Genomic DNA, 55,011 nt, shown 5'->3' on the forward strand with positions numbered 1-55,011 from the left:
CCTTACTAAGGAGAGGGGTGCCAAAGGCGGGGTGAGGCTTTTAAAGACAATTTGGTATCAGCATTGAATATTTCTTTGCCATTATTGTTGGGGATGCTTTCAGACTGTTGGTCATTTTCTAAAATTGTGAGCAAGTAACGACCATAGCTACTCTTAGCCATAGATTCGGCTAAGCGACTAAGCTGAGATAAATCTATATATCCTTGGTTGTAGGCAATTTCTTCAATACAAGCTATTTTCAGCCCCTGCCGTTCTTCTAGAGTTTGAATAAAGTTACTTGCCTGATGTAATGATTCATGAGTACCAGTATCTAACCAAGCATATCCCCGACCCAAAAGTTCTACTTGCAATTGACCTCGGTTTAAATAAACTTGATTCACCTCAGTAATTTCTAGCTCATTACGAGCAGAAGGCTTAAGACGAGAAGCAATCTCTACGACTTGGGAATCATAAAAGTAGATTCCAGGAACAGCATAATTAGATTTGGGAGTTTGAGGTTTTTCTTCTATACTAATTGCTTGTCCATGTGCATCAAATTCTATGACTCCATAATGTTGAGGCTCTTTCACTTGATAACCGAATACTAATCCGCCTTGTTTAAGAGTTGCAGCACGAGCAAGCACTTCTGTTAAACCGTGTCCATAAAAAATATTGTCACCCAAAATCAAGCACACTGGCTCTTTAGCAATAAAATCTTTGCCTAAAAGAAAGGCTTGTGCTAAACCCTCTGGCTGAGGCTGTTCAATATAACTAAATTTCAAACCCCACTGACTACCATCCTTTAAGAGTCGCTGAAACAATGGCAAATCATTCGGGGTAGAAATAATTAATATCTCACGAATGCCTGCCAGCATTAATACAGACAAGGGATAGTAGATCATCGGCTTGTCGTAAACAGGCATTAGTTGTTTACTGATTACCTGAGTTATGGGGTAAAGACGTGTACCAGAGCCACCAGCCAGAATAATACCCTTCATTTTGAACTCCTTTTCTAGTAATTTACAGGAAATTTCATAATTGAGTATCAATACGAGTGTTTTTGAGTTCTGCTCCGGTGTAACCAGTAAATACCCAAATCAGGCCACGAACACAATCACGCAGGATGTGAAGCTGGCTTTCAGGTGAGCTTCTGGATGGGACAGACACAGGAGTGAAGGCTATGCCTTGGCTACCTAGAATAATGGTGGCGATCGCCTGAGCTCGTGGCATGTGAAAATCCGAAGTAATCAGGTATAGATGTTTAATATGATTTTGTTTGAAGTCACTAACTAGGGAAGTAAAATTAGTAACGGTATCAACAGCACGCCGATCAATATGTAACCGTGTTAGAGAAATACCTGCTGTTTGAAAAATCATGCGTGTTTCTTTTGGGCTTAAACCAGAAGATACCCAAATTTCTAGAGATGGATACCAGCGAGCTAGTTCAGCAGTTAATATTTCCCGTTCCGGCCCACCACCTAAAGTTAAAAATGCTTGCGGTAGAGGTGCTTGAGTTTTGGCTATTGCTAAACGTACAGGAATGATCAATAGCAAAGCCAAGAGAAATCCTGTGAAAGCTAACATCCAATATTTGGAGATTAGATAATAAAAATTTTTCACCTACTAACTCAAGAATTTACTAATGCTTTACAAAGCAGTTGCTCGAATAATATTGAAAATTATAGATAGTTAAGTTTAAAACTTTAATTAATAGAATTACAAGAATTAGCTTAGTTTTTCATCTTCAATCAGGTGAATTGATAATAGAACTTCGGCGAGTAGCCGTTGAAAAGTGTAATACCAGCCATGCCAACCATCAAGGATGCAACCTTTTACAATCAGGCAGTAGACTAAGATGATGAAGGGGGCTAGAACTTTTTGTTTACGGATGCAATCGCTCAAACTCAACTCACTGATTGGAGTTTCTAGTAATTTTTTTGCCTCAATTACCATGTAGCGATCCTGCGCCCACAGCCAACGGTTGAGAGGTTTGCGATCATCATGATGGATATAGGCAGAAAGCATTGCTGATTTGCCTTCTACCCAGACTCGATGGGCATGTCCATCATCTTTATAAATCGCTTTTTCTCGTCTGTAGAGTACTTTCCGAGGTGGGAGTAAAGTACCGCGTAAGGGTTTACCAAAAACACAGTATTTAAATCTGACACTATAGACATCTATTTCAGTTTCTGCTGTCAGCGCTTTGATTTCATTAACTAACTCATCAGTCAGAACATAATCAGCATCTAGTGAAAGCACCCATTCAGATGTAATTTTTTCTAGCCCATAATTACACTGATTGGCAAAAGAATCAAATTGTTTTTGGAAAACTTGGATTTGGGGATATGAGTGTAATATCTCTAGTGTTTCATCTGTGCTGTAACTGTCAATCACGACAATTTTCTTTGCCCAAATTAGTTTTTTGAGAGTGCGATTGATGTTTGGAGCTTCGTTAAAAGTTAGGATGAGGGGTGTAATTTTTTCCGCTATTGATGGAAAACTCATGAGCATAATGACCTTAATTTTTGGCTAGATCAGCGTAAACCTGTTGCATTTTCAAAGTGATTTGTTTCCAAGTATATTGATCAGATACAAGTTGACGACCACTATTGCCCATATCTTGAGCTTGTTGAGGATTGCAAAGATATTTTTCCAAGGTGGATGCGATCGCATCTACATCAAGTGGTGTCACGTAACCAAGTTGGTGTTGTTCAACAATATCAGCCAGAGCAACACCAGGAGTCACAACAACAGGAATACCCACGGCTAATGCTTCCAAAACCACTACAGCAAAGTTTTCCGAGTGGGATGTCAAGACAAATAAATCCGAACCCTGCATAAACAGGTTTTTAATTTCTCCTTCTAGAAATCCAGCAAAATAGGTGCGATCGCGAATTCCATTGGAGATGACAAGAGATTTTATTTCTGCTTCATATTTTTGGGAACCACTACCTGCAATTACAAAAGTGAAACGATGGTGAATAAGTTTAGCCAAGACTGGAATTAAATAATCTAACCCTTTTTTGGGTGTAGACGGGACATAAATAAAATCACAGGTTCATCAACAGGAACTTTCAGGTATTCACGCAGGTGAGAATGAGCATGAGGAATCAACTTGGGTAGTGAAGTACCAAGTGGTAAGACAAAACTAGGTACATTAAGTCCTAACTTGTCAAATTCCTGCTGTTCCTTTTGAGAGGTAAAGTGGATTGCGTGGCTATTTTCTAGGTTTGCTTGTTCTATTAGTTGCAAATAAATTTGTTTTCTTTGGGTTCTTTGTTGTAAAGACCACTCGCATAGTAAACCATGTGGGATAACAATATAGGGAATATTTTTTTGGCGGGCGATCGCCATTGCAATTGTGGATGCATAACAAAAGATGGTATGGACATGTAAAAGGTCATATTGAGAAATATTTTTCCAAAGCCAGACTGTTAACTGCCAAGAAAAAGAATACTCTCTGATATCTTTTAAATTTGATGAATAACGAGAAAAAAACCAAACCGGAACTTGTTCATACTCTATACGCCGATTTAAAGGAACATCCAACAAACTATCACCATTGTCATTAGTTGTGGCAATTTCTGCATCAACATTATTTTGTCGTAATGCCTTGACCATATCAATAACAACTTGGCTAGTACCACCACGCACCTTTATAATAGATGGAATGACGTGGAGAACTCTCATATTAACTTATATCCGAAATATTTCAGTTTTTCATAATAGCGTTTTATATCATTTTTGGATAAAATTTCTCTCGATATTTAGCTGTAATTAATTTATTTTATGAAAGCAAAATCTATTCAGACAATTTTGAATTAATTTCTATCAAATTCTTTTTTTATCAAAAAAATATTGTTTTTCGATTAACATTGTTTGATATATATCAATATATTCTAAAATCATTTTTTCAGTTCTAAATTTCTGAGAATTTCTGAGACTTTTTGTCTTAAAATTTTCTAAATTGGGAAGATAATAAATTATTTTTTCTGCTGCTGCTTGAGGATTTTTAGGGTCTATATATATAGCTGCGTCTCCTCCCACTATATTCATTGGAGGACGGTTTGATGTAAACACAGGGCAACCACATGCTTGTGCTTCGATAATAGGCCAACCAAAGCCCTCGTGGAGCGAAGGAAATAGTAAGGCTGTTGCAGATGAATAAAGAGCTTGTAAATTTTCATTATCAACTGCGACAAGCTCTATAACTTTTTCTGTCATATTATATTTTTTGATCAACTGATGCATTTCATCAGTAAATGGTTTACCTACCATGACAAGATAAAAGTTTGCTTGTTGTAGTCTCAGCATCAGTTCATAAAAAATCGATAAAACACCGATTCTATTTTTATACCAATGATTTGCTCCTACATGTAAAATGAAATTACTGTTGGCAGGAATTCCCAAACTAGCTAAACGTTCTTTAATTTCTGTGGTTTGCATTGGTGCATATGGATAGTTTAAGCCCATTGAAATCACAGAGATACTGTTTTCAGAAAGATAACTTAGGCGTAATAAATCATTTTTAGTCTGTTCTGAAACACAAACAACCATTTGGGCTTGATTAATTCCTTTGAGCATCATCTGCTGTAATTTTTTACCAGTCCATCCAGTTTTGTGTTCAGGAAATTCTCCCAAGCCAGCACGAATTGCAAACAAATCATGGCAAGTCACTAAATGAGGTATTTTCTGCAAATATTTTGTGTAAATAGCATTGCCATGATCGCATATATGAACTACATCTGCCCAAGATGCTGCTTTCTGTAACTGGAACGGAAATAAAATCAATTTATCAATATAACCAAGCCATTTTTTTAAGAAGTTTGAATATAAGATTATCTTGCCAAAGTATAATCGGGGACGAATGACACGCACCTGAATATTATATTTGCTTAAATAAGTTTCTAGCATGGAAGCAAATCGATCCATGCTTTCAATAGCATCTAGTTTGTAATTACCTACTAACAAAATTTTCATTTCTTGCTATTAATATTTATTATTTTTGAAAATTTTGATTTGATATACCATAAAAATCGCTTAGTATTGATTATTGCTTCAGCAGGCAAGATAGATTTTATAACACTTTTATTTAGAGCTTCTAATGATTCAACTAACAACTTACGCTGTAGCGCCAAGATATCTTTAGGTGTCATTGTGGCAATTGAAGAACAAGGAAAAGCTGGGTAATCTCTTCTAAAACCAAATCCTAAGTAATCCATTATTTCTGGAGTCAAATTATCAAGGTACTCTGTATTAACTATATTTTTTTCACCATGTCCTAAATATTGACTACCAACCTGATCAACTTGGAAAAGCAGGGAAGTTCTAGTGTAGTTATGGTCATTAAAAGGCTCTGCTCTATGTACTCCATGAATATCACAAACTATAAAAGTGCCTTTTTTCATGGGAAAGGTCAGTATGTCATTTTTATAGTTGCTCTCGATAAAATTATCGCTGAGATAAATTTCATGATTATATTGAGCTGACCACTTATGGGAATCTTTTACATATTGAAAAGCATTTTGGGTAACATCAGATAAATAAAATAAAAATAATAGACCCGGCATATTATGCTTATCCACAAGTTGCTTACCTACTTGGAGATTATTGTCAGTATGCCAGGGCATATGGGAAGTTTTACTAGTTTGATAAATTCTATGATTAGTTAATTTATAAATATCATCAAAATATCCTTGACAAATATCCAGAACTCTACTGGAGGTAATGAGATCGTATGTTTTTTTGGAGCTAGCCAAACAGTGAGTGAAAAATTTGTAAGTTTGAGCAATCACTACACCAACATCATTGGTGTTAACTAGAATTTGATTGAAATCAACTTCTTGCAGCATTTCATCAACGTACTGTTCAGTCAATGCTTGTTCAAAAACAAAATATCCCTTGGTTTTGAGGTCATTAACTATTTGATTGTTACTAACATTGATAAAATCCAAGTTAAACATAGCTTAATCCTTGATGATTTGAAAGGATAGCTTGGTAGACATGAATCATTCTGGCTGCGATTTTATCCCAGGTGTAATGGTCGTAAATAAGTTTTTGTGCGGACTTACCCATATTTTTAGCTTGTTGAGGATTGTTAAGATATTGTTCCACAGTAGATGCGATCGCATCTACATCTAGTTGGGTAACATAACCAAGTTGGTGTTGCTGAACTACACTAGCCAAAGCAACCCCAGGAGTCACAACAACAGGAACACCAGCGGCTAAAGCTTCTAAAACTACCACAGCAAAGTTTTCTGAGTGAGAAGTGAGTGCAAACAGATCCGAACCTTGTATAAATAGATTTTTGGTTTCTCCTTCTAGAAATCCAGCAAAATGGACGCGATCGCCAATCCCACTGGAGGTGACAAGAGATTTTATTTTTGCTTTATACTCTTTTGAACCACTACCTGCGATCACGAAAGTAAAACGATGATGAGTGAGTTTAGCCAAAGCTGGAATTAGATAATCTAAGCCTTTTTTAGGGTGTAAACGGGACATGAATAAAATCACAGGTTCATCTGCCGGAACTTTCAGGTATTCACGCAGGCGAGAATGAGCATTAGAGATCGCTAAAGGAACAGAGAGTCCATGGGGTAAAACAAAGCTGTGCAATCCTAAACCTAAACGGGAAACTTCTTGTTGTTCTTGTTCAGAGGTGAGGTGAAGAGCTTGACTGTGGTTGAGGTTACTGCGTTCGATTAAATCGAGATAAATCTTTTTTTTACGAGCGCTTTGCTGGAGTGACCATTCACAAAGTTGTCCGAGGGGACGGACAATGTATGGAACACCTTTTAAACGAGCGATCGCCATTGCTGTTGTAGAAGCATAGGAAAAAATTGCGTGGACATGTAGCAAGTCATAGTTAGAAGCATTTTGCCATAACCATGCAGTTAGCTGCCCAGAAAAAGCAAATTCTCGTATTGAGTGCAGTCCAGGCGAAAAGCGCGGAAAAAATCGAACTGGTACTTGCTTGTACTCTATACACTGGCGTAGAGGTACATCTAATAAATCGTTGCCGTTATCATTAGTTGTAACAATTTCAGCCTCAACACCCAAATTTTGCAGCGCTTTCACAGTTTCAATTACTGCTTGGCTAGGTCCACCTCGCACAGAACCCACTGAAGGAATTACATGAAGAATCTTCATATTACACTAACAGCTATAAACCCCTTTCCAAATTTCTTTTATAATATTTTTTCCAAAAAATACAGAGTTTATGCAAAATTTTGCTTTAACCAAAACTGAAAAATTGCCAAACTCCAACGACGATACCATAGTCTAACATCAATATTTTTATCTAGTTTCGGTGATGGGAAATAATCATGCCAATCACTTTCTATCCACTGTTGAAAAGGAAAAAAGAAACCTCGTTTGGGACGATTCACAACCCAATTAGGTATTTCCGGGATTGCTTGGACTAATAATTTTTTTCCAGGTTGTAAGCGTAGATTACTAGGAATTGAAGATATTGTTTCTAATAAAACTCGATCAACTAATGGTACTCGTAATTCTAGTCCCCAAGCCATGCTCATAACATCGCTATCGCGTAATAATTGATTCCGCATATAGCAGCTTAACTCTAGTAGACTGACTTGATCTTCCAAAGAAGAAAGATGACTGTTGGGGCTAATTTTGGGAACAAAAATTTCATCCCCAATTGATAGATGTTCATAGGATGTAAGCCCAAAATCTTTGAGGTAATATTGGGTAATTGCCCAAGCTTCTTGATGAGAGAAAATACCTCTAAAACTGCGATAAGCCGTTGTTGCTGTTGGGTTTTGTTGTAAAAAATCTCCTAGTCGCTTTAGCTGTGGTGATTTCCCCCAAGTCGCTAATCCTTTTCCGAAAGTAGTGCTGATAGGTTTAATAGTTTTTAGTGGTTGTCCCCAACACACCATTTGCGGCACTTTTTGAAAGGTTTTATAGCCACCAAATAGCTCATCTCCCCCTAATCCTGACAATACTACTTTAGTCCCGTCTTGGTGAGCAATTTGGGATACACAAAAAGTATTGAAACCGTCTATGCTGGGTTGATCAATTCTTTGTAAAAATTGAGGAAATAATTCTCTCCCTATAGTGGATGTAATTTGATATTCTGTATGTTCTGTCTCAAAGTTTTGAGCTATTTGTCGGGCAATATCTCCCTCATTCCACTCATTTTCTTCAAAGGCAATAGAGTAGGTGCGTAATTTACCTTTTTGAGTTTGACGCGCTAAGGCAACAACAGAGGTTGAGTCAATTCCACCACTGAGAAATATCCCTACTGGCACATCACTAATAAAGTGATGTTTAATAGAATCAATTAGAGCATGACGCACTTTTTCTGTGGCTTCTGGTAGAGAAATTGTATGATCGGGAGTAAAGTCAATTTGCCAGTATTGTTTTTGGGTAAGTCTACCAGTTTGCCAATGCAACCAATGACCAGCTTCTAAACAATGAATTCCGTCAATTAAAGTGTATGGTTCTGGTACTGTGCCGCTAATAAAATAGCCATATAAGCCTTTGGGATTTAAGCAAATATTGGGTAATCCAGAAGCTAATATTGCTCGAATTTCTGAAGCAAATACTAAAGTATTACCAGATTGCCAATAATACAGTGGTTTAATTCCTAAAGGATCGCGGGCAATAAAGCAGGTTTTTTCTTGATTATCCCAAATAGCAAAAGCAAACATCCCCCGCAACTGTTGAACACAGTCTGCACCCATGCGCTGATACAGCTTGAGGATGACTTCGGTATCAGTGCGCGAACAAAATTGTTCTCCTTGAGATGCGAGTTGCGATCGCAATTCCAGAAAATTATATATTTCTCCGTTGAAAACAATCCAATAACGTCCATCAGGTGTGGACATGGGTTGATGTCCTGCTGGAGTCAAATCCAAGATCGACAGACGGCTATGGGCAAGTGCTGCTTGATGTTCACTAGCTATGTAAATTCCCTGATCATCAGGACCACGATGGTGTAGAGACTTTTGCATCTGCTGGATTAATTCTTCCAGATGCTGTTGGTGGTAGTGTGTTGTAATGATACCTGCTATGCCGCACATTTAGATTAAACCTAAGTATTTTTCTAGGTAATTACCAAGGGTTTTTTGAAAGGATTGAAAGCCAAATCGCTCAATCACTTTTTGTCGTAAGATCTCTGGTTGATAGAGTAGAGGGTTGGGATAAGTGCGTTGTAAGATTTGAATCAGAGCTTGAGCGATCGCTTGTGTATCCTCTGGATCTATTAATACTCCTAGTTCTCCCCGACATAGAGCATCAGTAGCACCATCTTGATTACCTGCTAAAGTTGGCTTACCACAAGCAAGTGCTTCCAAATAAACAATACCAAACCCTTCTTGTTTACTAGGCATAGCGAAGACATCACAAAGATTGTAATGGTCACATAATTCTTCGTCAGGAACAAAACCAGTCAGGGTAACACAGTTTTGTAGTTCTAACTTCGCGATTAACTCTTCAATGCGCGGAAGATCATCGCCTTTGCCTACCAGCACATAATGAACATTGTGTATAACTTTTTTAATTTCTGGAAGTGCTGTAATAATTGTGTCATATCCTTTATATTGCTCTGTAGCTAATAATCGAGCAACAGTTAAAATAACAGACTGCTCAGGTTTTAATCCGTACCTTTCGAGTAAGTATTTGGGCTTAGGGGCAATTTGAAAGCGGTTGGCATCGAAGGTGACAGGTAAAATCGAGAATTTTTCTGGATCTAGATTTTGCTCATGAATAAGGCGATCGCGCGTGTACTCACTAATCGAAACAATTTTCTTTGCTGCATACAAAGCTTTCTTTTTGAGTGGATCTTTAATTTCCCAGGCATCTATACCATATACAAGTATCCAGTAGGGAATGCCTAAAAAGCGGTGAATCCAAAAAGCTACAGGAGCAAAATTCATATGACCACATAAGATTAATGTGGGACGATTTATCAAAGAGGCAATAATTATATTCACAGCAAAGTGTAGCGTTTGCCACATTCCTGGAACTGAACCACTAAAGAAAAAGAATATATTTTCTGATGTGTAAATGTCTTTGGGTTTAGCCCTATCAAGTTTATCGAAAACGACAATATCTATACTAGGGAATTCATCTGTTACTACTTGTAGGAAATTTTGTAGATAAACTTGAATACCACCCTTACACTCAAATAAATTAGGAACCCATAGATGTAAATGCTTGTACTCTAAAGATTTGTATTTTTTTAAAAACATAAATTATTTAATTTAACTTGAAACTTATCTTGACTGTAATTTTAATAAAAACAAAGCAGCTTGCTAAAGCACTAAATTATATATCTCGTTTGAGATTATTAGTTTTACAGGTTTATACCCAATTTTTTTGCAACGTGATTTTGACAAGTAATAGTATTAGGTAAAGAACTCCAATCTGCATTACTATTCCTGTTAAACCAGCTTCAAATGTACCGCCTACAGAATCTTGTATCAAAGGTAAATAGGCAACCATCACAGCTAATCTAAAAAAAGTATAAACCTTAAAAGGAGATATGGCATCGTTTAACCAACGAAATAATAAACCCGGTATAATCATCAAAGCACAACCCCAAAACCCATAATACAAAAAAATTTCACCGGGGGCAGTAATTAACACAGAAGTCTGAAAATCTTCAGAACCAATTCTATGAGTCAGACGACCAATAAGATTTATATCAAGACTTTCAGGCTTATCAGACCATAAAAATCGTGGCACCCAGAACAAAAATAGACGTTGCCAAAACCAACTACTTTCTTGAGAAACTTGGTAGTGAACAATTGAAGTCATTGCAATCACTTGTTCTGTAATTCCTGATTCATTTAGAGGAATTAAAATAGTTTCAATATATTTATCCCACGAATAATTTTTGAGAATTTGAAATGATTGAGCTAACAATTCCAGAGAATTAAGAGACGTAGAAGTTTTTAATAAATCTCTATAAATAACAAGAGTGGGATAAAGTAACAACCAAGAAAAAATACCTAAAGCCAACAAACTAATAACAGCTATCCAAGAAACCCTAAGACGTTTAAATATAAAAATGGTAGCAACTGGTTTAATAACAAAACTGAAAAACCTACCTTTGGAACCACTAAATAATTGATAGATTAATTCAACAATAATTAGAATTGATGTCAAGTAAGAAACCACATTTTTCTTCAGTCCTGTCTGGAGCAAAAATGTATATCCATAAAGCCAAGCAACAACGTAGAGGCGATCAAACTGAGCCAATAAACTGCCAACAGAAGAAGGTATAGCTGAACCTTGGGTGTAGTATATACTACCTTGACTAAAATTCCATAGCCGAGTAATTGAACCTAAAATACATAAAGCTATGAATAGAATGTTTTGATGATAAGAATTTTGTATAAAACTCAAATTTATTAAGTTTTTTGAAGAAACTGACCATTTGTCAAGATTTAAGTTGGCAAAGAACAAATTCCAAACGATATAGTAACCGACATTTTGAAATACAAGACACAGAATAAGTATGTCAAATGTTTGGGGAGCAGATGGAATTACATCCTTCCATATATTTGGAAACTCCTCAGGGTTATACTTCATGAGTACAAAGTAAAATGCTAACCCGATATAGCCTGAATTACTTATATGAATTAATAAATTATCATAGAATTGATTTCGATAGCAGTCATAACATGTTATAAAAAATACTATAGATGTAGCTAGTAAAAATCTAAATTCCAAAGAGTTGTAAATAACTGTTGACAAAGCTAAAAATAAGCCACTAGTTATTAAAAATAATAAACCCCATATGTGACTTATATTTTTAGATTTGAATGAAAGTAAAAAATTAGAAAATAATAAACTGATTACCGACCAATTAAGAATAGTAGCAAAAAAAATACTTTCTTTTATGCCAAAAGAAATATTTTTCAATTTAGTATTGAAATACTTAACTGGTTGATAGTCAGACATAAAAATTCTTACTAATTACTATTTTATAATTGATAATTTTTATTTACATCCATAGCCCAGATTACCTTGATTATGTATTTTTAAATAAATAGTGCTAGTCAAAAACTACTATCAATTACACATCTAAGTTGAAAATTTGCAGTAAGTTTTTTGCTCTCTGTATAGTAGTATTTTCCCTTACCCAAGCTAAAGCAGCTAATCTAAGTCTAGAATATTCTCCTTCACTTATATTATCTATTTGACGCATGAGGTCATCATAGTTTTGATAAATAATAGAATTATTTCTATTTAATCCATGAGGAGCGCAAGTTTTAGGTTTGTCATCTAAATTCCGAAAACAGGGTACACAGCCATTAGCTGCTATTTCGTAGTGACGTAAACAATCCCATCCTGACCTTTTAGTTGTAATCCCAAATTTGGAAATTTGCAAGTCGGAATAGTATTCTGCTTCTGATTCAAAAGCATAACTAGTAGTGCTTCCTGGAATTCTCTTAGCTATTTCTACATCAACAATATGCTTAGGAAATAGCTTTGTTTTTTGAGGCAAATTTTTAACTATTTTTTCTTCTGGAATTGAAAAAGAAATTGTTCGGAAATTTCGGGGAGTTGGTAAATATTTACAGACAAAAATAGGAGGCAGTTTAAAGCAAAAATGACGAATTGTCTCTAAAGTCCATTCTCGTTTAAAATAAAGAAATTGTTGATGTGCCTTGGGTAAAAACCACCACTTAGGTTCTCGCCACCACTTTCCAGCATAACCATAGGGCTGAGGTGTATCATCCCCATCTATAATTGCAGTATTTGTAAAATTTAAGTAAGGTAGAAATTCTATAAATAAACCAAAATTTTTAAAGATTGCTGGAAAAATAATCAGATCAAAAAATCCGTTACGGATCTTAAAATCAATTTCAGTTCTATCCACAGGAATATCTTCTAGCAATCCATAGAGAGTAAATCCATTGCCGTATAATTTAACTTTAGATTCCTGAACATAATTTTTATATAGATGAGCGCATTTGGGAAAATCAACTACGTTTTCCTTTAAAAGACTTCTTAATCCATGTAGAAGTCCATCTGCTAAATAATCCTCTCCATAAGGAGAAATGAAAAGTACTTTAGTCATAGCTAAAAGTCTATCCCTTGCGATAAGCTACCATTAAAATTTCACTACCACATAGATTAGGCAGCCATTTGCAACCAATTTCATCTAATTTAGTGCGAAAACTGGGATGAAGTAAATGATGACGCAAAAAACCAAGAGGGATACTACCATCAACCGAATGGTGTGTTAATTCTATTTCGGATATTGGTTGTATTAAATATTTAGGAGCTGTATAGAAAGTATAAAAATGAAGGTGTGTTTTATCCATGATACCACCTTCTGTATACTCAAACCTACCTAAGGCTAACTTCCAACGAACACGCCAGTTAGATATATTTGGTAAGGCAATAATGACTTTTCCCCCTACCTTTAAATAGGGTAGTAATTTCTGAATTGCTGCTACTGGTTCAACTAAATGCTCCAAGACATGAGAGAAAATTAAAACATCAAACTCCTGTTTTAAAAACGCAGGTATTTCATCTCGTTCTATATCTAAGCACGCACAACTATCTAATTTTTGTGTTGCTAGTTTAGATTCCATAATCGAACTAGTAATTCCGGTTACGTGAACTGAAGGATAGACAGAACGAATAAGTTGTCCTGTATCTCCCGCGCCACAACCTATGTCTAATATTTTTAGATCATGTTCATCTAATAGTTTTACAATAGATGGATTACCTTGATTTGAGTAAACAATATCTTTAGTAAGTACCATAATAATTCATTCCAAAAAATAATTTTACAAAAGCCTTGATGTCATTTATAAATATTAAATAAACTTTGGTTGAGGCTTATATAAATGATTATTCAAGGTGATTAACCAGAAAAACAAACCAAAAGAAAAATCTCCAAGTCCCATTATTTGTAAGATACGCAAGAAGTTATTGAGCTTTTTATATCTCAGACAATAGATACTATGATGTACATCAAGTACATTTTGTCGCATTTGACAATAAAACTTTGCCTGAAAATGAACATTTTTGGGTAGTATAGTTAGAATTTTAGAACGTATTTCTCGGTTCTCTGAAATAACTCGCACTCCGGATTCTGAGGTACGACTTAATTGTTTATTATGAGAGCGAACTTTTAATAAATGTTTATGAATAACTCCCAATTTTTTTGTTTGACAAATCCTTACCCACATTTCATAATCACCTGAAACATAAAGTGATTCGTTAAATAAACCAACTTCATCAATACATTTTCTTCTAATACAAACTGTAGAAAGATTACCAGGAATACAGCCGTAATAATAGAATAACTGCATACTTAGATGGGAATCAATTACATCTGGTAAATCTTTTAAAGCACCCTGACTAAGAGTCATTCCGTTTCGATCAATTATGTGGCTTTTGCAAAATGAAATATCAATTTCTGGATGGTTTTCAAAAAAAAGTATCTCGTTTTCTAAACAATCACTAAAGAGGATGTCATCTTGACAAATAAAACGTATTATTGGGGCATTAGCTAATTTTAAAATTAAATTCAAATTTTTAAACAGCCCTTGATTTTTTTGATTCGATAAATATGTAATTCTTGGATCTGAAAATTCTTGAATTATATTGTGTGAATCGTCAGTTGAACAATCATTACTAATGAGTAATTCAAAGTTAGTAAAACTTTGATTTAAAATTGAATTTATACATTCACGTATATATCGTTGACCATTGAATACAGGTAATAATATTGATATTTTTGGATGAAATTGAGTATCCATATGCATATTTTTAAAATAAACCTTTATTAACTTAGAAAAATTTACTTAGTCTAGGTTTTAACTACTCATTTTTCACTTCACTACCACAAACTAATTCTTGAATTTTTTTGAACAAAGGATAAAAGGCAGACTCGTAATTATATTTTTCTTCAAAAGCTTGCCTAGCTGCTAAGCACATAGCTTGGTATTTATCAAAGTCACTCATGATATCCTCAACAGCAGAGGCGATAGATTTAGGGTTATCAGGATCGGCAAAACGTACCCAACTCTCACTAGCAAGATGTTCTCGGTAGTTTGGTTGATCACTTACAATCACAGGTAGACCACAGGCAGCATACTCATATATTTTATTTGATGCTGTTCCCATAGTTTGGTGGTTTATACCAGTCTTTTTATATAAACAAATACCTAAAGATGCCTTCCAAGTATGTGGAGGCAAATCATTATAAGGTACTGGTGGAAAATATTTAACACGCTCAGCAACATTCTTGGTAATACTAAAATTTCTGATGACTAGCTTGTCTTCTTCTTGAATATACCCAATCAGTTTGATTTCTATTAACTGATTTAAAAAATCTAAGGATTCGATGAGTTCCAAAAGGGAATTTTTAACCGAAATTGTTCCTTGTAGTAAAATTTGAGGATTGTGAAAACGCTCTAATAGGAGATTTGGAAAATTTGGGTGTTCTTGAAAATATGATTTTCTGGGAAAATTAGGTACTACCATAGTTTTTCCCAAAAAATTTGTCAACTTTTTAAAAAATAAAGCTCTTTCTTGAGACGGAAAGATCACAAAATTAGCCTTATGTACCCACTTGCGTTCACCTCTTTGAACCCATCCTGATAGAGAAGATAGGGAAAATAATTTTTCATTGAGATCATGATTATGGTAGATTAATGGAATATCTTTAGGTTGCAATAGTAGGCACCCATAAGCAGCTGTATAGGCGAAATAATCATAAGCATAAATTAAAGATACATCTTTTAAAAGCTTATAAGCTTGTGCTACAAAATTAATATATTCCCACAGCTTAGTTTCAAATGATTGTTTTTCTCGTTCTCTGACTGATGTATATTTCCCTAAACGATGCACTTTCACATTGGAAGGATATTTCCAAATAGCAGGATCTTGGTTACGACCAACTAAAATCACATCAAAATGTTCTGATAATAAATGAACAGCGTTTATTGTTGGAGGATAATGATCAGGATTCGCATATATAAGCATCCCGATAATTTTTTTTGTCATTGTCATTGCTCTGGTTGTAATTAATAATTGTTAATATTTTGAAATCTAAATTATGGACTAGTAAAAATATGCTGACTAAAAAATTTGTAAATAAGCATTAGTTATTTTTTCACCATAGTCGTCCCAAGTTAGAGACTTACGCGCTTGCTCTAGAGCATTTCTTCCCATTTCATCTCGTTTATCTGGATTTTCATAAAAGAAAAGCATTTTTTCTTTCAAAGCTTCTATATCTCGAATAGGAATACAAAAACCATCAATTCCATGCCTTACAATATCCTCACCACCTGTATTGGTTGTATGAATTATAGGTAGTCCACAGGCCATTGCTTGAGGAATCACCATCCCAAAACCATCTTCAATGGAAGCTAAAGAAAATACTGAGCATTGAGAGTAAAACCAACGCAATTTTTGTTGAGGATGTGTCCCTTTAATCAGAATGCGATCGCTCTGATATTTTGCTATAAAAGGCTCTATTTCGGGAGTGATTGAACCTACAAGCCATAATTCGGCGTTAGGTAAGTTTAATTCCCAAAAAGCTTGCAATAAATATTGGACACCTTTACGCAGTGATAAAGAGCCGCAGTGAATCACTCGAAAGATATTATCTTGTTTTGGAACTGGATAAAATTCTGCTAAAGAAGTTCCATAAGGGACAAGAATAAGCTTACTTTCTGGTATTCCCTGTGCTAAAAAAGTACGCTTTACAAATAGACTCGCAATAGCTATTCTGTCAGCATCATCATAAGCTTGTATTTCTCTTTCGTAGATGCCAGGATGTGTTTCAGTGAAACTTAATCCCCATTTTTCATATTCTTCTGTGAGAATTTCTGTTTGGTAATGCATATGGCTGCTACCGCGCTCAATTATTGTTTTAGCGCCGAGTTCTTTCGCCCGATGCACAGACCAGTAATTAGATCCTGACCAACCAACAAACAAGTCAAACTCTGGTGATAAATAATTTGTGACTGAGCGGTCAAATTGTTCTAAAAACCATAGCTGCAAATTGCGATCGCCCCTCATCCATCTTGGTAATTTATACCAACCACGAGATAGAGCTTCCAATTGCCATAGAGAGTGAATTAATTTCTGATCAATCCCATACTTAGTAATTGCAAAAGCTGGATAAGTAGAAATTAATTTATATAAATAACCTCTTTTTTGTAATTGTTGGGCTAAGTTAAATGCATGAAAACGTCCCCAAACAGACACACAGACTTTCATTAATATCTTATGCCTCCTTTGGATGTAGTAATTTAAGATCACTACCTTGGGATGATCTCAATGTTTGATAAAGATTAGCAATTTCTGTCACTCTATCATTAATTGTGTTGACTAATGCTTTCTGATAACCAGCCTCTGCAACAGCTTTAATTAAATTAGGATTTTGTAAAAGATACTCTACTTTTTGTCTTAACTCATCCGGACTCGAAAAATATACAGCTTCTTGATCTTCTATAAATAAACTCAATAACTCTTGACTACGCTCACTCAGCATCAGTGTTCCTGTAGCAGGAATTTCATAGGTTCTAATATTGTGTCCTTCTTCATTCTGGGGACGTAAAATATTAAGACCCATTTTGGCAGAGCCTAAAATATCAGGGATTTGTTCATAGCTACACATTCCTTGACACAAACCCTTTAATACAGGCTCCTGACAGTAAGTATTCCAGTAGTTTGATCCCCAAAGTCCTAAGCGATAGTCTGCGATCGCTTTTAAATACTGCTCTCGCTTGCGGCTAGCATCCCAGTTACCGATAAACGCTACATCATATATTGGGTGAGCCTGGCGTTTGGGAAAGTGATATTCAACATCACTACAAAAAGGGTGAAACAAAGCTCTTTTGACACCATTTTCTTTGAGCCGTTCAACTAATTTTTGACTCCAAATAAAAGCAGCATCCCACAAAGGAAATCCTCGTTGTACCCAAGAATTAGTGTGGGTATGATGGGTATCCACAGGATTATCAGTATAAAATACGACAGCAAGACCAGATTGCTGGAATGCCAAAATAGTATCAGGATGAACTAAGCGAGGAGAAGCAACAAAAGTCAAATCAGGCTGAAAATTATTTACTGTTGCCAATAATTTGGCATTTGCTGACTTTGCTAGTGTTTGCCATGCCACTCGCCATGCTATTTTGTCCCACAACGAACCAGAAGCTAAACTGGGTGCAGCTTTGCTCCAGGCAAAATATTCTACATCACAGCCAAACTGAGAAAATCCTCGTCCGTAAACTTCCTCGGTACGACCTATTTCTGCGGTTTCTCCTACAATCAAAACTTTTTTCATTTAACCTACTCTCACCTGTAAGTAATTTAAGGCTTGTTTGAGTCCCTGCAAATCTTCCTGATAGCTCCAGTTTTGAATTTGTTTGAGGCTGATCTCTCCTGCGGAAATACTGTTAGCGATCGCCCAACGAATTGCCTCAGCTAAAGCCGTGATATCACCTACAGGATAAATTTGTCCATTTTGTCCGTCTTTCACCAAGTCAGATGCACAGCCTACTTGATCACTGACAACCACAGCTTTACCTGCATTCATAACTTCATTAATTGCCAATCCCCAAGGCTCAAAACCAGAGGGTAAGACAAACACATCACACAAATCATACATAGCAGGCATTTGGGACTGATTCTGAAAACCTAAAAAGCGAATCGACTGCCAACCTGTTTCCTTCGCTTCAGCTTCCAGAGTTGGACGCAGAATCCCATCTCCCACAAACAATAGGTAAGGTTCTGGTTCCTGCACACCGTCAGCCGAGAGTAATCGATAAGCTGCTAACAAATCCTGGGGACGCTTGACATCAATCAGTTTGGCAGCATAGAGAATAATTGGTCTGGCTGGATCTAAATTCAGCGATTTTCGTAGTTCCTGACGATGAGGAAGTTCTAGCATAACTTGCTTTTGGAAATATTCATTATCAACCGCATAAGGAACTTGAAATAGACGCTTTTCTTCAACTCCATAGTTTCTGTAAAACTGATAGTTGAGAGTCCCGATGTAAAGAAATCCAGCTATTTTCTCAAAAAGCCAGTTCAGAAAAACTCTTTTTGCTATTTTTTTCAGAGGATTAGTCGGTTCACTGATACCATTAGATTCTCCCCGCAGCAAAACAGGAATACCCAATTTATTTGCTGCCAGCACCGCTTGTATACTACATAGCCAAGACCAACCATGCACCCAAACAACATCAAATTTTCCTTGTTCTAACTGTTTGAGAATGTCTGTTGCGATCGGTTGTTGTAACCAACTTTGCCACTGCTTGCTACCCCAGCAATTTAAAAAATAGTAATCATAACCCTCAGTTAATGGCACATCCCATGCAATTAATCGCCCAAATCCTTCATCTTGATAAGCCTTTAAAGAAAAATCACTGTAGAAAAAAACTTTCAAATCAATTTCTGGATCGGCAGCAACAAGCCGCAATAAAGGAGCCTGATACTGAATTGGATGAGAGACAAAGTAAGCTACACTTAGCATCAGTTAAGGTTAAAATCTCAAAAATTTATAGTTGATAGCTTTATTCATGCCAATCGTAATTAATTTGCAGCCTACCTAATGATTGCAGTTCTTGTTCTAGACCTGGAAGGTGATAGATGCATTGACCATGACATTTTGTCAGAATGTAACCGTAACTCTGCAACAATTTGTGAATTTCAGCACATTTTTCCCAACCACAAATGCTTTCATGGTACTCCATAGCAATAAAATCTATTTGGTGTTTCTTCAAGATATTATTTCCACCAGCAATTACTAAATACTCTGCACCCTCACAGTAGGCTGTTGACTCTGTGCCTTTTTAAGGGGTAAAAGTTCATGCAGTTTTTGTGTCGTGAACATCAGCAGAGAATAAAGTTTTTCTTTTCGAGAGCATAGATTGACTAAAAACTTCAGCTAGCCATGCTTCAACATCTGCAAAACTAACAGTGGAAAGTGCATTTTTAACAATAGTAGTTGTTATATTCATAGTAGATAAACAAATTGTTAATAACATCTGACCCATCTCTTTAAATGGGCAGCGTCCAGAAAATTGCTTATATTTTCCAAACAGTGATTCAATCACATCAGAAGTGGCTAAAAAAATCCCTTTGTCCTTAATTTGCGAAGATTGAGCAGCCAGGTAATCAAAAATATGCTGTTGAAAATCTTGGAGAGAGCTATCGGCGAATACAAATTTATTTTGCTCAAAATAGTCCAGAGATTGATGATTAAGTCCTGATTGTTTTAGTTTGGTTTCAATACCTCGTGTTAGTGCTACCATTTGATTCCAATAAATCAGATCTAATTCATAATCAACTAACCATCCCAACTTCTCTCTTATTTTCTGATTAATTTGCTCTTCTTCAAGATTTGGCACTAATTCCATCAGAGTTTCTGCGGGAGAGTTTAACAGCTTAATAGCCCAATTTGTCAGCCTTTCTACATTGAAATAACGACATTGAGAACGCTGTGCTGGAGGAGATAAAAAAGATAATTCCGTTTGTTGTAGTCTTTGCCTGCATATGCTACATTTTTGAATAAATGACTGGTATCTATCATCCGAATCTAACTGATATTTTAAAAGCAAAGCCATTGCATGAGTCACATCATGAGTGTAAATTAGGTCTGGATAGTTTTGTTGGTATAGCTTGATTCCACGAGCAAGGTCACTACTATGGTCTGCGACTATTTGTATTGGAACACCAACTCTTTTTGCTATTTTATCTAGTTGATACTGGATCATTTCTCCTGGTTCTATCGCTCCCCTTATGTAAAAAAGACAAAAGTTATTGAATTCATTGAATATAATTGTATATTAATATGCTGTCAAAGCATTGTAGAGGAAGGATTTTAGCTTTTTTCAGAATACAGTCAAAATGTTCATATGTAATTAAAAATACAAGAAGTTAAGTTTGAGGGTGCTAGTGATGAAATTTTCCGTAGAGAAAATGCTCAATCTAACAGGGATAAAAGTATTAAACTGCCATGAAATTGAAGGTATGGGATTAATTATAGAAATCGAAAAAAATGCGAAATCTTGTACTTGTCCAAAATGTGGTTATCAGGCAAGTAGCATACATCAAAATCATTGGCGAATAGTTCAGGATTTACCAATAAGCGATCGCCAAGTACAATTAAAAATTAATCGTCGTCAATTTCGCTGCAAAAAATGTCAAAGAATATTTAGTGAAGAGTTAGATTTTATAGATAAAAACCGGGGATATACTAAGAGATTAGCTGAGAATATTATCAAACAAGTATTAGATAGTAATATTCGTAGTGTTGCTTTAAGAAATGATTTAACAGAAGAAGAAATAGAATCGATATTAAATACACAAGCCATACTCATAGAGTCAATAAATTTTGCAAGAGTGAAAAGAATTGGGATAGATGAAATAGCTCTAGTAAAAGGACAAGGAAATTACTTAGCAATAATAGTAGATTTAGACACGAATAAACCGATAGAAATATTGCGTTCGCGTCGGAGTGAGGAGTTACGTAAACTCTTTGAGGGATGGGGTTCTACCGTGTTGGAGCAAATCCATGAAGTCAGTATTGACCTTTGGAATCCATATAGAAAATTAGTAGAAGAATTGATGCCAAATGTCGATGTAACAGCAGATAGATTTCATGTAATGAAACAGATTACAGACGAATTAGATACAGCACGTAAATCAGAAAAAAGGGCAGCCGAAAAAATTCCGAATAAGTCAGAAAAAGAAAGAAAATTAACTGGAATAATAAAAAGCAAATATAGTTTACTTAAGAATGAGAAAGATTTGACCGATAAGCAGAAAGAAAAATTAAAATCTGTTCTGGAGGTCTCACCAAAATTATCAAAAATGCACGCCCTAAAAGAAGAGTTTAGAGAAATATTTGAAACGAAGTATTCTTGGGGAGAAGGAGTATTAAAATTACTTGATTGGATGCATGATGCTATGTCATTTTTCCCCAAAAGTATTGGTACATTTCAGAGATGGTTTGGAGAAATAGTTGGTTATTTTGATAATAGAACAACAAGCGGAGTTGTGGAAGGAATTAATAATAAACTCAAGTTAATTAAAAGATTGGGCTATGGCTTTCGCAACTTTGAAAATTTCAAATTACGAAGTTTATTAACTTGGCATTTTGGTATTAATTATCCATAAAGGGAGCGATAGAACCTTTCTCCTTTGGTGGAATCCATAATTTCTAATCCTAATAATTCCACATCTTCATGTGACAGCCCTCTGGTTTTCTCAATCACATTTTCCACAAGATGCTGTTGTGAAACACCCAAAACTACTAAAGCTTTTTGTTTTCCTAGTTCCAGTGTAAAATCGACAATAAATATCCAATCATTTCGATACTCTTTTTCTCTTTTTAATTCATATATCCCAATTCTTCCTAACCATTTTCTGATACAAGTAAAGCTTGGAGTTGTCTGTGAAGAGGAATTTTTAAATAACTCAAATACTTTCTCTATTCCTCTAAAACTTATCCCACATTCAATTAAAAGCTCTAGCGCTAGCTGAATTGTTCTAGCGTCGTAATAATGACCCTTGATCGTTAGTTCTTCACCAGAATTCTTGGCTTCTAAGTTGGTTGATTGGGTTTCGATTTCTTCTTTTTTTCTTCTGATTCTGCTCCGACATTCTGTTCTTTCAGTTTTAACTCTGCTGCCAGCGCACGCTTTTTCCAATGCTCTCGTGAATCAGATAAATCTCTGACTTTTATTTCTAAAGCTCTAACCTTTTTTTGTTTTTCTAAGGCTTTTTCTCTCCAATTATCTCGACCCTTCCGGAACAACCGTGCTAACCTACTAACTGGGCTTTTAAACTCCTGCATTTACTTTGACTTTGCTCGATACCGACGACATCATTATTGTATGAAATAATTTCGCCGGAAAACCAACAAAGTCAACAGCCTACCCTCACAGTCAATTTTGAGCAGACGCACTCTCTCTAATGAATTTCTTTGAAAAAATGCATCCAATGTAACGGTGGGAACTTTCTCGTAAGTAGAACCAAGTTTCCAATGCCGAAAGAAACTGCTAGCTCCTGTATTTGTAGAAGGGCGTAAGAAGAGATTAACTTCGCCTTCTTGATTAGAAATAGCAATAGGATGAACAACTATTGAATTGACAGAATTAAGGCTAATATTCTCCTGAATAATACGTTGCAAACGGCTTTGAGGCTCAATGCAATGAACAGTACCATTTTGAATTAAAGATGAAGCCAGCACAGAGAAGTATCCTTCATTTCCACCAACATCTACAAACACGTCATTAGCCCGTAAAACCAACTCTAGAAATCGTGACATTTGAGGTTCATAGACTCCTTGACACAAAAGTTCTAATCCAAATACAGAGACAGGATCTACCAAGAACTTTTGACCTCTTTTTGTGCAAACATATTGTCGCTTTACTCTCAGTAGCTGCTTTGCGAATACACCTAGTTGGGTAGGTCTAATTTTTAGCAGCATAGTGTACATCTTTATATTCTGAGTATTTGTAGATAACATATTGCTTTTGTTTTCAGAAAGGTGCGTCATAAAATATTCTTGTTAGCAATTAAATGGGTTTGGAAAATAAGTCGCCGTTTGCATAGAGCTGATAAATTGATAACATCTGAGTTGCCACTGCCTCCATTGTTTGGGGAGACTTAATACCAGCACCAAGCCGCATCAGTAGTTGCCTATCTTGGCATAATCTTTGTAGTTGTTGACTCCAGGCAACTACAGACGCAGGTTCTACTAAAATGCCGTTGACTTCGTGCTGAACTAGTTCAGCAATGCCACCTAAATTAGAACCAATCACAGGAACTCCAGCGGCAAAGGCTTCTAGCACTACCATTGGCCCAGTCTCTAACCATTGAGAAGGAACAGCTAACAAGTCATAATCTGTCAGGGTAGATATCACATTTTCAGGTGCAACTGGGGGTTTGAAACTGATGCGTGGGTCATTTGCTGTTATAGTTTGCAGTTGTTGTTGATAAGCACTACCGCTTGCACCTTGGGAAACACCATAGATATCTAAATTAATTGGCAAGTTAGGGACTACTTGTAAAGCTTTGATCAGAATATGAATTCCTTTAGTGGGATCGAGCCTACCCAAAAAAGCAATTTTTAAAGCTGATTTAGCATATCTTGGCTGAGAGTTAATCGTTTCTGGTAAGTTGTGACAAAGACCTTGGCGAATAACAGTAATTTTGTCCTGAGGAACGTGGTTGAGTAACAAAACATCTCTGACCCAGTTGCAGACTGCGACAATGTGATTAACTTCCGCTAATAGGGTGCGTAAAGTACTATGGCGCAGACTAACTAATTCTGTCATTCTTAAGGCCGTCCAAGTACGCCCTTGTAAATTCAAATCGCCTAGCCACTTTCCTACCTGGGTTGGCAAACTAGCGATCACTTTCGCAATGTTTTTATCTAGTCCCAAACCTTGCAGTGTACACTGAGTGCAAGCATGTAAATCTATCTGACCATCACAGATTTGTGTTCCCCAGCGCATTAGAGTACCTCTTTGACAAGTAACGGTTGGGGTATGGTATGTAAACACAACAGGAATTTTTCGTTGTTTCGCAGCTTGTACTATTCGCAGAGAAACACCTGATGTCAAAGCATGGAGATGTACTATATCTGGTTGTTCAGCATCCAGAAGACGGCTGAACTCTATGGCTGCATGTATATCCCCTTCTCCATAATTTTCTCGTAGATTTTTGAGTTGCTTCGACATTCCATATCGCCGTACTGGTAGCTGATGATGTAGGTAGGACTGATTAGCTTCTCCCGGCGCTGCAACTATAACTTCAACACTTTGTTGCTGCAAGTAGCGTGACAAAGCCTCAACGTAAACTTCTGTTCCGCCAACAGGATCAGGATAGAAGCAGAAAGGGACTTGAATTATTTTCACGTTAGGTAGAAGTGATAGGAAATTTGGGAGTCAAGCTGTGAATAATCTTTTTGATCCGACGATAGTTGAGAGCGATCGCCTCCGCTTGCTCATATCCCAACCATTGAGATATTTGTCTCAAACTTCTCGGACTAGAAGGAAGATAATTAGGATTCAGATGATGAATTTTGGCAAGCACTTCTTTGAACTTTAAGCGATCGTGTTCAAAGTAAAATCTGGCTACCTGCCCGTAAGCCTTCTCTAACGCGCTCCGACGTTCTGGAGTTATACTGCCATTAACTTTCCAGAAATCCTCTACTTGGCAAGCATTATTGAAACAATCTAAAACGAATTTAGCAGGGTTGCGGCGAGACAAACTATCTTTTTTATGGACTCGGTAATCTGCTTGTACGCCAGGCACATAAATAAAATTTCCCCCCACCAAAGCTGCATCTAAGAGAAAGCGAGCATCTTGAATGATAGGTAAAGATTTATTCCAACAGCCAATTTTCTCTACAACACGACGATGGTAAAGTAAGGCAGCAGGTGGCGCCCAAAAATCTGTAAATAATGCAATCTGGGGGTCAGCATGAATATCTTCAATTCGCCTAGCTACCACTTCCCCTGGATTAAATTTGCCATCTTCCCCTTCTTCTAGTCGTTGCCAGTCTGAGTATGCAACATCTGCATCGTTATTAATAAGAGCATTTACCCGTTTTTCTAATGCATCTACCCGCAATAAATCATCTGCATCTAAATATTGAATAAATCTACCTTGTGCTAATTCTGTTCCTCTGTTGCGAGCGGCGCTTGCTCCTTGATTAGAGGTAAATTCAGCTTTCACTCTTGAGCCAAAAGAGCGAATTAAAGTCGCTGTATTGTCTGTTGAACCATCATCAATAACAATAATTTCAAGATCCTTTAATGTTTGCTCAAATACACTCTCTAAGGTTTCTGTTAAAAAAGATGCTGTATTATAGCATGGAATAATTACTGAAACTAATGGTCTGATAATCATTTAAAAAATATTTCTATTGTTTTTTGTAACTATTATTTGTAACTATTAGACATCTCCAGAAATTAATTATGCGTTACCCAAAATCCTTGTAGAGACGCGCTGTTTGAAGCGTCTCTACATTCCATGGCGCGTCTCTACATTCTTTTTCACCAGATGTCTATGAAAGTCGATACTATTTATTGCAATGCTGAAAGCATAATTAAGCATATTTAGTTTCTTGATAACTGATGGTAAATTTCAATGTATCGTTTTGCCTGAAGTTCTAAGCTGTATTCAGTCAGAGCTATTTGTCGACAGTTTTGCCCCATCTGCTGGCGCTGTTGGTTATCTTCTAAAAGCTGCACAATGCCATTACACAAATCTTGAGCATCCTCTGGTGAGGCTAAATAGCCAGTGATACCTGGACGTACTAAATCTGGGACACCACCAATTTTGAAAGAAACCATCGCAGTCCCACAAGCCATGCTCTCTTGCAGTACTAACGGTAGATTATCAGCACGAGTCGGAAAAATAAACAGATCAGCGGCAGAATAGGCAATGGACTTGAGACGATCGCTGCTTACGTACCCAAGATTCAGGTTAGGCATCCCCACTACTTCCGCAAGAGATTCACTACCATAACCGATAGTCAGAAGCATAGTTTCCGCTTTCAGTGAATCTGGTAAGGCTTGCAGAGCTTTGACTAGTAAGTCACCACCCTTGCGGCTATATTTTATATCTAAAGCTGCAAACATTAAAACTTTTTTATCTGCTGGAATGCCAAGGATGGAACGGCATTTTTCAGTGTCAAGAGGCTGATAAGCTTCCGTATCAATACCATAAGGAATGTGATGAATTGACTTGTCTTGCAGCATACTCTGCTTCACTTGCTCAGCCAGCCAAGTACTGGGAGTCACTATGGTGAGGTGAGAGCGGCTGTAAACCCAGTTTTTTACTTTCCACTCTAGGTAAGTATTATCTCTGGCAATGGCTGGATAGGTAGCTGGATAAGGACATTTGCCACAACCAAATTTCCAGCGATCGCAATCATAACTATAAGAGCAATGCCCAGTAAAGCTCCACATATCATGGAGTGTAAAAACAGCAGGCTTATTTTCCGTTAAATAGGGAATTGCTAAGTAGTTAAAATAACCAGTATGCAAGTTGTGAAAGTTAAGAATATCTGCTTGTTTATAGAAGTTATGCTTGGGAATATCAAAACTGCCGAGCCAGTTAATATCATTAAGTCCAAAATGGCAAGCGAAGCGATAACACAAATTTTCAACACGGTACTTACTGCGAGGAGCAGTTACTACGCAGTCACTGCTGTTTGTGAGCGTTCCCACCAGTATGCGCGAGTCTACACCTTGAGCTAGCAAACCTTGATGTAGTCGGTAACCTGCGATTCCTGCTCCATTACCGAGACCATCAGATTGATTGATATGTAAAATATTCATCTTGGAAAAATATTTTTATCTGTTCCCTATTGCCTATTGCCCATTACCCATTTTCAATACAGAACGTAAAGGTAAGTAGTAGCGCAAGCGAAACCACTCAGGTAGTAAAAGACTTATTTGGTTTTGCCAACCGTGCTTTTTAGCCAACCGCATCCAATGATAAAGTCTCTGTTCAAAAGGCATAATTGGTAATCGAGGCTGGATCATATCGTCAAGTTCACAATTCCAACTATGGTCACGAATCCAGAAGACATCTGGCTCGGTTATAAACATTTGATCCATAGCAGATGAAGTAACTTTTACCCGAGGTAGAGTAGCAGCACGGGTGTACACCTCTTCCAAGTTATGCTGCCAATTACTTCCCATGTGTACCTCAACAATACGCCTCCTCGTTGCTTCTCCTAATGAGAGCCGTAATTCTTCATCTGCGACTAAGCGCGATAGAACAGTTGTGTACTCCTCGAGATCGTGTACGCGAATCAAATTGCCAGTCAAACCAGGCATATCAGCACCAAGTATCTCACATGCATCGGAGGAGTATGGGTAGCGACTCACCAACGGTACACCATAGCTTCCTGCTTCCAGTAGTGATGTAATCGAAACAAAAGGATAAGAATCAACATAAATATCAGCTGCCTGGTAGTATACAGCAGTATCTTCAGTATGCCCAAGGGCTATGATTCTTCCTTGAGTTTGCTGTATGGCACTTGACCAATCTTCACTACCACCTGGGCCAATAACAACTAGGATAGCGCGGTCATGTTTTTTTAATAGTGGAACGTGTGCATCAGCAAAACTTATGCCGTCAGTCTTTCTGTATTTAGGCGCCCTAGCAATAGAGAGTAGTAGAGTGCTGTTTTCATCAATGCCAAGCTGTTGCTTTGCCTGTGTGCGAGAAAGCTGTCTGTGAGAGGGTTCCAAAATGGTAGGCAGGAGCATGTTACGCTCTGCTTCAATACCCCGGCGCTTTTGTGAAAGATGCATACCAGACTCACGGAGATTTGCAACAATATCACTAACGGCTGCTCCCAACCAAAAGCAGTGATCGCCGTGATTTACATAAATAATCGGTGGAGATAGTTCTTTATTAGCAAAGGCAATTATTGGAATGACATCGTGTTCCCATATATGTAGCACTACGATGTCCGCTGTCGCGGCAATTTTCCGTAATCGTTTGGCTCGAGAGACAAAACTACCAATGGTTTCGTTCAGCAAGAATATTTTGCCGTGACTATTGCTTACCAACTCTCTTAAGATTTGAGGCACTTCATTCGGTGCTTGCTTTGTCAAGGCCAGGGAATGCGATCGCTCCGTATCTTGTTGTATCCAGCGTCGAATAAATCTAGGAATACCACCGAAAGGCGAAGAAATATTGGTAGAAACATGCAGGATATTTTTTGGTCTTTTGGATAAAGAAGGTTCTTGAGCGGGAGCGACGGTTGTTTGTGTGATCTGGCGTCCTATTGTTAGGAGGATATTTTCCAGTTCCGGGCTGCTAAAAAGACCACAATGTTTAAACTGTGCATGAAAAGCTGCAATTTCTGCATATACAGCCGCCGCGTCATAATTACCATGATCTGCGAAGTCTCTTGCCTCAGCAACCAGGTTGCGAAAAACCTCGAAATTTTGTGGAATGAGTAGGCTGTTTTCCTCTCGCCAAAGGCTGAGTGTATTGTTAGCTAATTTCTCCATACAGTTTTTTTATTTCTTCAATATCAAAAGGCGATCACTCTTTTTGGGAGGGCGATCGCATTCAATAAATCTCAAAATTGTGGAATTTAGGCTTTTGGAGAGAAAGCAAACTTCTCGACTGCCAACTCACTTACTAGCCCCATCTTGCCAGTTTTCACGTCTACCGTAAACAGGGCATTGTTTTTGACACGATTGTCAGCAGCAAGCGCATACAATTGACCGGAGGAAGAGAAGGCTAAGTCTTTCACATCGTTAACAAGGGGACGTCCCTCAAAGTTCAGTGGAGTCAGTCTCTGAATTTTAACCTTGCCAGTAGCTATGGCTTTATCCTGCAAGTTCATTGAAACTAAAACAGGGACACCTTCTGAACCAATCTCGGTTGCGAAAATGTTTCCCTTCGGATCTTGGCATAGGTTAGCGAATCGATGGGTAGGCGGCAGTTGGGGTAAGCCCAGATCATCGCCAGAAAGAATTTTACCTGTGGTGAGATCAAGTGTTCTAAAAGCAAAAGGCGTAATGCCCTCAGTTCCTACCAAGGATAGAACTTGATTCTTGGGAAGGCTGAGTAAACTATCGACTGTTTGATTGAATTTCTCGAAATCTAGAACTGTTTGGGCTGTGAATTTAGCGCTAGTAATGTTTTCAACAGTAGAAGTGATGCCACCAATAGAAATAAGATAGTTGAAATAACCATTTCTCGTGCTAGAAACCGTAGAAATTACAATAGTTCCATCTGCGAGTACTATCAATTTCGTAATCCGGTCATAATCAGGAAGAAAGAAGGCCCGAGGCGTTTTCGGTCTCGATGATAGATTGTCAACAGACAGAACTGGCACACTAGCTTTAGAAAGAACCTTTCCCGTCGCCAGATCAGCAACGCTCACTTCCACTGATGGAGTTTGGTTTTCCCGATTTTGCTCTTTGGATGCACTCAGGAGGTTGACTCCATAAATAACCTCCTGACTCGGCTCACTCTTTTGAGCAAGCACCTTACTAGAGAGATCGGCCACAATAGTGGAAGTCAAGCTGGCAGCTGCCAGTTGGGTAAATTGTCGACGTTTCAAAGGTGACATTGATGATTTTTGTGGGATAGTTTAAGGAACAATCAGGTTGGCATTTGGCGTTAGGGGTCTAGCTCCCATATCTGCTAAGATGTTGACAGTTATTTGCTTGACGCGATCATCTTCCCGAGCTGGGTTAACACCATCACTGTCTAGACCCCATGCCCACTGAATTGTGCCAGAGGCAAAAACTTTAGCGCCACTACTGGCCGTGTAGCGGGTGGAGTGGGATTTGGTGAAATCCTGGTTGGCAGGGAGGGATTGTTCTCCAGGTGGTTCGTCGAAGGTTGGCAATGTGCCAGAGGGCTGGACTGGTGACTCAGCCAAAACGACAAGATTGGCAGGAGTAGACCCATTATTAACGATAAAATCCCATTCGTAGCCTACTAACAGAGCCAACTGATCCCCATTCTGAAGTCCCGTGTTTGCATAGTAAGGATCGCTGCTGTTGGTGACGACAAAATTATAACCACTGTAGAGATCGAGGTCGCTACCATACATGACTCCTAACAAAGCGTTTTCCGGCCGTTGGTTCTGGACGCTGCGGAATTTATTAGTGGCAGCTGATGACCCCTGCTGCTGAGCGACTGGATCTAATGCCCAATCTTGTTTGTAGCACGCCATCACCCGGTTGGACTGTACTTGCCCAGCAGCAGGAGTGGAATCTTCAAACCTGACTCGCCAATAGCAAGTATTAGCAGAGAAAAATCCTATATTAATTCCGGCATTGCGCGCAGCTTCGACATGATCTCGGATTTCTTCAGACCAATACTCATCGTGGCCCACAGACAGGAATACTTTGTGATTGAGCAATCTTTGTTCGTCGGTGTGAACCTGCATGTTGTCAGTGTAGGTAACATCGTAACCTTGAGATTCCAGCCAGCGCACCATATTGTATTCCCATCGCAGGAGTGTGTCAGGCTCAAATGACTGTTCATAAGTTGCTTGGTAGACAGGTCGGTCGTAGGAAACCTTGAAAGCCCGCTGACCACCAATGCTGTTAAAGCCGTACAAGCTGTAACCCCCTGTCGCACTATAGGCCAGAACAGTGGAAACGCTGCTCTGAAATAGAACATCGGCGGTACTGCTATCATCACGAACGACAAACCACACATGTGCCACTTTGCTAGTTGCTTGGTCGGTGAGCTTGGCGACATAAAGACCACTAGTCCATTTCTTATTATTGTCGTCTACTACCTGTAAGGTATAGGAAGTTGACCAGTTACACTCGATCAGGCGAGTATTGGGGTCTAGGGTACAAGCGGGTTGCGTCGTGCCATTGAGCGGGCCACTGCTCGCCATTAATCTTCCTCCTGTGCCACCATAGTAGCCCAAGCGGTATACGTCGATGGTAAACTGTCCAGGTTGTGCAAGAGAAACCTTAATGTCCAGCGATCCCCCCTTATTGACACTGGTTGCTGAGGCATAGCCTGCAATCTCACCATTGGCCCGGTTGACAAGTTTCCAATTAGTTGTGCCAGAATTTAGGTTTTCCAAATAGATGGGATTAGTGTTTGCTGGAGTTGCTGTAGCCGAGAAAGTGATACTACCGATGCCGGCTGCCGTGGCGGTTACTATCACCCCTCCAGGTCCACTCGGCACCGGTCCCAGCGTCAAGTTCGTACTTGCTTCACCGCTAGCATTAGTCTGTATACTGGCAGGCGAGACTGAACCTCCACCATTAGTAATGGCAAAGTTGACCGTCACTCCCGATTGAGGATTATTTTGAGCGTTTACAACTCGCACGACTAAGGGGTTGGGCAGAGTCGATCCCGTAGTGCCAATCTGATTGTCTCCACTGACTTTAATCAAGGTACTGCCAACAACAAAGCCGATATCCCGATAATAGTTACTATTGCGATAAGAGCTAGTTGGGAAAGAATTTGGAGTAATGTTATATACCCCATTGTTACCGTCTGCTACTGAGCTGAGGTCGCCATTGACTATGGAGTTGCCCAGTTCATCATTGGTGGCGACATAATAGGCGTTGACGTTAACAGAGACTACATAAGTCGTATTAGCTTGAATGTTAACTGGTGTTTCTAGTAACTGTTGCTGCCAACCAGAAGCTGTCTCGTTAGTAAAAGTGACGCTTTCTAGGAGCGTTCCCGTTGCTGTCCAAATCTTGCCAATATGAGTTCCTGTCTCGCTAGAGGCTTTCCAAAAGCGAATGGCAGTAATCTGTCCCCCTTTGGTGCTGCGGAATTTCATACCTAATTCATAGGGAACGCCATCAGTGACATTGGAAATGCTGGGAACTTGAGTCGTCAAAACTGTTTGTGTGCCTCCTGGGGGATTCGCAGTCGCTGAGAAGGTAACACTACCTATTCCGTCTGCTGTGGCACTTACAGTATTAGTTACAGAACTGATCGCACCAGGGCTAGCTCCCAGCGTTAAGGTGGTGCTAGCCTGACCGCTAGCATTAGTTACTGCACTAGCAGGCGAGACTGACCCCCCGCCACTGGTGACGGCAAAGTTCACCGTCACTCCGGATTGAGGATTACCAGCACTGTCTTTGACCTGAACAACTAAGGGGTTAGGCAAGGTAGCTCCGGTTGCACCAGTTTGATTGTCGCCGCTTACCTTTGTAATTGTCGGCAGGGCAACAGGCACAAAGTTAATGTCACGAAAATAGTTAGTATTCCGGTAGGAATTATTTGGGAAAGCCCCTAGAGTACCATTAAATACCCCATTATTGCCGTCTGCTACTGAGCTAAGATCGCCATTAGTTATGGAACTACCTAATTGATCATAAGTGGCGACATAATACTCATTGATGTTGACAGAGACAACATAGGTCGTATTTGCTTGAATGTTAATTGGTGTGCTGAGAGCCTGCTCCTGCCAACCAGAAGCAGTCTCATTAGTAAAAGTGACATTTGCAAGGAGCGTTCCCGTTGCCGACCAGATCCTGCCAGTGTGAGTTCCCGTCTCGCTAGGGGCTTTCCAGAAGCGAACAGCAGTTATCTGCCCCTCTGTAGCGCTACGGAACTTCATGCCTAATTCGTAGGAAGTATTATCAGTGAAATCTGAAATGTTTGGGACTTGATTGGTAAAGAGGGTAGCCATAGGTATGTTCTAAGAAATTTAATTAATACTGGTTATAAAAGCAACTTTTATCATTAGGAATACTGTACACTCGTCTTTAAATTAAGCTATTTGAAGGATGCTAGATTAACTTTACTAGAAACAATTTACACACAAGGATTTTTTTAAACTTGACAAGCCATCTTCAAAACTTTCACCACATAGTTCTGTTGCTGTTGAGTCATCTGATGAAATAGGGGTAACAGGACGGTATGATCTTGTGCTTGCTCACTCTCACAAAGGCGATCGCAAGTTCCTTTTCTACAGTGACAAGTTTCTTTTTCACTGTCACACGACCAAGTTTCATGTTCATATGCCACTTCGCGGTGGGCGCACATAATTCCCCGGCGTGTAGATATCCCTGCATCCAGCATTGTCTGCATTACTTGCCGTTGATCAGATTTCTGAGGCAACCTGACGCAGTAACTCTGCCAGTTACTTTTTGCCCAAGCTGGTTCTGTCGGTAATTTCAATCCAGGCACATCTGCAAGCATTTCTTGATACCTTTGTGCCAAATAACGCCGACGCTCAACTATTTCTGGCAGGCGTTTGAGTTGTTCGCGTCCTACTGCTGCTTGGATATCGGTCATGCGGTAGTTGTAACCCAGCATCGGGTAAGACTCAAATATTACCTGTTTTGCACCGTGACGTACGGTGTCAGGAACACTCATTCCATGCTGTCGCCAGAGACGAAATTGCTTATCCCACTCAGGGTTGTTGGTGGTAAGCATTCCACCGTCACCCGTGGTAATGACTTTGCGCGGATGGAAAGAAAAACAGGCAATATCCCCGTGTGGTTTGCCGATTTTCTCCCATTGTCCGTCCCAGAGAATTTCACTACCAATGGCACAGGCAGCATCTTCAATGACTGGTAAATTGTGACTGCGGGCAATGTCCAAAATGGCTTTCAGGTCACAAGGCATCCCCATTTGGTGGACGATGAGAATAGCACGAGTGCGATCGCTAATCACATCTTCAATCAACATCGGGTTGATGTTATATGTCTGCGGTTCAATATCCACAAACACGGGGATTGCCCCACAGTAACGAATGCTGTTGGCGGTGGCAATATAGGAGTGGCTGACGGTAATCACTTCATCTCCTGGCTGCACTCCCACAGCTAACAGTGCCAGGTGTAGGGCTGTTGTACAATTAGAAACAGCACAAGCATACTTAGCCCCTACGTAAGCTGCAAAATCTTGCTCAAAGGCGGAGACTTCCGGTCCTTGCGTCACCCAACCAGACATAATTGCGCGCCTAGCTGCCTCTGCTTCTGATTCACCCATCCAGGGTTTAGCAATTGGAATGGATTGTATCTTTTCAGACATTGCTTGTTTCCTTCATTTGCTTTTCAGAGCGCCACCAATTCACCAACCGACGCAATCCCTCTTCTAGAGACACTTGTGCTTCAAAGCCTAGTAATTGCTTAGCTTTGCTCACATCTGCAAGTCGGCGCTGTACAGGGTTGACTTTGCGTTCTGGGCCATATTCTGGCTTCAAGTCCGATCCCATTACCTTAGCCAAGCTATAGGCGAGGTCATTCAAACTACTTTCTACACCACTAGCAACATTAAACACTTCGTCTGTAACATCGGCTTTAGCTGCCAAGATATTGGCTTTGGCGATATCTTCGATATACACGAAGTCCATAGTCTGCTTACCATCGCCAAAAATTAGTGGTGGTTGACCTGCGGCGATCCGATCCATCCACCGGATCAGCACTTCGGTGTAGACACCGTAAATATCCATGCGCGGTCCGTAGACATTGAAGTAGCGCAATGCTACATAGTCTAGACCGTACATATCATAGAAACTGCGTAGTAAACCTTCGTTAAAGACTTTGGCTGCACCATAGAGGGTGCGGTTATTGTAGGGGTGGTGAGATTCTGTAGTGGGGAAATCCTCTGCCATCCCGTAAATAGAAGCTGAAGACGCTGCAACCACCTTTTGAACTTTAGCGTTGACTGCCGCTTCCAAAACATTAAACGTACCATCAGCTAGTACTTCCAATGCCAAACGTGGTTCTTCAGCACATTGGGTGATGCGAATTGCTGCTTGGTGAAAGACATAATCTACACCTTGCATCACTTCCCCTAAAAGTTTTTGATCCCGAATATCGCCTTCAATAATAACTAGAGGCCCATGTTCTTTTGCCCAAGCCAGGTTTTCCAGTCGTCCACGTGTGAAATTATCCAAAACAATAATTTCCGCAACTCCTTCTTTGATTAGCAAATCGGCAATATGGGAGCCAACTAAACCTGCGCCACCCGTAATTAATACTCGACTATTTTGCATTTTCTGTATTCTCCGATGGTTCGTATCCTTCTCGCCAGCGTAAAAACCGAGCCGGAACACCAGCTACAATGGCATAAGCTGGTACATCCCTAGTGACAACTGCGCCAGCACCCACAATACTGTGTTTACCGATTGTCACCCCAGGAAGAATGACCGCATTCATCCCAATATCGGCTCCTGTTTCAACTTTTACCAATTTAATTTCGAGGTCTGTTTTGATAATTGGCACATCAATGGGCAATCCAGTGTGGCTAGAACCCAACACTTTTGCACCTGGTCCCCAACCCACGTAATCTTCAATAATCAAGTCACGGGCATCAAAGTAACTCTGTGGTCCAATCCAAACCTGATTCCCAATTACACACTTACCATCGAATCTTCCCTGAATATAGCTGTGGGAACCAATGAACACCCTATTTCCAATTTCAAAGGTTTCTAGATGCTTGAAACCTACACCATTACCAATATGAATGCCGTGTCCGAATTTACTTGCTACTGCACGCCAAATAACTCGCCGCATTAACGCATCAAAATCTCCATCACTGATCACAAAGCGGGCGTACAATTCGATTAATCCGTTATTACCATATTGATGGCGTAAATATTCTGCTAGTCCCACCTCATAATCTGGGTCTAGCTTCAATTCTTGTGAGCCATGTACAGCTTTGACTATCCTACTTTTAACTGGCTCAGACATTTAAACACTCTCACACACGGCAGCGCTAACAATTTTTATCTGCTCTGAAGAAAGTTCTGCACACATTGGCAACGAAAGTACTTCATTGGCTACCAATTCAGCACAAGGAAAATCACCAGCTTTGTATCCTAAATCTGCATAGGCCTGCTGCAAGTGTACGGGAATGGGATAATGAATGCCTGTTTGAACTCCTTGCTCCTGTAGTTTTTGCTGTAGTGCATCTCGCTCCTGACTACGCACTACATAAACGTGGTAAACATGATAACTATAGGGCATTACTGTTGGTGTTTTCACATTAGAGTTTGCCAAAAGTTGATCATACAGTGCTGCATGAACCCTGCGTGCTTCCGTCCAAGCATCTAAATAGCGCAATTTTACTCGCAAAATTGCACCCTGGATACCATCCATGCGATAGTTATAACCCTTGAGAACATGGTGATACCTTTGTTCTTGCCCCCAATCCCGTAACATTTTGATGGTACGGGCATATTCAGGGTTATTGGTGACGACTGCGCCACCTTCACCGTATGCCCCTAAATTCTTACCTGGGTAAAAACTAAAACAGCCAATATCCCCAATACTGCCTACCCGTTGGCTTTTGTATTCAGCACGGTGGGCTTGGGCAGCATCTTCAATTACAGTCAAACCATGACGCTGAGCAATTTCCATGATCGGGTTCATGTCTGCGGGTTGACCGTACAAATGCACTGGCAAAATGGCTTTAGTTTTTGCAGTTATGGCTTGTTCAATTTTGGTGACATCAATGGTGTAGGAAACCGGATCAATATCTACAAATACGGGCGTTGCGCCAGTGTAAACAATAGCTGCAACAGTAGCAACAAAAGTAAAAGGTGTGGTAATAACTTCGTCACCGGCACCAATACCAGCTGCCAAGAGGGCTAAGTGCAAGGCGCTAGTGCCTGTATTTAAGGCTATACTGTAATCCGCATTGCAATATTGGGCGAACTCTTGCTCAAAAGCTGCTACCTCACTCCCCAAGATAAATTGGGTACTTTGCAAAACTTTGAGGACGGCAGCATCAATTTCCTCTTTAATACTCAAATATTGAGCTTTAAGATCTACGAATGGAATCATACCGCTACCCCTGCTATGTTAAGTTCAACTAATTGTCCCTGCTTTTTCATAGACTCAGTAGCAGCTTCCAGAATTCTGACTACCCGCAGTCCGGCTTGCCCATCAGTAATGGGGCGATCGCCTGTTTGAATACAATTAATAAAGTGCAATCCTTCTGTCCGCAGTGCTTCCGTTACTTCCAAATGCGGCGCCCACATATCCCCTGCACGGTAACCAATCAGCATTTGGTAAAGGCTTTCAGTATTGCCATTGACGGTAATCCCCTTGTCGTAAATCTTTACCTTCTCGCTAGGTTCTAAGTCATCGTAAACAATCATGCGTTGGCTACCACCAATCAGTGTACGACGGACTTTCACTGGTGCTAACCAGTTCACATGAATGTGAGCAATTAAATTACCTTCAAAGAACAGAGTTAAATAGGCGATATTTTCCGGTTCCCCAGGTACATGACTCATCCCTGTTGTCGAGACAGCGTAAGGTTGGGATGGCAGTATGTAGTCCATAATGGAAAGGTCGTGGACTGCCAAATCCCAGATCACATTGACATCGTGCTGGAAGAGTCCCAGGTTAACACGCACGGAATCATAGTAATAAATATCACCAATCACATTGGTAACTACTAAATCCCGCATTTTGCGTACAGCACCTGTGTAGACAAAGGTGTGATCCACCATCAATACTAGGTTGCGTTTTTCTGCCTCTTCAATTAGCCGCATGGCTTGTTCTGAGGAGACTGTCATCGGCTTCTCTACGAGTACGTGCTTGCCAGCTTGCAATGCAGCTAAAGCCAAGTCGAAATGGGTAGACACAGGTGTAGCGATCGCCACAGCATCTATTTTGGGGTCGTTAAATATATCTTGGCAATCTGTTGTGACTTGTATATTTGGATATCGAGCCTGCACCTTTGCCAACAGTTCTGGCTTAAAATCACTAACCGTTTTTACCTGTGCCCCTGGGGTTTCAACAAAATTTCTGACCAAATTTGGTCCCCAGTAGCCATAACCAATCACACCGATGTTAATGTTTTTTCCCATAGTTTATAACTAATCAAAATTTATATTAGGTGAATATAAAGCAGGATCAATAACAAACAAATAAGGCTATTTTTCGCTTAGACAATATAGAGATACAATGTTTTTGTTCTCATATATTGTTTTAACTAAATTCTCTGCATATTTTTTTGATATCGAAGTAGGATTAACTACAAATACTGGCTGTCATTTCTTGATTCTGGCAGCGATCGCGGACATCGCCAATAATCCGAGCAGGTACTCCTACCACAATTGCATAATCGGGGACATCACGAGTCACGACTGCCCCAGCCCCAACTATAGCTTTTTCCCCTACTGTCACTCCTGCTAAGATAGTGGCATTGCTACCAATAGAAGCACGGCATTTGACTCGCGTCTCTACAACATCCCAATCAGCATCAGTTTTCAAACTGCCATCTTCATTAGTAGCACGGGGATAAATGTCATTAGTAAACATCACACCATGACCAATGAACACTTCATCTTCAAGAATGACTCCTTCACAGAGAAAACTATGTGATGATACTTTACATCGACTGCCGACAATCACATTTTTTTGTATCTCTACAAAAGTACCAATCTTGGTTTCATCACCAATAGTACAACCATAAAGGTTGACAAGTTGGGGATGAAATATTTTCACATTATTGCCTAACTGAACATCATTATTTATTGGCATTATCTCTCCCCATTTAATTGATTAATATTTTTCTCCAGTTTTCCAAACCGCATCTTCTAAATAAGTACATTCATTTGCCTCCCACGGATAATCTGGTCGTTCAAATTCATGCATACTAACTTCAAACTGGCAAATTTCCTGGAGATTTTCTAGCAGGGTTTCACTACGTCGTTCAGAGAACCATGTTGTTAAGGTATAGGAACCCATGTAAAGCCGCAATTTGGGTATCTCACATCGGAAAATATGAATTCCCGGTTCATGGCGAAAAGGTGCATCAGAAAAAAACCAAAAAATAGCAATAGGCTGTTGCAGGGAACTAACTATTTGAAACGAAAAGGACAGACTTTCATGGGGTTTCTCTATATTTAAGGCAAACTCAAATGTAATAGGTTTTCCCCAACAGTGAATCCCTTCTCCTTCGGAAGTATGCACTTTTGCCCAAGCGACGTAGTTACCAGTTTTGTTTTCTGGTGCTTGGTAAGCAGCTCGTGCTTCGATATCTTCTTTTTGTCCACAAAGATATAACTGCACTGCTTTGCTAGTAGCACCATCAAACTGAACTGTACCTTTGGAAAGGAGTATGCAACGTTTAGTCAATTGGGCGATCGCTTGCATACTATGGCTAACAAACAAAACTGTCCGCCCTTCTTTGCTTGACACATCTCCCATTTTCCCCAAGCACTTCTTTTGAAATACGGAATCGCCTACTGCTAGGACTTCATCTACAATTAAAATTTCTGGATCTAGGTGGGCAGCAACGGAAAAAGCAAGACGCACATACATTCCTGAAGAATAGCGCTTGACTGGTGTATCTAAAAACTTTTCTACTTCCGCAAAAGCAACTATTTCATCAAATTTCTTTTTGATCTCGACTCTACTCATCCCCAAAACAGAACCGTTGAGGAAGATGTTCTCTCGCCCTGTGAGTTCAGGGTGAAATCCTGTCCCTACTTCTAGTAGGCTTGCTACCCGTCCTTTAATAGAGATACGTCCTTTGGTTGGTTCGGTAATGCGGCTCAAAACTTTGAGGAGTGTTGATTTTCCGGCTCCATTGCGTCCAATCACACCAATAGCTTCACCTTGCTTAATCTCAAAAGCAACATCTTTCAAGGCCCAAAATTCTTCACGGGCAGGGTTAGACATTTTTTGATGATTGGGCTTAATTAAGCTCTTTGTCAGAGACTTAGCTCCATCAGTAATTACATCTCGTAGAGCCTTGTAACTGTGACGGCTAGAATTGTTTAGTTGGTGAGCAATAATAAATTTTTTTCCCAGATTTTCTACGCGAATTACAGTATCAGACATCTGCTTTGCTCCTTCCCTAAATTACATCAGCAAATGTCCGTTCCATTTTGCGGAAGTACCAAATGCCACTTACCAGTAATAAGGCAACTAATCCCACAGATAGGGTAAATCCAGGCAAGTAAATTTGTGAGTCTCCACCTAAAATTGCCCAGCGAAAGCCATCTATCACACCCACCATCGGATTTAATGAGTAAAGTAATCGCCACTCTGATGGTACTACGCTGCTAGTGAATCCTACAGGGGAAATGTACAAGCCAAATTGCACAATAAAAGGCACTATATAGCGAAAATCACGATATTCAACATTTAATGCTGCCAACCATAGTCCAGCACCAACAGCTGCTGCAAAGGCAATCAATATAAATACTGGTAGCGTGAGAATCCGCCAATCTGGTACATAGTTGTACCATGCCATTAACCCCAGCAGTATCATGCCAGATACCATGAAATCTACAAAGCTGACTACCACTGCACTGATTGGCACTATCAAACGGGGAAAATATACTTTAGAAACTAAGTTGGCGTTGCTAATTAAACTATTACTACTTTCACTTAGGGCGTTGGCAAAAAATTGCCAAGGTAACATAGCAGCAAACACAAGTATTGGATATGGTACTCCTCCTGAAGGTAATTTCGCTAAACCTCCAAATACTACGGTAAAAACAACCATTGTTAAAAATGGTCGGATCAATGCCCAAGCTATGCCGATCGCAGTTTGCTTGTAACGCACTAAAATATCTCGCCAAGCAAGAAAATACATTAGCTCCCGGTAGCGCCAAATATCTTTCCAGTACTGACGTTCAGTACGTCCTGCCTCAATCACTAGTTCTTGCTGAGAGGCTATTTCTTGACTACTCATAAGTTAATTGTTGATTGTTGATTGTTGGTTGTTAGTAGTTGATTTTGATTACAACGAGCAACAAACAACTACTAAATGCCAACAACTAAGTTTGATTTATCCTACAAACTGAAAATCTTTAATGCTGTTGTGGTTAACTAGTCGTGCATGTCGGCGAGTAAACTCACCTACAGAAGGGTTTCCTTCGGGGTCTATCACTCCTGTTGCGTGTTGCCAAAGTTCTGGTGGCACATTTTTAATTGCGTATGCATTATTTTCGCCTTTACACACGTGATACCATTTAGTTAGCTGGCACTACACCAAAAAGCTTCTACCCATTCTCCATCTAGCGGAACTGCCGTCTGGTGTGCTACCAACATTAATGCATTCCGTCGAGGTATACCCCTTTGTTGTAATTGTCCTGCCCGGTCTGCATACAACTGATATTTTTGACTGACACTATTGAGATAACATCCATGAATTGGACAATTTATGGCTCTACGTTTTGAGCGTTTCCGATTACGGTCACACCTTCTGTGCAATTCGGCCTCCCGTTATTAATTAGAAGGTTACGTTGGAGGGACTGAGATCATAAGACCATCGAAGCCCATCTCCTAGATAAATAACAATATTTACTTTGGCTCAATTCAGTTTTTCTAGTTCTAAAGAACTCATACATTGATAATAAAACAAGATTTTTTCAGTTTTATTAAAGCTTTTAGGAGGTTGGTATTAGACAACTATATGTTGTTAATTTTATGACCAAGTTACTTAGGAATTTACCACATATTATATACCATCATTTCATAATTATTTAAACATTTCTCAGCAATTAATTTGCTTAGTTAAATTACTACTATGTTAAATATCTCGCTATAGCAAAAGCCATAATTCAGTAACTACAATCTAAAATTTAATCGCAAATCAAAAAATTGTTTTAATTACACATTGTTCCCTCCCCTCAAAACTAAAATCTTGATTATTTAAGTTTGACAATCGTTAAATATTTAGGGAAAATACATGGTTCAAACATCACAAAGAATTAAAATTTATTTAATTACTTATACTTGGGCTTGAACCTAGTATTTATCAAGTCATAAAACTACGAGTGTTATTTGATTGGTGATGTTATTTATCAAAGACAATACTCTGCTGCAAGACTTGTAAATATTGCCGAGATATAATTTGAGGTGTAAAGTGCGATCGCATATATTGACGACCAGCCCTACCCATACGCTTTGCTAATTCCTGGTTTTGACTCAGCAGGCGAATAAACTCAGCCAACCCATGACTGTCTCCATTTTCAAAGGTGTCACCACAATTGGCTTCTGTAATCATTTGTCTCAAATATGAATACTGCGAACAAATGACTGCTATTGGTCGTCCAGATGCTAAGGCTGGATAAAGTTTGCTGGGAGCAACTAAACTTTCCATTCCCGCATCCACACTCACTAGAGATAAATCACCAGCTGTTAGAGAGTAGGGTAATACTTCTTTGTCTTGATAAGGTAAAAAGACAAAATTTTTTAGTCTTAAGCGATTTACATCTTTAATTAATTCTTCCTGTTTTGCTCCACTACCAATAAATACAAACTGAATTGGTTCATCCTGTAGTAGTTTTGCTGCTTCCAAGATGGTATCCATGTCATGACAACGACCCATGTTGCCAGAGTAAAGTACTGTAAACTTATTTACTAAGTTGTATTTCCATGCAAACCAGTTCTCTTTTTTGGCTATGGGTATTATCAAATCAGGATCTCCCCAACTGTGAATTACAAAAACCTTATCGGCTACCTGTGGGCAAATAGCAGTCACTCGCATTTTCATTGCGGGACTGAGAACTATGATTGCTTTGGATTTTTGCCAAACTAACTTATTGAGTTTCTGCCAAAGCTTTGCTAGCCAATGGTCTTTTGAGATTACATTCAGAGCGATCGCAATATCTGGATAAAGATCATAGAGTATGCAGACATAGGGAATTCTAAACCAGCGATGAGCTAGATATCCTATAATTGGCAAAAATGGTGGTGCTGTGGTCAATAACAATAAATTAAAACGACTACCATTTCTCAGTAAATGAAGTACAGCACGCAGAGTAAACAGAACACCATTAACTGCTTTACCTCGAATGCGTCCCGGCCAAAGTTGAGCAGTGCGCGATCGTTGTACTTGTACTTTACCTAAATTTTCGACTGCTGGGGCATGAGAAGACCGAAAAGCATATCCTGGCTGACTTGTAAAAACCTCAATATCTACCCCTAGATTTCCCAATTGTCTAGTCAGTTCTTCTAGCAACTGTCCTGTAGCTGCGTAATCTGGAGGAAAAAATTGAGTAATGACTGACAATTTGAATTTTTTTTCCGTTTTGATCAAATCTTCAGTCTTATCCTCCGAATAAGCAGAGCTATATAGAAACAGTTTTTGATTAATCCATTTACTGAGTGTCATCGGCTCTATCCTGTAGCAAAACTTTAGTCTAGATGACCTTCTTAACTATTCAATTCGTAAAAATCTACATCTTTTCATCAGCAAGCTTAAGTTTTTAAATATCAAATAAACATGATTGATTAAAAACTATTTGTTTGCTATCGGGAAATCCTTTTCTACATTTAGTAAAGATAATTTTTTTGTCAATACTATACATAATCAGTATTTGTTCGTAGATTCCTATTATAGGCTTTGTTAGCAGGTAAGGTAAGGCTGTTTGCATAAAAATTAGTATTTTTATCTAAGTTTTAACTAATCTTTAAAAAGTAAAGTTTTGCACATTCTTTAATATATAGAATATATAGGCAATCAAAATTAGGACGAGCATGAATTGTGCAAAAGTATCCCGTCAGAAAAAATATTCAAACTACATTAGGAATTTGCTCGAATGAATAAATTTCCTAAACGAAAATTTAAATCATAAATTTCAGAACAGCACTCTCCAGCTTTTAAACAATAGAAATCAATCTGTGGTTGAGAAATATTTTTCCGAAGTCAGTGTGTTTTAAAAAAGAATAAACTAACAGCATAGATTTTATCCTATACAAAGTAATATGTTGGATGGGGCTGGACTTAAAATTAAGTCGTTAACAGCGATGAAAATAGTTTTGATAGCTAAATGTGTTGTTTACTTCCAATTGGACATAGATTAAGTGCTACTTGGAAGGTTTTTCAAACACAAAGATGATTTTTTTTGCTAATTTTTATACTAAAACTGAAGACACCAGTTAGCTTAATGCCATCAAAGTTCAGTATATGCAGTATCAATAGTACAGGAAATAGACAAACAAAATTTGTCGGATAGGAACTGTTTTTATATGATGCTGTTATTAGCCCATTTGACTGATCTCTAAAACATTCTCTTAACGATGTTGGTAGCTTGCTTGTTTCAAGCAAATATATCCTTGACTCAATCTTCTCCTTAAAATTTTAAAGAACAAATGTATTGCTTCATATTTTACATTACAGAAAATCATTATTTTGGTGTTTGTTTGGCAAAACATCTATCTGCATGAGTATGTTATCACGTTTCAAATGAGTTCTTATGTTGAAAATTTTTAAGCTAATATGTTAATCTTATTATACTTACTTTATTGTGTTAAATAACACATAACATTTAAGATAAATAATTTATTTGTAAGCATAACTCTAAAAAAATCCTTATTTTATGGGTTTTTGCCTATATATAAGAAAATAGTAATTTTTTTGATTATGTATATAAAATCACTTTAACGCTTTAAATATCTAGGAGTAATGTAATTAAAATTACTTGCTTCTAAGAGAAATTGTTAATCCCTTTTTAGTAATAGCATCAAAAATATTTAAACAATACGCGTAATAGCTTGATTTCAAATTTAATACAATTTATTCCTCTTTTATCACTCTTGTGGTGTAAAACATACTGAATGATGCTTTACCAGTTTGAATCTCATCTTGTAGTTAATCTTCCGTACCTGTGGATTAGACAAAAACAGCCATTCAAAATCCTGGTAAGTTTGAATGCAGATTTAAAATTTTCCCAAACTCATAAAAGAGGATTGTATATATGAGAATTAATATGAATAGTTTGATATTGACAGCAACACAAATATTAGTAAATTAAATACCTGTTTGTTCTGGCTAAACCTGACTGAATACATTACCAAGTAGAGTATTAAGCTTAAGTAAGGCAGCACATCAATAAGATAAAGCGATGATATACTTTATTCACGATAGAAGAAATGATTGCACTTCTGTGTTAGGGGGTCATTTTCTGCTGAGTGGCTAAATACCATAGAAAAACAACAACTCTAGCTACTCTACCTGCAATTTCAAGCTATATCCATACCTTGATTACTCTAAACTTATATAGCAAAGTTATACCTGGATATTTACCAAACTTTTATAAATCATGGATAATCAATCATATCAATCTTCAAGTTCTGACCGAAATCAGAACTTCTTGCCGCAGGCATTTAGTAATCATTTTCCGCCTTTTCCTCTATCTGAAACTCAAGGGGATGATTGGAACTTACGAGATTTTTTAGGTATTGTCAGGCGACGGGCATTAGTTATAACTACAGTAGCAGCTGTTGTGATGGTAGCTACAGTATACTCATCCCTCAAGCAAAAACCTGTGTATGAAAGCAGTTTTCGGCTATTAGTCGAACCTCTCAATAATGAGAACAAGTTGCCAGAACTTGCTTCTAGCCAAGGTTCTAGTTCATCCAACCCGAGTTTAGATTATGAGAGCCAAATCCAGGTTCTCAAGAGTCCGGAGCTAATGACAAATATTGTGAGAAGATTACAAAGAGATTATCCAGACGTTAACTATAATTATCTAGTAAATTCTCTGACTATTACTCGTCTAGGTGAAACGAAGATTATAGAAGTTCGCTATCAGAGTGATGATCCCAGTAAGGTAAAAACTATACTAGACCAAATTGCTAAGACCTACTTAAAATATAGCTTAGAACAGCGGCAAACTAGTTTGCGCCAGGGTCTAAAGTTTGTCAGAGAACAACTGCAAGTGATGCAGAGGCGTGTTGATCAGCTGCAAAAAGAACAGCAGGTATTTCGTCAAAAGTACGATTTTGTTGATCCAGAAACACAGGCACAGCAAATAACTGCTCAATCTGAGAATTTGTCTCAAAAAAGACAAGAGATTGATCAGCAGTTGGCTGTAGCTCGTAACAATTTAGCTAGCTTACAAGGGAAAGAGGGAACACAGGCTGCACTAAATAATGCACAATTGTATCAAGAATTACTTAGTAAGTTGCGTGAATTGGACGTCCAAATAGCTGCTGAGACAACTCGTTTACAGGAAGAAAATCCTACTGTTCAAAACTTAAAAGAAAAACGGGAAAGCCTGTTGCCATTGCTAACTCAAGAAGCACAGCGTTTTATGGATACAAAACTGGCTGAGGCAACAACACAACTTCAGGCTTTAGAGGTGCAAAGTCAAGAACTTGCTAAGATAGAGCAACAACTCGAACAAAAGCGCAAGCAATTACCTGTTTTAACAAGACAATATACTGAATTACAACGGAACTTACAAGTTGCAACTGAAAGTTTGAATCGTTTTCTCAACACCCGCGAAACTTTAGAAATTCAGGTAGCACAAGCTGAATTGCCTTGGCAATTAATTCAAGCGCCTACTCAGCCAGAAAATGCTGCGTTAGTAGATATCAAACGTAGTGTAATAACGGGATTGTTGGGTGGTTTGGTCTTAGGAATTGGTCTAGCTTTACTACTAGAGAAATTGGACAGTACTTATCATAGTGCTTATGTTCTCAAGCAAAAGATTAAAGAGCCTTTGCTAGGATCTATACCTTTTGAGAAACATCTACAAATCAATCAACAGCATACTTCTTTACCAAGAATTTTGGCAAAGGCAATACCAGATTCCTTACCAAAAGATATCTCTGAACCTAGTGCGATCGCTCCTCAAGATACTAGTAGCTACAGCACAGAGTTCTTAGAAGCTTTACGCGTACTGCATACAAATATTCAACTACTTAGTAGCGATCGCCCAATTAGATCTATAGTTATTACTTCAGCCGTTGCAGGAGATGGTAAATCTACAGTTGCGTTCCACCTAGCTGAGATCGCCTGTGCAATGGAGCAACGAGTTTTACTTGTAGATGCTAATTTACGCCAACCTGTGATTCACGAGCTAGCAAATTTAAGTAACTTCTGGGGTTTAAGTAATTTAATTACCACAAACTTGCCAGTGACAGAAGCAATTCGGCCAGCACCATTTATGAAGCAACTTTCTATACTAACTTCTGGGCCAATACCGCCAGATCCAACAAAGTTGCTTTCATCAGAAAAGATGAAACGATTGATGGAAGACTTCCAAAATAGCTATGACTTAGTGATTTATGATGCTCCGCCTTTACTTGGATTAGCTGATGCTAGTTTATTAGCACCTCATACAGATGGCATCTTGCTAGTAGTGAGGATGGAAAAAACAGACTCTTCTGTACTGAAGCGAGCATTGGATAGTCTAAAAACGTCCCGCATGAACGTTTTGGGTGTCGTTAGCAACGATCATAAGCAAAACTCAGCCTATTAAACCATCAGCTACCTGCGGTATTCATCACCGCAGTCCCCAATTAGGTGATACAAATCTTGTGACTTGTTAGATATGACATCTATATTATGTATATCTTCAGCATCAAGGCAAAACGTAAACACCTTGGCGTTATCTGCTATGTGTTCCGATACCCCAAGCTTAGCACCAACAATTACACCAGCCACAGCAGGCTTGTCTAATATATAGCGCACTGCCACATTAGCAATACTGACTTGATGCTTATCGGCAATTTGCTTGAGGGTCGAAAGTAAGTCTTGGAATAACTTCCAACCACCCCAGCCATCGATCATGTTTTTGTATTTTCTCAGGCTGGCAGTAGAAAGTTGAAAAACCCCAGGTTCTGGTTGTCCCAGATATTTTTCTGATAACAAGCCGCCGCAGACTGTACCGTAAGTAAAAAGTTTTATGTCATGCTCTTGACAAAAGCGCATCATATTAACTTCTGGTCTACGGTCAACTACAGAAAATTGCACTTGGTTAGAAACGATTTTGATCCCTGCATCGACAATAATTTGCAGGTGTTCCGTATCGAAGTTAGTTAAAGCCAGATGTTTGATTTTGCCCTCAGTTTGTAATTCTGCCATATACTTAAGGGCTTCAAGGTAATTTGGGTCTCGATATTCCCACCAGTGAAATTGCATTAAGTCTAACGAAGTAACATTCATTCTTCTGAGGGAAATATTAATGTTTTCCTCGACAATTTTTCTGGTCATTTTTCCAGGACGAGGAACCCATTTAGTAAAAGCTTGGATGTGAGATAAAGCCTCTTGAGGGCAAGTTGTAATTAACTGACGTCGAAACTCGCCGATAAAATCTTCTGCTGGGCCGTAGTGATCAGCCAGATCCCAAGTAGTAAAGCCTGCATCCATATACTTAAACATACTTTGGATAGCAGCAGTTGGGTTAATACGTCCATGTGCGCCAGATACCTGCCACATCCCGTTGAGGATGCGACAGATATTTAAGTCAGGAGTAAATTGTAGACGACTTGATGCGGGTAGAGTCATTCGATTTTGGATTGGTTCTAAAGATCAATGATGTTGTTGGTGAATTCGTGAGGGGGGTTTTTGAGATTCATGCAGGAGGTTTAATTTTGAGGCTTCCTGCGAGGAATTATTGGTCATTCTAACTCTTTTTAACGCCAGCCTTTTTCAGCCTGTTGTAAAACATAGGCGGCCACATCTTGTATTTCTTGCTCACTCAGACGATCTTTGTAGGCTGACATATTATTTTTCCCATTGGCAACTATAGAAGCGATCGCTTCTGTTGAATCCATCCTATATTTTTTTAGTGCTTTAAGCTTTAAGTTTTTACCTCGCCTGACGATATTACTACCGTTGAGATGACAACCAGCACAATGAACATCAAAGATTTTTGCACCATTGGTTGTATCTGCGGCTAACGCTGGTTGATTAAAGCTAATTATCAATAGTGTAAATATCAACAGTGCCAATTTTATAGCTATTTTCCCACACATATAATACTACTTTGGTTAGTGATTTTCTATCCTTAGGAAGTACTGCTTTAAATTATCTTACGCCACAATCATAGTGTGACATAGTGAACCTACAAAATTCTATCCAAATTAGTTAAATCTCAAATTATCTAGAAAATGCCTAACAATATCAAAGAACAAATTAGAACAGACCTTCAACAAGCAAAAGAAACCGGACAGTTGAGGGCAGAGCGAATTCGTGAAATTGTAAAAGCGGCTGTCTCTCAAGTAGTTTCTGAATTCCAAGAAGGATCTACTGAGCTTCGTTCTATCGTCAAAGATGCGGTTTCAGTTGTAGTTGAAAACTTACAAGCTAAAGGCAGTGACTTAAAAGAAAATGTCACAGCTTCAATTGAAGGAGCGCTAGAGGCTGTAAATACTAAAAGACATGAGTCCATTGCTAAAACTCAAGCTCAAGTCAAACAGCTACAATCTCAATTAGATGAGGAAGAAAATAAAATACAGCAAGAAGTTGATGGCATTTTAGCAGAGATCCAAGATACTAATAATGTCAATTCACCTGAGACTAAAACTGCTATTGACTCTGCTATAGATGCTATCAAAAATAGTGATGAATTAGCTTTGTTGAGAAGAAGATATGCTCAACTACAAGCACAGTTAGCTATTGTCAAAGCAAATTTAGCTGCACGCTATGGTGGACGTTCTGAAGAAGTAAAAAGTTATCTAGATGATGCAAAAAACTGGTTCCAGCAAGCTCGTCCCCAAGCAGAGGAAGCAGTTGCTCAAGTGCAACAAAAACACGCTCAGTTAGAAGAAAAGATTGGCGAAGCAGGTACTTCACTAGCTAAAAAAGAGCGTCAAATCAAACAAATACTCAGAGATTTATTGTTATCTGCTGCTGATTGGTTAAAAGAAAAAGAGCCAGTAGATAAAGTTGGTAAGTAACAATAACAATTATGATTCGCCAGTACTTCTAGGATGTAGGATGGGCATTGCTCATCCTATTTTTTATGTGTAAAAGATACAGCAATCCTATATGATTTATGAGAATCGCAAAGCCCAGATCCCCGACTTCTTTAATAAATCGGGGATCTTATCTCTCATAACATAAATGATGGAGGAACGACTTTTGAAAAAACTTAGGAATATTGTTTTTTGAGTAATACTAAAAACGAAGTTTTTTTAGAATATAAAATAAAGCTCGCCTCGGCGAGCTTTATTAAAATAGCATGGCTTAGTAAGTAAATTTGGAATTTGGTGTCAAAAACTAGGATACGGTGTTTAATCTTTCTTCGTATTTAGCGATCGCCCACACACCGTGAATCGCACCAGGAAGCCAACCGAGAAGAGTAAGGAGAATGTTTATAACTAAAGTTGTACTTACTCCATATGTCAAGAAAATGCCAAGGGGAGGTAAAAAGAATCCAAGGAGATAACGAAGTAATTTCATGGTGTTTCGACTGCTGTTGTTTGTAATTTGTTTATTTCTGTTTACAATCTTCCGAAATTAACCGAATTATGAACTCCTTCCCAGGAATCAATTTAATTCGGTTTTTTTGTTTTTGACAGACGCAATCACGTTCACATCCGTCCTATTTAATGCTAATAATTAGCTGGAAGGCAACTCAGCTTTGGGTTTTGCTTCTTGGCTGCTTGTGAGAGCCAAATTTCTCTCAGCAAAGTATCTGTTGATAAAGGTGCTACCTAAAGACAAAACAACAGGACCAAGAATAAAAGCTATCGGCCCATGTACAGAGAAACCAGGAACTAAAAATGCTGCAATAGAGAAACAGATACCGTTTACGATGAGTGAAAATGCTCCTAAAGATAAGAAGTTTAGTGGTAAGGATAAAAAAGATAGAACTGGTTTAACAGATCCATTAACTAAACCAATAGCTACCGCAGCAATTAAAGCTGCTGGAAAGTTAGCAATATTAACACCAGGAACAACTAAATCAACGATTAGTAAGCTCAAAGCTGTAACTAGGGCAGCTAACAAGTTTCCTGTCATTGTTTTCACCTAAAAAGCAGAAATAGAGGTTTTTATGTTCTGATACCATCTTCAGCTATGTATTATTTATTAACCTCTCTAACAGGGTAGATTTTGCATATGCCATTAGGCTGGTATCACAAGACAGAATTTATAAAGTTAAAGGTTTAGAGTGGGTAATAATAATTCACTTTTTCTAATAAAATAACAACTAATTTATTAAGATTTTCTTAATATTTTTCTTTTGACTTGAAATTAACCTCACCCCCTGCCCCTCTCCTTGCTAAGGAGAGGGGTGTCTGATAGAACAGGGTGAGGTTTTCATGGCAAAGCTTGTGAAATTTTTTCATTGGGGCTGCCTGCTGCCTTGTTTCTTAAAAGAATAGCTATTTTCAGACTTCTTACTCAGACTTCTTTGTATGTGATTGAAAATAAAGCGAATTTTTATACAAAACTTGTTCTTGATGAGTCTCTAATGTGCAATCAGATAAAGGATAAGCAACACAAGTAATAGTGTAACCAGCGGCTATTTCATGCGATCGCAAAAACTTTTGTTCGCTTTGGTCAACTTCTCCATCAATAATTTTAGCCACGCAGGCAGAACATTCACCTTGCTTGCATCCAGATGGTAGACGCATACCAGCTTCTTCTGCCATATCAAGGATATATTGATCATCAGGTACTGCGATCGTACGATCTAACCCAATTGCAGGATTGATCAGTCGAACTTGATAAACTGCCATTTGCTTTTCTATTTTGAGAAGTATTACTATGCGATCGCCTATTTTATCCTGCCTGACATTGATTAAAAGGTTCACGGATAAAGTAGAGTGCATCTCGTCCTTGAACTTCCATACCACCTCTATTGTTGGTTCCCCAACGAGTTATAAATTTTTTCCCGTTATTGCGACGTTCAACAGCAAGGGTAAAGTTATTGCGGAGTTCCCGATAACATCCCTCCAAATTAGTCAAGGTTAAATCCAATGCTGGCACGTCAAATTTACTTGCTCCTTTATTGACAACGAAAAATCCTTCGCTACCTCGTTCCATCAGCAACACTGTTGGACTATCAATCGCTGCCAAAACATTTTCTTTGACATTTTTCCCCTCTTTTCCTCGTTGACGCACAATCTGGCGGAACTTCACGCCATAGGGGATAAAGGCAGCATCGCTGTTATTCCAGTTGAGTACTAAGGGAGTACCACTTTCTTTTGCTAGTACATAAGACGTTGCTAGGTAAGAGTCAGAGCGATCGCTATACGGGTTGATGGCACTAGAGTTAATTTCACGGATAGTATCGTGGTTTCTACCAAAAGTAACACTACGGGGATCACCGACAGCTGTTGGAACTCGGAGCGATCCCACACCCCACACCCTTACACCCATTTTCAAGATCACAAACCTAGATTCAACCTACCTTGCTCGTCGAAAACGCCACAGCAGGATAGCAGAAAACATCCCCAATATTGCACCTATTGCTAGACTAGCTGGGCCTAAGAATAGCAGTGACAAGTCTGCTTGCGATCGCTTTGGAAAATCGCCAATCAACAGTAGAGTAACCGAACCGACAATCGCTCCTAGCATCGACCCCAGCAGCACCCAACGAAACACGGCAACCAAGTTGGTAATTACTACTGCCCAAACCCCAACCATTGCCACGATCAGCCCAATCACTGTACCAACTAAAGCTCCAAAGGTGATCGCGTTTGGGATCTGACTATAGTTCAAAATGAAATAGGCTCCTGGTGTGAGGGTGAGAATACCAAAGAGTATCCAGGATAATAGGGCGATCGCAACAATTGAAAACCGATTTTGCATATAAGCATATTACTCTAGCTGTGACGTTTCCCATAGCGATCGCATTTGATAGCGGTTCTAATTTGTATGATTTGTATGAAAAATCTCATCCCGTTTTATCAGACACCTTTGTGTTTGGGTGTAGAGTGAGATTTTCAGATTAGGCAAAGTACAATCAATGGTGCATTAACAATGTAAGTCGATACATTCGCAATGTAAGTCGATACATTAACAATGTAAGCCGATGCATTAACAATGTAAGTCGATACATTAACAATGTAAGTCGATGCATTCGCAATGTAAGTCGATGCATTCGCAATGTAAGCCAATGCATTAACAATGTAAGTCAATGCATTAACAATGTAAGTTTTAGACTTTATGATGAGCGATGGCGCATTGCTGGATTATAATTTGTAGCCTAGCTTTGACAAATCCTCAGTAATTAAATAACGACTCGTTCAGCGGATACTATTAACATTGAGCAAGCATAAAAGACTCCATTCATTCCGCTGCACTGGGGTTGTTATGCCGTGCAATCTGCGGCTAAATTTCAACAAGTAACACAATTTAGAAGTAAAAATAATCTTTAAGGTCAGTGGATTCATCTCACTCATCTCCTGCGTTGACTCAAAAAGTAGTCGCTAATCTCATCACTCTTACCCTTAAAGACCTCCACTAGTAACCAAGGCTACTTTCCTACCTAATGAAAATTCGGAGAGTATCATGGGCAAAACTCAGATCCAGAGTTAAATAAAATGCTTTCATAATGCTCCACAGTTGGAAATGGATCATAAAAGTGGTGCAGTAGCGATCGCCACTCTTGATATTCTGACGATTGTCGAAATCCAACCGTATGGTCTTCTAATTGCTGCCAGCGTACGAGCAGAATATAACGATTTGTAGTCTCTAGACATCGTTGAAGTTCATGGGAGACATAGCCCGACATAGAAGCAATAATCGTTGAGGCTGTTTTGAATGCAGCTTCAAACTCTTCAGCCGAACCAGGTTTAACATCAAGAATCGCTACTTCCAATATCATGGGCTGAAATGATTTAACCTTGATCAATCAGTGAATGAGGTAGACGGCTCCACTCATTCCACGATCCATCATAATTTCGCACGTTGGGATAGCCGAGTAAATACTTCAAAACAAACCAGGTATATGCAGATCGTCCACCAATGGCACAGTAAGGAAATACTTCTTTGTCAGCTGTAATGCCTTGGCTGCTGTAGAGAGTGTGTAAATCTTCTGCTGACTTAAACGTACCATCTTCATTCAGCGTGAGAGTATATTCAAGATGCACAGCACCCGGAATATGTCCCCCACGTTCCAATCCTTCTGGTGGCTTGATCATAAATAATTCGCCACGGTACTCTTGAAGAATACGGACATCTAGCAACACGCAATCCGATCGCCCCAGAGATGCTTGAACCTCTGCCTGTAGAACTCGCAAATTGGGATCAGGAGATATTGCATGGTACTGAGTAGGTGCGAAGCTTGACAACTCTGATGTCACTGGACGACCTTCCGCCACCCATTTCTGATGTCCACCGTTGAGGACATACACTTTTTCATGTCCAAAGAGTTTCAAAAGCCAAAAGATCCAGGCTCCTGTGCCAGGATAACTGCCATAGGAAATCACAGTTGTTTCCTGAGAAATTCCCGATCGCGACATCAGTTTCTCAATAGCAACTTGCTCTAGATTCATACGAAGGTCAGGCATGAGCAGATCCGCAAAGATATTCCAGAAAATTGCACCAGGAATATGAGCATCTTTGTAGGGTTCTGGACTCATATCGACTTCAACGACACGCACCATCGGATCGTTGAGGTGATCCATCAGCCATTGCGTATCGACCAAAACTTCAGGGTGAGCATATTGGGACATCGGTTTTCTCCTGTCATTAGCACTACAGCTAAGATTAAAAGAGGCAATTTCCTTCGCCCAGTCCTCGATCGAGTACACTTTTTTTGCCATCGCGACAATGACCAGTTCCTTGCAGCTTTTATTTGAAGCCATCAACCACCTCAAGGATGAACAAGACCTGCGATCGCGCTCAAGTCTCGCACAATCAAAAAAGGCGCTGCGATCGCAGCACCTCCTCTGAGCATAAGATCAACAATAAGTTTTT

46 protein-coding genes and 3 pseudogenes are annotated in these 55,011 nt (G+C 38.8%); 3 read left to right on the forward strand and 46 right to left on the reverse strand.

What is annotated here, in order from left to right; translation table 11 throughout:
* Positions 1-5 precede the first annotated feature (5 nt).
* The 19 genes and pseudogenes from rfbA to UYI_RS38840 form a co-directional block, all read right to left on the reverse strand.
* Positions 6-977, reverse strand: coding sequence for a glucose-1-phosphate thymidylyltransferase RfbA (rfbA, locus tag UYI_RS0108975; protein ID WP_051035553.1), 972 nt, complete (start codon positions 975-977; stop codon positions 6-8).
* Positions 978-1,011: 34 nt separating this feature from the next.
* A complete protein-coding gene (locus UYI_RS0108980; RefSeq protein ID WP_016866335.1) occupies positions 1,012-1,563 on the reverse strand; it encodes a YdcF family protein in 552 nt (183 codons plus the stop codon).
* 141 nt (positions 1,564-1,704) lie between these two features.
* A complete protein-coding gene (locus UYI_RS0108985; protein WP_026085840.1) occupies positions 1,705-2,484 on the reverse strand; it encodes a glycosyltransferase family 2 protein in 780 nt (259 codons plus the stop codon).
* 13 nt (positions 2,485-2,497) lie between these two features.
* A pseudogene (locus UYI_RS32260) lies at positions 2,498-3,669 on the reverse strand (glycosyltransferase).
* 141 nt (positions 3,670-3,810) lie between these two features.
* On the reverse strand, positions 3,811-4,959 hold the full coding sequence (locus UYI_RS0108995) for a glycosyltransferase family 4 protein (RefSeq protein ID WP_016866337.1): 1,149 nt from the start codon (positions 4,957-4,959) through the stop codon (positions 3,811-3,813).
* Complete coding sequence (locus UYI_RS0109000) at positions 4,956-5,942, reverse strand: phytanoyl-CoA dioxygenase family protein (RefSeq protein WP_016866338.1); 987 nt, start codon at positions 5,940-5,942, stop codon at positions 4,956-4,958. The genes UYI_RS0108995 and UYI_RS0109000 overlap by 4 nt, the downstream gene beginning before the upstream one ends.
* On the reverse strand, positions 5,935-7,128 hold the full coding sequence (locus UYI_RS0109005; protein WP_016866339.1) for a glycosyltransferase: 1,194 nt from the start codon (positions 7,126-7,128) through the stop codon (positions 5,935-5,937). The genes UYI_RS0109000 and UYI_RS0109005 overlap by 8 nt, the downstream gene beginning before the upstream one ends.
* A gap of 68 nt (positions 7,129-7,196) precedes the next feature.
* Complete coding sequence (asnB, locus tag UYI_RS0109010) at positions 7,197-9,026, reverse strand: asparagine synthase (glutamine-hydrolyzing) (protein ID WP_016866340.1); 1,830 nt, start codon at positions 9,024-9,026, stop codon at positions 7,197-7,199.
* A complete protein-coding gene (locus tag UYI_RS0109015; RefSeq protein WP_016866341.1) occupies positions 9,027-10,196 on the reverse strand; it encodes a glycosyltransferase in 1,170 nt (389 codons plus the stop codon). It lies immediately after the preceding gene.
* Positions 10,197-10,308: 112 nt separating this feature from the next.
* Positions 10,309-11,913 (reverse strand): hypothetical protein, encoded by a 1,605-nt coding sequence (locus UYI_RS0109020; protein WP_016866342.1) that lies wholly within the window; start codon positions 11,911-11,913, stop codon positions 10,309-10,311.
* A gap of 115 nt (positions 11,914-12,028) precedes the next feature.
* On the reverse strand, positions 12,029-13,036 hold the full coding sequence (locus UYI_RS0109025) for a hypothetical protein (protein ID WP_016866343.1): 1,008 nt from the start codon (positions 13,034-13,036) through the stop codon (positions 12,029-12,031).
* Positions 13,037-13,046: 10 nt separating this feature from the next.
* Positions 13,047-13,730 (reverse strand): class I SAM-dependent methyltransferase, encoded by a 684-nt coding sequence (locus UYI_RS0109030; RefSeq protein WP_016866344.1) that lies wholly within the window; start codon positions 13,728-13,730, stop codon positions 13,047-13,049.
* Positions 13,731-13,784: 54 nt separating this feature from the next.
* On the reverse strand, positions 13,785-14,732 hold the full coding sequence (locus tag UYI_RS0109035) for a glycosyltransferase family 2 protein (RefSeq protein ID WP_016866345.1): 948 nt from the start codon (positions 14,730-14,732) through the stop codon (positions 13,785-13,787).
* A 61-nt stretch (positions 14,733-14,793) separates the two neighbouring features.
* Positions 14,794-15,981, reverse strand: coding sequence for a glycosyltransferase (locus UYI_RS0109040; RefSeq protein ID WP_016866346.1), 1,188 nt, complete (start codon positions 15,979-15,981; stop codon positions 14,794-14,796).
* A 75-nt stretch (positions 15,982-16,056) separates the two neighbouring features.
* The gene (locus UYI_RS0109045) at positions 16,057-17,202 is read right to left on the reverse strand and encodes a glycosyltransferase family 4 protein (protein WP_016866347.1); all 1,146 of its coding nucleotides are present in this window, start codon (positions 17,200-17,202) and stop codon (positions 16,057-16,059) included.
* A gap of 7 nt (positions 17,203-17,209) precedes the next feature.
* Entirely contained in the window at positions 17,210-18,271 is a 1,062-nt protein-coding gene (locus UYI_RS0109050) for a CgeB family protein (RefSeq protein WP_016866348.1), read from the reverse strand.
* Complete coding sequence (locus UYI_RS0109055) at positions 18,272-19,462, reverse strand: glycosyltransferase family 4 protein (protein ID WP_016866349.1); 1,191 nt, start codon at positions 19,460-19,462, stop codon at positions 18,272-18,274.
* 40 nt (positions 19,463-19,502) lie between these two features.
* Positions 19,503-19,742 (reverse strand): annotated as a pseudogene (locus UYI_RS0109060) (hypothetical protein); the annotation flags it as partial.
* 54 nt (positions 19,743-19,796) lie between these two features.
* Positions 19,797-20,705, reverse strand: a complete 909-nt coding sequence (locus UYI_RS38840; RefSeq protein ID WP_016866351.1) for a hypothetical protein — start codon at positions 20,703-20,705, stop codon at positions 19,797-19,799.
* 184 nt (positions 20,706-20,889) lie between these two features.
* On the opposite strand from UYI_RS38840, the gene UYI_RS0109070 reads away from it, so the two are divergent.
* Entirely contained in the window at positions 20,890-22,110 is a 1,221-nt protein-coding gene (locus UYI_RS0109070; protein ID WP_016866352.1) for an ISL3 family transposase, read from the forward strand.
* On the opposite strand, the gene UYI_RS38845 is transcribed toward UYI_RS0109070, so the two are convergent.
* The 18 genes and pseudogenes from UYI_RS38845 to UYI_RS0109160 all read right to left on the reverse strand — a co-directional run bounded on the left by UYI_RS38845 (position 22,101) and on the right by UYI_RS0109160 (position 43,518).
* Complete coding sequence (locus tag UYI_RS38845) at positions 22,101-22,643, reverse strand: hypothetical protein (RefSeq protein ID WP_016866353.1); 543 nt, start codon at positions 22,641-22,643, stop codon at positions 22,101-22,103. The two genes, UYI_RS0109070 and UYI_RS38845, sit on opposite strands and share 10 nt — an antisense overlap.
* 179 nt (positions 22,644-22,822) lie before the next feature.
* Positions 22,823-23,326, reverse strand: a complete 504-nt coding sequence (locus tag UYI_RS34115) for an FkbM family methyltransferase (protein WP_162140390.1) — start codon at positions 23,324-23,326, stop codon at positions 22,823-22,825.
* 187 nt (positions 23,327-23,513) lie between these two features.
* Complete coding sequence (locus UYI_RS0109085) at positions 23,514-24,857, reverse strand: glycosyltransferase (protein WP_016866355.1); 1,344 nt, start codon at positions 24,855-24,857, stop codon at positions 23,514-23,516.
* 1 nt (position 24,858) lies between these two features.
* A complete protein-coding gene (locus UYI_RS0109090; protein ID WP_016866356.1) occupies positions 24,859-25,854 on the reverse strand; it encodes a glycosyltransferase family 2 protein in 996 nt (331 codons plus the stop codon).
* A gap of 209 nt (positions 25,855-26,063) precedes the next feature.
* Positions 26,064-27,290 carry a glycosyltransferase family 4 protein gene (locus tag UYI_RS0109095; protein ID WP_016866357.1) on the reverse strand — a complete coding sequence of 409 codons (1,227 nt, stop codon included), beginning with the start codon at positions 27,288-27,290 and terminating at the stop codon, positions 26,064-26,066.
* A 33-nt stretch (positions 27,291-27,323) separates the two neighbouring features.
* Positions 27,324-28,982 carry a glycosyltransferase family 4 protein gene (locus tag UYI_RS0109100; protein WP_016866358.1) on the reverse strand — a complete coding sequence of 553 codons (1,659 nt, stop codon included), beginning with the start codon at positions 28,980-28,982 and terminating at the stop codon, positions 27,324-27,326.
* Between the two features lie 86 nt (positions 28,983-29,068).
* The gene (locus UYI_RS0109105) at positions 29,069-30,055 is read right to left on the reverse strand and encodes a hypothetical protein (RefSeq protein WP_016866359.1); all 987 of its coding nucleotides are present in this window, start codon (positions 30,053-30,055) and stop codon (positions 29,069-29,071) included.
* A 21-nt stretch (positions 30,056-30,076) separates the two neighbouring features.
* On the reverse strand, positions 30,077-33,112 hold the full coding sequence (locus UYI_RS0109110; protein ID WP_016866360.1) for a N,N-dimethylformamidase beta subunit family domain-containing protein: 3,036 nt from the start codon (positions 33,110-33,112) through the stop codon (positions 30,077-30,079).
* Positions 33,113-33,255: 143 nt separating this feature from the next.
* On the reverse strand, positions 33,256-34,458 hold the full coding sequence (locus tag UYI_RS0109115) for a DegT/DnrJ/EryC1/StrS family aminotransferase (protein ID WP_016866361.1): 1,203 nt from the start codon (positions 34,456-34,458) through the stop codon (positions 33,256-33,258).
* The gene (locus tag UYI_RS0109120) at positions 34,451-35,425 is read right to left on the reverse strand and encodes an NAD-dependent epimerase/dehydratase family protein (protein ID WP_016866362.1); all 975 of its coding nucleotides are present in this window, start codon (positions 35,423-35,425) and stop codon (positions 34,451-34,453) included. Before UYI_RS0109120 ends, UYI_RS0109115 begins: the two co-directional genes overlap by 8 nt.
* Complete coding sequence (locus UYI_RS0109125; protein ID WP_016866363.1) at positions 35,415-36,122, reverse strand: acyltransferase; 708 nt, start codon at positions 36,120-36,122, stop codon at positions 35,415-35,417. Before UYI_RS0109125 ends, UYI_RS0109120 begins: the two co-directional genes overlap by 11 nt.
* The gene (locus UYI_RS0109130) at positions 36,123-37,217 is read right to left on the reverse strand and encodes a DegT/DnrJ/EryC1/StrS family aminotransferase (RefSeq protein WP_016866364.1); all 1,095 of its coding nucleotides are present in this window, start codon (positions 37,215-37,217) and stop codon (positions 36,123-36,125) included. It abuts the gene before it with no gap.
* Positions 37,214-38,251 (reverse strand): Gfo/Idh/MocA family protein, encoded by a 1,038-nt coding sequence (locus UYI_RS0109135; RefSeq protein WP_016866365.1) that lies wholly within the window; start codon positions 38,249-38,251, stop codon positions 37,214-37,216. Before UYI_RS0109135 ends, UYI_RS0109130 begins: the two co-directional genes overlap by 4 nt.
* A 163-nt stretch (positions 38,252-38,414) precedes the next feature.
* Positions 38,415-38,927, reverse strand: a complete 513-nt coding sequence (locus tag UYI_RS0109140; protein ID WP_016866366.1) for an acyltransferase — start codon at positions 38,925-38,927, stop codon at positions 38,415-38,417.
* Positions 38,928-38,948: 21 nt separating this feature from the next.
* Positions 38,949-40,232, reverse strand: a complete 1,284-nt coding sequence (locus tag UYI_RS0109145) for an ABC transporter ATP-binding protein (RefSeq protein WP_016866367.1) — start codon at positions 40,230-40,232, stop codon at positions 38,949-38,951.
* 16 nt (positions 40,233-40,248) lie between these two features.
* Entirely contained in the window at positions 40,249-41,091 is an 843-nt protein-coding gene (locus tag UYI_RS0109150; RefSeq protein WP_016866368.1) for an ABC transporter permease, read from the reverse strand.
* A 96-nt stretch (positions 41,092-41,187) separates the two neighbouring features.
* A pseudogene (locus tag UYI_RS32275) lies at positions 41,188-41,612 on the reverse strand (hypothetical protein).
* A 586-nt stretch (positions 41,613-42,198) separates the two neighbouring features.
* Positions 42,199-43,518 (reverse strand): glycosyltransferase family 4 protein, encoded by a 1,320-nt coding sequence (locus tag UYI_RS0109160; protein WP_016866370.1) that lies wholly within the window; start codon positions 43,516-43,518, stop codon positions 42,199-42,201.
* A gap of 1,930 nt (positions 43,519-45,448) precedes the next feature.
* Between UYI_RS0109160 and UYI_RS0109165 the strand changes: the two genes are divergently transcribed.
* The gene (locus UYI_RS0109165) at positions 45,449-47,614 is read left to right on the forward strand and encodes a GumC family protein (protein ID WP_016866371.1); all 2,166 of its coding nucleotides are present in this window, start codon (positions 45,449-45,451) and stop codon (positions 47,612-47,614) included.
* 8 nt (positions 47,615-47,622) lie between these two features.
* Here UYI_RS0109165 and UYI_RS0109170 read toward each other — a convergent pair whose 3' ends face one another.
* Positions 47,623-48,642: an aldo/keto reductase gene (locus UYI_RS0109170; protein WP_026085841.1), complete on the reverse strand. Its 1,020-nt coding sequence runs from the start codon at positions 48,640-48,642 to the stop codon at positions 47,623-47,625.
* A 128-nt stretch (positions 48,643-48,770) separates the two neighbouring features.
* The gene (gene petJ, locus UYI_RS0109175; protein WP_016866373.1) at positions 48,771-49,112 is read right to left on the reverse strand and encodes a cytochrome c6 PetJ; all 342 of its coding nucleotides are present in this window, start codon (positions 49,110-49,112) and stop codon (positions 48,771-48,773) included.
* A 135-nt stretch (positions 49,113-49,247) separates the two neighbouring features.
* Between petJ and UYI_RS0109180 the strand changes: the two genes are divergently transcribed.
* On the forward strand, positions 49,248-50,036 hold the full coding sequence (locus tag UYI_RS0109180) for a hypothetical protein (RefSeq protein ID WP_016866374.1): 789 nt from the start codon (positions 49,248-49,250) through the stop codon (positions 50,034-50,036).
* Positions 50,037-50,358: 322 nt separating this feature from the next.
* On the opposite strand, the gene UYI_RS0109185 is transcribed toward UYI_RS0109180, so the two are convergent.
* The 7 genes from UYI_RS0109185 to UYI_RS0109215 form a co-directional block, all read right to left on the reverse strand.
* Positions 50,359-50,541, reverse strand: coding sequence for a YqaE/Pmp3 family membrane protein (locus UYI_RS0109185; protein WP_009458661.1), 183 nt, complete (start codon positions 50,539-50,541; stop codon positions 50,359-50,361).
* 159 nt (positions 50,542-50,700) lie between these two features.
* Positions 50,701-51,102, reverse strand: a complete 402-nt coding sequence (locus UYI_RS0109190; RefSeq protein ID WP_016866375.1) for a phage holin family protein — start codon at positions 51,100-51,102, stop codon at positions 50,701-50,703.
* Between the two features lie 380 nt (positions 51,103-51,482).
* On the reverse strand, positions 51,483-51,824 hold the full coding sequence (locus UYI_RS0109195) for a 2Fe-2S iron-sulfur cluster-binding protein (RefSeq protein WP_016866376.1): 342 nt from the start codon (positions 51,822-51,824) through the stop codon (positions 51,483-51,485).
* A gap of 43 nt (positions 51,825-51,867) precedes the next feature.
* Positions 51,868-52,479 carry a hypothetical protein gene (locus UYI_RS32280; RefSeq protein WP_199332442.1) on the reverse strand — a complete coding sequence of 204 codons (612 nt, stop codon included), beginning with the start codon at positions 52,477-52,479 and terminating at the stop codon, positions 51,868-51,870.
* Between the two features lie 15 nt (positions 52,480-52,494).
* Positions 52,495-52,899: a hypothetical protein gene (locus UYI_RS0109205; RefSeq protein ID WP_016866378.1), complete on the reverse strand. Its 405-nt coding sequence runs from the start codon at positions 52,897-52,899 to the stop codon at positions 52,495-52,497.
* A 700-nt stretch (positions 52,900-53,599) separates the two neighbouring features.
* Complete coding sequence (locus UYI_RS0109210; protein WP_016866379.1) at positions 53,600-53,917, reverse strand: antibiotic biosynthesis monooxygenase family protein; 318 nt, start codon at positions 53,915-53,917, stop codon at positions 53,600-53,602.
* 13 nt (positions 53,918-53,930) lie between these two features.
* Positions 53,931-54,767 carry a sulfurtransferase gene (locus tag UYI_RS0109215; protein WP_016866380.1) on the reverse strand — a complete coding sequence of 279 codons (837 nt, stop codon included), beginning with the start codon at positions 54,765-54,767 and terminating at the stop codon, positions 53,931-53,933.
* Positions 54,768-55,011: the final 244 nt, after the last annotated feature.

The sequence above is a fragment of the Fischerella muscicola PCC 7414 genome, from assembly GCF_000317205.1.
GTDB lineage: Bacteria > Cyanobacteriota > Cyanobacteriia > Cyanobacteriales > Nostocaceae > Fischerella > Fischerella muscicola.

Coding starts and splice junctions, on each gene's coding strand:
- UYI_RS0109160 (WP_016866370.1), bottom strand. CDS start 43,518: ATGACACTCAGTAAATGGATTAATCAAAAACTGTTTCTATATAGCTCT.
- UYI_RS0109110 (WP_016866360.1), bottom strand. CDS start 33,112: ATGGCTACCCTCTTTACCAATCAAGTCCCAAACATTTCAGATTTCACT.
- UYI_RS0109015 (WP_016866341.1), bottom strand. CDS start 10,196: ATGTTTTTAAAAAAATACAAATCTTTAGAGTACAAGCATTTACATCTA.
- UYI_RS0109070 (WP_016866352.1), top strand. CDS start 20,890: ATGAAATTTTCCGTAGAGAAAATGCTCAATCTAACAGGGATAAAAGTA.
- UYI_RS0109185 (WP_009458661.1), bottom strand. CDS start 50,541: ATGAAATTACTTCGTTATCTCCTTGGATTCTTTTTACCTCCCCTTGGC.
- UYI_RS0109140 (WP_016866366.1), bottom strand. CDS start 38,927: ATGCCAATAAATAATGATGTTCAGTTAGGCAATAATGTGAAAATATTT.
- UYI_RS0108985 (WP_026085840.1), bottom strand. CDS start 2,484: ATGAGTTTTCCATCAATAGCGGAAAAAATTACACCCCTCATCCTAACT.
- UYI_RS0109210 (WP_016866379.1), bottom strand. CDS start 53,917: ATGATATTGGAAGTAGCGATTCTTGATGTTAAACCTGGTTCGGCTGAA.
- UYI_RS0108995 (WP_016866337.1), bottom strand. CDS start 4,959: ATGAAAATTTTGTTAGTAGGTAATTACAAACTAGATGCTATTGAAAGC.
- UYI_RS0109125 (WP_016866363.1), bottom strand. CDS start 36,122: ATGTCTGAGCCAGTTAAAAGTAGGATAGTCAAAGCTGTACATGGCTCA.
- UYI_RS0109005 (WP_016866339.1), bottom strand. CDS start 7,128: ATGAAGATTCTTCATGTAATTCCTTCAGTGGGTTCTGTGCGAGGTGGA.
- UYI_RS0109030 (WP_016866344.1), bottom strand. CDS start 13,730: ATGGTACTTACTAAAGATATTGTTTACTCAAATCAAGGTAATCCATCT.
- UYI_RS0109180 (WP_016866374.1), top strand. CDS start 49,248: ATGCCTAACAATATCAAAGAACAAATTAGAACAGACCTTCAACAAGCA.
- UYI_RS0109045 (WP_016866347.1), bottom strand. CDS start 17,202: ATGAAAGTCTGTGTGTCTGTTTGGGGACGTTTTCATGCATTTAACTTA.
- UYI_RS0109190 (WP_016866375.1), bottom strand. CDS start 51,102: ATGACAGGAAACTTGTTAGCTGCCCTAGTTACAGCTTTGAGCTTACTA.
- UYI_RS38840 (WP_016866351.1), bottom strand. CDS start 20,705: ATGATCCAGTATCAACTAGATAAAATAGCAAAAAGAGTTGGTGTTCCA.
- petJ (WP_016866373.1), bottom strand. CDS start 49,112: ATGTGTGGGAAAATAGCTATAAAATTGGCACTGTTGATATTTACACTA.
- UYI_RS0109090 (WP_016866356.1), bottom strand. CDS start 25,854: ATGATTATCAGACCATTAGTTTCAGTAATTATTCCATGCTATAATACA.
- UYI_RS0109055 (WP_016866349.1), bottom strand. CDS start 19,462: ATGCTAAGTGTAGCTTACTTTGTCTCTCATCCAATTCAGTATCAGGCT.
- UYI_RS0109195 (WP_016866376.1), bottom strand. CDS start 51,824: ATGGCAGTTTATCAAGTTCGACTGATCAATCCTGCAATTGGGTTAGAT.
- UYI_RS0109130 (WP_016866364.1), bottom strand. CDS start 37,217: ATGATTCCATTCGTAGATCTTAAAGCTCAATATTTGAGTATTAAAGAG.
- UYI_RS0108980 (WP_016866335.1), bottom strand. CDS start 1,563: ATGTTAGCTTTCACAGGATTTCTCTTGGCTTTGCTATTGATCATTCCT.
- UYI_RS0109145 (WP_016866367.1), bottom strand. CDS start 40,232: ATGTCTGATACTGTAATTCGCGTAGAAAATCTGGGAAAAAAATTTATT.
- rfbA (WP_051035553.1), bottom strand. CDS start 977: ATGAAGGGTATTATTCTGGCTGGTGGCTCTGGTACACGTCTTTACCCC.
- UYI_RS0109165 (WP_016866371.1), top strand. CDS start 45,449: ATGGATAATCAATCATATCAATCTTCAAGTTCTGACCGAAATCAGAAC.
- UYI_RS0109120 (WP_016866362.1), bottom strand. CDS start 35,425: ATGCAAAATAGTCGAGTATTAATTACGGGTGGCGCAGGTTTAGTTGGC.
- UYI_RS0109105 (WP_016866359.1), bottom strand. CDS start 30,055: ATGTCACCTTTGAAACGTCGACAATTTACCCAACTGGCAGCTGCCAGC.
- UYI_RS0109035 (WP_016866345.1), bottom strand. CDS start 14,732: ATGGATACTCAATTTCATCCAAAAATATCAATATTATTACCTGTATTC.
- UYI_RS0109150 (WP_016866368.1), bottom strand. CDS start 41,091: ATGAGTAGTCAAGAAATAGCCTCTCAGCAAGAACTAGTGATTGAGGCA.
- UYI_RS0109020 (WP_016866342.1), bottom strand. CDS start 11,913: ATGTCTGACTATCAACCAGTTAAGTATTTCAATACTAAATTGAAAAAT.
- UYI_RS0109000 (WP_016866338.1), bottom strand. CDS start 5,942: ATGTTTAACTTGGATTTTATCAATGTTAGTAACAATCAAATAGTTAAT.
- UYI_RS0109135 (WP_016866365.1), bottom strand. CDS start 38,251: ATGGGAAAAAACATTAACATCGGTGTGATTGGTTATGGCTACTGGGGA.
- UYI_RS0109115 (WP_016866361.1), bottom strand. CDS start 34,458: ATGTCTGAAAAGATACAATCCATTCCAATTGCTAAACCCTGGATGGGT.
- UYI_RS0109205 (WP_016866378.1), bottom strand. CDS start 52,899: ATGCAAAATCGGTTTTCAATTGTTGCGATCGCCCTATTATCCTGGATA.
- UYI_RS0109025 (WP_016866343.1), bottom strand. CDS start 13,036: ATGACTAAAGTACTTTTCATTTCTCCTTATGGAGAGGATTATTTAGCA.
- UYI_RS0109100 (WP_016866358.1), bottom strand. CDS start 28,982: ATGGAGAAATTAGCTAACAATACACTCAGCCTTTGGCGAGAGGAAAAC.
- UYI_RS0109170 (WP_026085841.1), bottom strand. CDS start 48,642: ATGACTCTACCCGCATCAAGTCGTCTACAATTTACTCCTGACTTAAAT.
- UYI_RS0109095 (WP_016866357.1), bottom strand. CDS start 27,290: ATGAATATTTTACATATCAATCAATCTGATGGTCTCGGTAATGGAGCA.
- asnB (WP_016866340.1), bottom strand. CDS start 9,026: ATGTGCGGCATAGCAGGTATCATTACAACACACTACCACCAACAGCAT.
- UYI_RS0109040 (WP_016866346.1), bottom strand. CDS start 15,981: ATGACAAAAAAAATTATCGGGATGCTTATATATGCGAATCCTGATCAT.
- UYI_RS0109215 (WP_016866380.1), bottom strand. CDS start 54,767: ATGTCCCAATATGCTCACCCTGAAGTTTTGGTCGATACGCAATGGCTG.
- UYI_RS0109050 (WP_016866348.1), bottom strand. CDS start 18,271: ATGAAAAAAGTTTTGATTGTAGGAGAAACCGCAGAAATAGGTCGTACC.